The following is a 57,671-nucleotide window of genomic DNA, read 5'->3' as shown; positions in this document are numbered from 1 at the left end:
GTCAGGATGGTCAGCGTACGGCCAAACTTCGATACCGATACATCGCCTTCGGCAATCACGTACAGGTGGTCGCCCTGTTCGCCATCCTTCATCAGCAATGTGCCGGCGGCGACGCGTTCGAGTCGCGCGAAACGCGCGACTTCCCACAGTTCGACATCGCTGAAGTCGGTGAAGAAAGAGAGGGTGCGCAACAGCCGGAAGTGTTCCGCCGAATCGGAATCTTTGTCGCGCGGCCTGAGCCTGCGGTTGCGGAACGCCTGGGCGAGGTCGTGCGTGAATCCGGTCCAGTTCGCGTAGCGCAGCGCAATGTCCTTGTGCATGGCGCGGGCGACCACGGCGTCGAGCGCCGGCGGCAGGCCGGGCCGGTGCACAGAAGGTGGCGGCGGCTCGACGTGGATGATCTGGTACACGAGGCTGTAGTTGTTGCTGGCCTGGAATGGAAGCTCGCCGGCCAGCAGCTGGTACAGCACGACGCCGAGAGAATAGATGTCGGTCTGGTGGTTCAGCGGCATTTCGCGCACCTGCTGCGGGCTCATATAGGCCGGCGAACCGACGCCTTCGACCTGGGTGCGCTGGTTGGCGGTAAACATCGCGGCGCCGAAATCGCTCAGCTTGATGTCGCCGTCGCGCGTCAGCAGGATGTTGGCCGGCTTGATGTCACGGTGCGTGATGCCGAGCTGGCAGGCGTAGTCGAGTGCGCGGGTGCACTTGAACATCAGTTCGACGATGCGCTCGACCGGCAGCAGGAACGGCCGCTGGGTGTGCGCGTCGAGCGTGCCGCCGGCCACGTATTCCATGACGATCCACGCTTGGTCGTCGCCGACCACCGCGTCGTAGATCGGAACGATGTGCGGGTGCTGCAGCTTGTCGGCCAGCGACGCCTCGTTGATCAGCAGGTTGCGGTGCATCTTGCCGCGCGTGCGGTCGTTCAGCACGTCGGGATCGATGCACTTGATCGCCACCTCGCGCTGCGTGGCCGGATCCCACGCGAGCCAGACGGTGCTCGTGCTGCCGCGACCGATGATGCGCCGCAGCTGGTAGCGGCCGAGCGTGCTGCCGGCCTGGTAGTCCTTCGGACGCAGGCTGTCCATCGTTCAGACGTTGGTGAGCCGCTGGTTGGCCAGCGCCAGCCGCTCGACGAGGATGCGCAGGAAGGCGCGGTCGAAGCGGTGGCGGCAAGGTTCGGACGCGCGCTCCAGTGCGGCATTGGCCAGATGGATCACGACCGACTCGCACAGCGTCGACACATCGGCGCCGCGCGTGCCGCGCTCCGGCGTCAGCCAGGCCATTTCGCCGACGCATTCGCCGGCCGACAGTACGTTCAGCAGCTTGCGCGCCTTGGTCACCTTCACTTCACCCTCGGCGAGAATGAAGAAGCCGTCGGCTGCATCGCCCTCGCGCAACAGCATCTGGCCGCCGGCCACGCGATGCCATTCGCCCAGCCGCACCACTTCCCACAGTTCGACATCGGTGAAATCGCGGAAGAAGGCGAGCCGGCGCAGCGAGTTGAATTTTTCGCTGTCGGCGATACGGTTGTCGTGTTCGCGCAGCGATTCGCCGCGGAAGGCTTCGGCCAGATCGAAGGAAAAGGCGTCCCAGGTCGGGTAGCGGTCGTCGAGCGACTTCTGCAATGCGCGCATCACGATGGCGTCCAGCGCCGGCGGCAGCTCGGGCCGCAGCGCCGATGGCGGCACCGGCTCGGCGTGCGTGATCTGGTACATCATGCTGTAGTTGTTGCTGCCCTGGAACGGCAGCTGGCCGGTCAGCAACTGGTACATCACCACGCCGAGCGAAAAGATGTCGGTCTGGTGGTTCAGCGGGTGTTCCTTGATCTGCTGCGGACTCATGTAGGCCGGCGAGCCGACGCCCGACACCTGGGTTTCGCTGGCCGAGATCGACATCGCGGCGCCGAAGTCCGACACCTTCACATTGGTGCCCGGCTGGTGGTGACCATCGTTGCGCGGCTCTTCCACGCGCATGATGTTGGCCGGCTTCAGATCGCGGTGGATCACCCCGAGCCGCCACGCGAAGTCGAGCGCGCGCGTGCATTTGAAAATCATTTCAAGCACGTCGCCGATCGGCAGCAGCCGGTCCGGCCGGGTGTGCGGCTCCAGCGTGCCGCCACGCACGTATTCCATGACCAGATACGCCGGATCGGCGTCGGCCACCGCGTCGTAGATCTGCACGATGTGCGGGTGGGTCAGCTTGCCCGCCAGCGAGGCCTCGGCGATGAAGAACTTTTTCTGGAAACGCTCGGACTTGCCGCCTTCGCCGTCGGCCACACCGCGCGCGACGATCTTGATCGCCACGTCGCGGTTGCCGAACGGGTCGTGCGCGAGGAATACCTTCGAGGTCGCGCCTTCGCCGAGCAGGCGCTGGATGCGGTACTTGCCGAGCAGGTCCATGTCAGCGGCCGGCCGGGTTGGGAGCAAACAGCGGCCTGGGGTCGGCCATGGCTCAGCCCGCCGCCAGGCGGGCGCGGGCGCGCACGATGGCGGCGCGCACCTGTTCCGGCGCCGTGCCGCCGATGTGATTGCGCGCCGACAGCGATCCTTCGACCGTCAGCACCGCATACACGGATGCGTCGACCAGCGGCGAGAACGATTTCAGCTCGTCGAGCGACAGGTCGGACACGTCGCATCCTTTCTGTTCAGCCAGACGCACTGCACGGGCCACCGCCTCGTGCGCGTCGCGGAACGGCAGGCCGCGCTTGACCAGCCAGTCGGCCAGGTCGGTGGCGGTGGCGAAACCCTGACGCAGTGCGGCGCGCATCGCATCGGGCTTGACCCGGATGCCGGTCATCATGTCGGCGAAGATGGTGAGCGTGTCGCGCAGCGTGTCGGCGGTGTCGAACAGCGGTTCCTTGTCTTCCTGATTGTCCTTGTTGTAGGCCAGCGGCTGGCCCTTCATCAGCGTGAGCAGCCCGACCAGATGGCCGTTGACGCGGCCGGTCTTGCCACGCACCAGTTCGGGCACGTCCGGGTTCTTCTTCTGCGGCATGATCGACGAGCCGGTGCAGAAGCGGTCGGCCAGATCGATGAAACCGACGCGCGGGCTCATCCACAGGATCAGTTCTTCGGACATGCGCGACAGGTGGATCATCACCAGCGCCGCGGCCGCGCAGAACTCGATGGCGAAGTCGCGATCGCTGACCGCGTCGAGCGAATTTTCGGACACCGCCTCGAACCCCAGCTGCTCGGCGACGAAGTGACGGTCGATCGGAAAGCTGGTGCCGGCCAGCGCAGCCGAACCGAGCGGCAGCCGGTTGGTGCGGCGGCGGCAGTCGATCAGGCGTTCGCGGTCGCGCTGCGCCATTTCGAAATAGGCCAGCAGGTGGTGGCCGAAGGTGACCGGCTGCGCCACCTGCAGGTGGGTAAAGCCGGGCATCGCGGTGTCGGTGTGCTGGGCGGCCAGATCGAGCAGGGCGGACTGGAAGTCGGTCAGGCGGGCGAGGATGACGTCGATCTCGTCGCGCAACCACAGCCGGATGTCGGTCGCCACCTGGTCATTGCGGCTGCGGCCTGTGTGCAGCCGCTTGCCGGCGTCGCCGACCAGCGCGGTCAGGCGCTTCTCTATATTGAGGTGCACATCTTCGTCGTCGAGATTCCAGTCGAACTGCCCGTTCTCGATTTCCGCCTCGATCTGCGCCATGCCGCGCCGGATGTCGTCCAGATCGGCCTGCGCGATGATGCCCTGACGCGCCAGCATGGCGGCGTGGGCCAGCGAGCCGCGGATGTCCTGCCGCCACATGCGGCGGTCAAAAAATACCGAAGCGGTGTAACGTTTCACCAGTTCGGACACCGGCTCTGAAAAACGGCCCGACCAGGCCTTGGTCGGCTCGGGCTGCGAAGGATGGCTCATGATGGCAACAGGTAGAAGAAACGCGCGATGAGAAGCGTCGGAAAAAGGACTGCAAGTATAGGCCACCGGGCAGTCTGCCCGTGGCGGAGCGCCGCTTGAGGCCGTCGCGCGCGCCCGACTGGCGCAACCTGGGCGTGGTGCTGCGCACCGTGCTGCTGGTCAATGCACTGGCCGCATTGGCGCTGCTGGCGCGCAATCGCAGCTGGGATGCGCTGCCGCTCGATGCCATGGAGATGGCGGCGCGGGTCGAACCAGCGCTGCTGATGTCGTTGCTGCTGCTTTATCTCGCGGCGCCGCTGTTCGCCCGCCTGCCGGTGCGCGCGGGCTGGGCGCTGGTGGCGCTGTGTGCGCTCGTCTGTACCTTGCTCGCCGAAGCCATGACCGGCTGGGCGATCGAGGACATGAAGGCCTGGCCGGTGCGCGAGGCCCTGTGGGCGCTGCTCGCGTCGGCCGCGGCGATGGTCTATTTCACCGTGCAGGAACGGGCCCTCGGCCCGGCCATCGCGCAGGCGCGACTGATGGCACTGTCGGCGCGCATCCGGCCGCACTTCCTGTTCAACAGCCTGAATGCGGTGCTGGGCATCATGCGCGAGGACCCGCGTCGGGCCGAACGGGCGCTCGAGGAGCTGTCAGACCTGTTCCGCGTGCTGATGCGCGAAAACCGCGAACTGGTCACCCTGGGCGAGGAACTTGCCCTGTGCCGCCAGTACATGGCGCTGGAAAAACTGCGTCTGGGCGACCGGCTCGGCGTGCTGTGGCAGACCGACGGCTGCCCGCCGGACGCCCGCGTGCCGCCGCTGATGCTGCAGCCGCTGCTCGAAAATGCGGTCTATCACGGCGTCGAGCCGATGGCCGGCAATGGCGAAGTCAGGGTCAGCGTCACGCGCAGCGGCAACGAAGTGGTGGTCGAGATCGACAATCCGGCGCCGCCGCGCGACGGCCGGATGTCGGCGCACGGCGGCGGCAACCGCATGGCGCTGGACAATATCCGTGAGCGGCTGATGCTGTTCTTCGATCTCGAAGCACAACTCGATGCAGGCGAACAGGACGGCCTGTACCGGGTGCGCATCCGCTTTCCGTACCGGGCGGCCACATGATCGACCGGCCGGCCGAACTGCGCGTGTTCATCGCCGACGACGAGGCGCCAGCCCGCCTGCGTCTGCGCGCCCTGTTGTCCGACATCGCACCCGAACTGCCCAATCGCGTGGTCGGCGAAGCAGCCAACGGGCATGAGGCGCTCGACGCGCTGCAGGCGCTGCCGCCGCACGATGCGGCCGATCTGGCGCTGGTCGACATCCGCATGCCCGGCATGGATGGCATCGAACTGGCCGCGCACCTCGGCCGGCTGCCTACGCCACCGACGCTGGTGTTCTGCACCGCCTACGACCAGTACGCGGTGCGCGCCTTCGAACTGAATGCCGTCGATTACCTGCTCAAGCCGGTGCGCGCCGCCCGTCTGCTCGATGCGCTGCGCCGCGTGCCCGGCCGGGCGGTGCCGGCCGACGTCGTGCAGAGCCTGTTGCCCGGCGGACGCCTGCACCTGTCGTGCAGCGAACGCGGCCGCATCCTGCTGGTGCCGGTGCGCGATGTGCTGTATCTGCGCGCCGAGCTCAAGTACGTCACCGCGCGCACCGCCGAACGCGAATACCTGCTGGAGGAACCGCTGGCTGCGCTGGAGCAGGAATTCGCCAGCCGATTCGTGCGCATCCATCGCAGCTGCCTGGTCGCGCGCGATGCCGTGGTCGGTTTCGAGCAGGTGCGCGACGGCACCGACGGCCACTGGGCAGTCGTGCTGAAAGGGCTGGAAGAGCGCCTCCCGGTCAGCCGCCGGCAGTGGGCGCAGGTCAAGGCAGAATTCGCGGAAACCGGGCGCGGGTAGCCGTTTCTGCATCGGCACGCGTCGGAGCCGCGAGAAGTGAGATTTTTGTGGGAGCGGCGATCCACTGCCGGCCCTGCATGGCCGGCCGGCTCTGCGGGCGGCGAGCAGTGCTCGCCGAAACCCCCGCTCCGCCCCCGCCGCGATACGCACTTTGCACGGTGACCATCGCGGCACTGATCGCGGCGGGAACGCCGCTCACACACGACGCCACTCCGACAGAAAAATTTTGCGTTGTATGGTGGCTGTGGCGGCGCAGGCGCAGGCTGAGCGGGGTGTGGGGGGCAGCACTCGTCGCACGCACCCCCTTGCCGAATTACCCGCTGTTGCGCAGCGCCGCAGCCACGCCGTTGATGGTGAGGTGGATGGACCGACGGGTGCGTTCGTGGCGGTTGCCGCTGCGGAAACGGCGCAGCAGTTCGACCTGCAGGTGGTTCAGCGGCTCCATGTAGGGGAAGCGGTTGCGAATCGAGCGGGCGAGCAGCGGATTGGTGGACAGCAGTTCCGGCGCGCCGGTGATCTGGCTCACCGCCTCCAGCGTGGACTGCCATTCCGCGCGGATGCGCGAGAAGATCGCGCTGCGCAGCGCCTCGTCCTCGACCAGCTCGGCGTAGCGGCTGGCGATCGCGATGTCGGTCTTCGACAGCACCATGTCGATATTGGAAATCAGCGTCGCGAAGAACGGCCACTCGTGCACGATGGCCTGCAGCCGCGCCAGACCGTCGGCGTGCTTGGCGCGATATTCGTTCACCGCGGTGCCGAAGCCGTACCAGCCCGGCAGCATGAGGCGGCACTGTGACCACGAAAACACCCATGGAATCGCGCGCAGGTCCTCGATCTTCTGGCCCTTCTTGCGCGAGGCCGGGCGCGAGCCGATATTCAGCTCGGCGATTTCCGAAATGACCGTCGACTCCCAGAAGTACTTCTCGAAGCCTTCGGTTTCATAGACCAGATTGCGGTAGGCCTTGAAGGCATAGCCGGACAGCTCTTCCATCGCGTCGGTGAATTCCGGCGGCGCATCGCCTTCGCGCTTGCCCAGCAGCGTCGCCTCGAAGGTGGCGGCGGCCAGCACTTCCAGATTGCGACGGCCGACATCGGGATTCGAATACTTCGACGCGATCACCTCGCCCTGTTCGGTGACCCTGATCTGGCCCTGCACCGCGCCGGCCGGCTGCGCGAGGATGGCCTGGAAGCTCGGGCCGCCGCCACGACCGACCGAACCTCCGCGGCCATGGAACAGACGCAGCCGCACGCCGTGCCGCTTGAACACCTGCACCAGCCGGGTTTCCGCCTTGTACAGCTCCCAGCCCGAAGTCAGGAAGCCGCCGTCCTTGTTCGAATCGGAATAGCCCAGCATCACTTCCTGCGTCGTCGAGCGGGCATCGAGCAGCACGCGCCAGATCGGGATGGTGAAGATGCGGTCCATCACGCGCGGTGCATTGCGCAGATCGCCGATGGTTTCGAACAGCGGAATGATGTTCATCGCGGCGCGCCGCTCATGCACGTTCAGCAGCCCGACTTCCTTCAGGATCAGCGCCACCTCCAGCATGTCCGATACGCCGTCGGCCTTGGAAATGATGTAGTTGGGCAGTGCTTCGGGGCCGTACAGCGCGTGCATCTGAGCCGCCGTGCGGGCGATCGCCAGTTCGCCCTCGGTTTCTTCGGAAAACTGCATGAAGCTCGACGTCAGTGGCCGCGGCGTGCCCAGCTCGTTGATCAGTATTTCGATGCGCTGCTCTTCGCGCAGTTCGAGATAGTTGTTGCACACATGCGCCCGGGCCAAAAGCTCGGCGATCACCCGCTCGTGCACATCGGAGTTCTGGCGCAGGTCGAGCGCGGCAAGGTGGAAGCCGAATACGCGTGCCGCGTGGCGCAGGCGGCGCAGCCGGCCGCGCGCGATCAGTCGCGACTTGTGGCCGATCAGCGAGTCGTGGATCACGTCGAGGTCGCGCACGAATTCGGCGGCGTTGCGATAGGGGTCGGCGTCGCCGACCGCCTTCCACAGCGCCTCGTGCTGATCGAGCGTGCGGGCGGTGGCGGCCAGCCGGGCGTAGATGCCGGCCAGCGCGCGCCGGTACAGCTCGTCCTCGCGGTGCGGCGACTTGTCCGGCGCGGTGGCGGCGAGTACGCGCAGTTCGTCGCTGACATTGTTCAGCATCATCGTCGAACACAGGTCGGTGTCGAGGATGTGCACCTGTGTCAGGTAGTAGTCCAGCGCGCGGGCCGACTGCACGCGCAGCGTCGAGCGCAGCACGTCGGCCGTGACGAACGGATTGCCGTCGCGGTCGCCGCCGATCCACGAACCCATGCGCAGGAAGCTGCCGATGTCGCGCTTGTGCTCCGGGAAGGCCGCTTCGAGCTGGTCTTCGACCGCGTTGTAGACGCGCGGCAGTTCGCGCAGGAAAGTGTAGTCATAGAAGGACAGCCCGTTGATCACCTCGTCGGCGACCGACAGGCGCGTGCGACGCAGCATGCGGGTCTGCCACAGCGAAGTGATCGTGCGCCGCACCGCTTCGTCGTGGTCGGCCAGCTCGTCAGGGGTCAGGCGGGTGCGGTCGCGCTCGTCGATCAGCCGCGCGATCTTCATTTCCTGGCTGAGGATGCTCTTGCGCTGCACCTCGGTCGGGTGGGCGGTCAGCACTGGCACGACAAGCGCGTCGCGGAAGAAGCCAAGAATTTCTTCCGCCGGTACCTTGGCGTCAAGCGCCTTGCCCAGCGCATTGGCCAGCGTGCCCGGACGTGGCGCGTCGCCGGCGATGGCGTGCGCGCGTGCGCGCCGTATGTGGTGCTGGTCCTCTGCGATATTGGCCAGATGCAGGAAGTAGCTGAAGGCGCGCACCACGATGATGGTGTCGTCGTCGCTCAATCCGTTCAGCAGCTTGGCCAGTTCTGCGCGCGCTTCCAGGTCGTCATCGCGGCGGAAGCGCACGCACAGCTGGCGCACGTTCTCGATGATTTCGAACATGCGGCTGCCTTCCTGTTCGCGTACCACGTCGCCCAGCATGCGGCCGAGCAGTCGGATGTCGTCGAACAGCGGCTGGTCCTTGTCGTGTGCGGCGCGTTCATGCGTCGCAACGGGCGTCTGGGCCTGTTGATTCACGTGCAATCCTTCCAGAAGATCGGTCAGGTCGGGAATGACGCTGCCAGCCTGCATTGGCGGGGCAGTGCGTTCCATTCAGGGCTGCTAGAATCCGAGGCCGTTTCGCGCGCTGTCTGCAGGAGCCGGTGGGGCTCCTGATCACGCTGGCGCGCGGTGTGTTCACCTCACGCCCCCTTATCCCTCATGGACTACCCGGCCGGCCTGGAGAACGTGATTTCGGATCTGTCGAATCCCGTCCCGCAGCATGAAACCCAAGCTTACCCGAAGCCCGCGCGTATCGTGATTGCATCACGCGAATCGCGGCTCGCGATGTGGCAGGCGGAACACGTGCGTGACAGATTGTCCGCCCTGTACCCCGGCACCCGGGTCGACATACTGGGCATGACCACCCGCGGCGACCAGATTCTTGACCGTCCGCTGGCCAAGGTCGGCGGCAAGGGGCTGTTCGTCAAGGAGCTTGAAGCCGCGCTGCTTGAAGGTCGCGCCGATCTGGCCGTGCATTCGATGAAGGACGTGCCGATGACGCTGGCCGGCGAATTCGCGCTGGTGGCCACGCTGGAGCGCGAAACGCCGCAGGATGCCTTCGTGTCGTCGCGCTACGCCAGTCTCGACGAGCTGCCCCCGGGCGCCGTGGTCGGTACCTCCAGCCTGCGCCGCGAAGCGCAGCTGCGTGCCCACTTTCCATATCTCGCCGTGACCAGCCTGCGCGGCAATCTCGATACCCGGCTGCGCAAGCTTGACGAAGGCCAGTACGACGCGATCATTCTCGCCGCCGCCGGCCTGAAGCGGCTCGGCCTCGGTGGTCGCATCCGCGCGACCATTCCGGTCGAACTGTCGCTGCCGGCAGCCGGGCAGGGCGCGCTTGGCATTGAGGCACTGTCATCACGACCGGAGGTGGCGGCCTGGCTGGCGCCGCTGGTGTGCGGGCCGTCTCAGGCCTGCGTGCGCGCCGAACGGTCGGTGTCGCGCGCACTGGCCGGTTCCTGCGAAGTGCCGCTGGCCGCCTATTGCGTGGTCGATGGCGGCGCCTTGTGGCTGCGCGCCCGGGTCGCGCTGCCGGATGGCACGCGCATCGCCGCCGCCGAAGTGCGCGGCAACATCGCCCAGCCGGACGAACTGGCTGCCGAATGCGTGGCACTGCTGCGTGCCGACGGTGCGCAGGACATCCTCGACGCCCTGGACACCCGATGACCGGGGCAGTCAGCGCGCTGGCCGGACGCCGTGTGCTGGTCACCCGCCCGCGCGCCCAGGCAGCCGCGCTGGGCGAGGCGATCCGCACGGCTGGCGGCGAGCCGCTGCTGCTGCCGCTGATCGACATCGAGCCGCTTGACGACAAGCGCGCGGTGGCCGATGCCGCCGGCCTGCTCGACTCGCTCGCGCTGGCCATCTTCGTCAGCGCAAACGCGGTGGCGCATGCGCTGGACGTGATGCTGCCGCTGCACCCCTGGCCGGCGGCGCTGCCCGCTGCCACCGTGGGCGAGCAGTCGGCGCAGGCGCTGCGGGCGCGCGGCGTGACGCGGGTCGTCGTGCCGCACGGCCGTTCCGATTCCGAGGCGCTGCTGGCGTTGCCGGAACTGTCTGCCGCCGCGCTGGCCGGTCGCCATGTACTGATCTTCCGCGGCGACGGCGGTCGCGAACTGCTTGGCGACACGCTGCGTGAACGCGGTGCAATCGTTGACCACGTCACCTGTTACCGTCGACGTGCGCCGACCGAAGGTGCCGCCTTGCTGCGCGAAGCGGTGATGGCCGGCTCGCTGCATGCATTGACGCTGACCTCGTCCGAATCGGTGCGAAATCTGCGCGCGCTCGCGACACCGGATTGTTTCGAGCGGCTGTGCGGCCTGCCGCTGTTCGTGCCGCATGCGCGCATCGCGGAAGAGGCAGTGGCACAGGGTTTTACGCGCGTGATCGAAACTGCCGCCAGCGACGCCGGCCTGATGGCCGGCCTGACCGACTATTTTTCGCAGTACGCCTCGACCGGACCGACATGACAGACCCCTCCCCGAATTCCGCCGCACCGATGCCGCCCGTAGCCAGTGCTGGCAGGACCGACGCCGCACCCGAAACCGCACCCGATGTGCGTGCGGCGCGTGAAACCCGCCTGCCAGGCTGGCTGCTGCCGGTTGTTGTGTTCGTGCTGATCATCTTCGGCCTGCTCAGCTTCTTCATGGTGCAGCGCATGCGCGTGCTCGAAGCCGAACTGAACAGGCGGGTGGCGGCGGTGGGCGCCCAGGCGGTTGAAGCGAGCCGAGCGAACGAACAGGGCGCGGAAGGTATCGCCAGCAATGGCGAGAGACTGGGCAGCCACGAAGTGCAGCTGTCGGAATTGCGCTCGCGCATCGAAGCGTACGAATTTCTGGCGGACGATCTTGTGCGCACCTATGACGAGCGCGCGCTGGCCGAGGTCGAGCATGCGCTGGTGCTCGGCCAGCAGCAGCTGCTGCTGGCGGGCGACGCCAAACTGGCGCTCAAGGCGCTGTCCAATGCCGAAGCCCAGCTGGCGCGAAGTGATACCGGCCGCTATCTACCTCTGCGGCGCGCCATGGCCAATGACATGGAGCGCCTGCGGCGCGCGCCGATGGCCGATCTGGCCGGACAGGCGCTGCGCATCGACACCTTGCTGGGGGCCATCGACACGCTGCCGCTGGCGTTCGAGCGTTCGCCGTCGGAACCACCTCCGCCGCCGGCCGCTGCCGCTGCCGCTGCCGCTGCCGACCAGACCATTGTCGCCCGATTGTTGCAGGGCATCTGGGGCGAGTTCCGCCAGCTGGTGCGGATCGAGCGGCTGGATCGCCCGGATCCGGTGCTGCTGGCGCCGTCGCACAGCTTTTTCCTGCGCGAGAACCTGAAACTTCGCCTGGTCAATGCGCGTATCGCGCTGCTGCAGCGCAATGGCGCAATCTGGCGCGAAGACATCCGGCAGGCCGGCGAGTGGGTGGAACGCTATTTCGACACCCGCGCGCGCGCCACCGAAAACGCATTGAACACATTGCGCCAGCTCGGCATGGTCGATCCCGGCGAGGCGCTGCCTGACCTGAACGAATCGATGAGCGCGCTGGCGCAGCTGAAGGCCAGCCGCCAGCGCGTGCCGGTCGTGCGCGAGGGGGCGAACTGATGGTGCGCCTGCTGCTCTGGCTGCTTGGCCTGTGCGTGCTGGCGGTCGGCCTGGTGATCGCGGCACGCGAGAACGACGGCTTCGTGCTGCTGCAGTGGTCGCCCTGGCGCATCGAGATGTCGCTGAATTTCTTCATCGTCGTGCTGCTGCTTGGCGTCGCCGCGTTGTACAGCCTGTTCCATTTCATCGATGCCTTGCTACGCATGCCGGCGCGCGCGCGTCGCTACCGCCTGCGTCAGCGGCGCCAGCGCGCGGTCACCGCGCTGCGCGATTCGGCTCGGCTGTATTTCGAAGGGCGCTACGGCCAGGCGCAGCGCAGTGCCAAGGTGGCGGTCGAAGGCGGGGAGTCACCCGGACTGGCTGCCTTGATCGGCGCCCGCGCGGCGCATGAAATGCGCGAGTCGGACCAGGTCGACGACTGGCTGGCCCAGGCGTCGCAGCATGAAGATCTGCGCACCGCCCGGCTGATGACCGAAGCGGGCATCCTGACCGACCGACGCGATTTCGCCGACGCGCTCACCCGTATCGACGCGCTGCAGTCCGGCGGTCAGCGCCACGTGGCGGCGCTGCGGCTGGCGATGCGCGCGCGCCGCGGGCTGGGCGACTGGGTCGGTCTGCTGCGGGTGGTACGCCTGCTGCAGAAGCATCGTGCGCTGACGCCGGAGCAGGCCGCGCCGGTGCGCCGTCAGGCGCACATGGGCGCGCTGCGTGAGGCCGATCCGTCCGAGCTCGATGCCTACTGGCGCGAACTGCCGGCGCTCGAGCGGGAGGATGCGCAGGTGGTACGCGCCATGTGCGAAGCGCTGATCGCCGATGGTCAGCACGCGCAGGCGCGCAAGCTGATCGAGGCGCAGCTCGACCGCGAATGGGATTCCGCACTGGTCGTGCTGTACGCCGAAACCGACGGCAGCGATGTGCAGGCCCGCATCGGTCGCGCCGAAGCCTGGTTGCGCGTGCATCCGGGGGACGCCGGCCTGTTGCTCGCGCTGGGCCGGCTGTGCCGTACCCAGCAGCTGTGGGGCAAGGCACAGAGCTATCTCGAAGCGGCCCTGGCCGTACAGCCGACGCGTGGCGTGCATGTCGAACTGGCGCTGCTGTACGAACACCTCGACCGCGGCGAAGATGCACGCAGTCATTTCCGCTCGGCCGCGCTGATGGGTTGAACCGGCATGCCATCTGGCATGATGCGGTCATTCTGACTACTGCCCATCCATCATGGACAACCCGTTTGAACACGCCCCGGCCGAAGCGGCCGGCGGCAACCCCTTCGCAGCCGGCTCGCCGGCGCTGCAGCGCGAGCCGATCACGTTTTCCGGACGCGGTGGCGAATACTTCGGCATCTGGATCGTCAATCTGGTGCTGACGCTGCTCACGCTCGGCATCTATTCGGCCTGGGCCAAGGTCAGGCGGCTGCAGTATTTCTACCGCCACACGACGCTTGGCGGCGCGGCCTTCGATTACCACGGCGACCCGCGCGCCATCCTCAAGGGCCGGGTCATCGGCTTCATGCTGCTGCTGGCCTACAACGTGTCGTTCCAGTTCTCGATGATTGCGGGTATCGCCGTGGCGGTTGCGCTGGCGGCCGTCATGCCTGTGCTCCTGATGCGTTCGCTGCGCTTCCGCGCGCGTTACTCCAGCTGGCGCGGCCTGCGTTTCGGTTTCGACGGCGGCACCGGCGGCGCCTATTCGGTGTTCCTGAAGTGGCCGATCTTCACTGTGCTGACGCTGTACCTGCTGGGGCCGATGTGGCACCAGCGCATGAAGGCCTACCAGTTCAACCATGCGCGCTTCGGCAGTGCGCAGTTCGCCATCGACGCGCCGGTCGGCGCCTACTACCGCATCTACGGCGCGGCGATCGCCGTCGTGCTGCTTGGCATGGCGGCCATCGGTGCGCTGCTCGGGTCGCTGGCCGACGGCAATCGGGCGGTATTCGGGCTGGCGCCGCTGCTGTTCATCCTGCTGCTGCTGTTCGTCCAGCCCTATCTGTCGGCGCGCCTGCAGAATCTGGTCTGGAACCACATGCAGCTCGACGGTCACCGCTTCGAATCAAGTGTCAGCGCGCGCCGGCTGTATTGGATCATGCTGACCAACCTGATCGGCGTGATAGGTACGCTGGGTCTGTTCATGCCATTTGCGGCCATTCGCCTGGCGCGCTACCGGCTGCAGAGCGTCACGATGCTGTGTGCCGGCCCGCTCGATGATTTCATCGCCGGCCAGGCGCAGGATGCCGCCGCCACCGGCGAAGAGGCAGCGGACCTGTTCGATGTCGACATCGCCCTCTGATCCGGTGACCGCCGTCGCTGCGCTGTATTTCGACGGCCGCAGTGCGCGGGCGCACATCGTCACGCTGGGCGTGACCGACGGCGTGCTGCATGTCGAAGGTGACGACGTGTCGCGCAGCGAGCCGCTGGGCGCACTGCGCGTGTCCGAGCCGATGGGCGATGCCGCACGCCTGATCAGCTTTGCCGACGGCGCCCATCTGGAAGTGCGCGACCACGCCGCGCTGGCGGCCCTGCTCGCTGCGACCGGCCATCGCGATGCGGCGGTCGTGCGCTGGGCATTCGAGCCGCGCATGGTGGTGATCATGCTGTCGGCGTTGCTGCTGTCGGTCTGGCTCATCATGCAGTACGGACTGCCCTGGGCAGCCCGCATCACCGCGCCGCTGGTGCCCGACAGTGCGATGACCGTGCTGTCGGAACGCACACTTGAATGGCTGGACCAGGCGCTGACCCGCCCGACGGCCTTGCCAGCGGCGCGCCAGCAGGCGCTGCGCGAGGCGCTCTCGTCGGTGGCGTCGATCGATGGTCAGCCCATCGTGCACACGCTGCTGTTCCGCAGCGGCGGGCAACTGGGCGCAAATGCCTTTGCGCTGCCCGACGGTACGCTCATCGTGACCGACGAACTGGTGGCGCTGGCCGGGGCTGACGCGCCGGTGCTGGCCGTGCTGACGCACGAACTGGGGCATGTGCAGCAGCGCCACGGCGTGCGCATGCTGCTGCAGGGCTCGGCGACCGCACTGTTCATGGCCTGGTATCTGGGCGACATCAGCAGTCTGCTGGCAGGTGCGCCGGCTGCGCTGGTCCAGGCCGGCTATTCGCGCGACATGGAGCGCGAGGCCGACGACTTTGCCGTGAAGCTGCTGCGTGCCCGCGGACAGTCAGCCGGATTGCTGGCCGGCATGCTGGAGAAGCTGGCCGCCGCGCATGGAGAGGGCGCGGCGAGCCGTTCCGGACCGATGGGCTGGTTGTCCAGTCATCCGGATACGGCCGAACGCATCACGCGGCTGCGTTCCACGGAGTTCGCTGCCGATTGACCTTGGTCAACGTAGGGTTATGTCGTCTTCAGGATACTTCCGTCACCAAATTCGGTTTCTAGTTCTCGGGAGTAACAAAAATGAAGGCGATCAAGTGGGTGGGTGTGGCGGCGCTGACTGCCGTGGCTGGCGTTGCGCAAGCGGCCGAAGAAGGAAACTGGATGGTGCGCGCACGAGTACTGCACATGAACCCGCACAACGGCAATGGCGGCGGACTGGTCGGCGCTGGCGCCGTTCCCGATGTCGAAGCCGAGAGCAAGGTGTTCCCGGAAATCGACATCAGCTACTTCTTCACGAAGAACATCGCTGCCGAACTGATCCTGACTTACCCGCAAAAGCATGACATCGATCTGGATGGCCTTGGCAAGATCGGTTCGGTCAAGCACCTGCCGCCGACGCTCACGCTGCAGTACCACTTCAATCCGGAAGGTACGATTCGTCCCTATGTCGGTGCGGGCATCAATTACACACGTTTCAGCAGCGTTGATCTGGATGCGAATCTCGCGCTTGCCGGAACGACAGGGTTGCCGCTGCGCATCGACCGCAGCAGCTTCGGCTGGGCGCTTCAGGTCGGTGCGGACTACAAGCTCGCGGACAAGTGGTTCTTCAACGTCGATGTGAAGTACGTGACCATCAGTACCGACATCCATGTCAGGAACGATGCAGTTGCCTTGCAAGGCCAGAAGGTGAGCAAGCTGGATATTGATCCGCTGCTGGTTTCTGTCGGTATCGGCTATCGCTTCTGATTGAGTGCGGGTTCGCCGGTTGAGGGCCACAAGCCTGATGCCGGCGGGCAGGCCACAGGTTCTTCCTGTAGTCCCGGTTCGGGCACCCTCTGGGTGCCCTTTTTTATTGTGTCCGGCCGCCGTGATTCGGCGGGTCGGTGCGCGACCCGCTGTGACGCCGAGCTGTGGGAAGCGGTGAAAGCCGCGAACGGACGCACGATCCGCTTCCGAAACGATCGCGCCGCGCATCCGCCGGCATGGGCGGCGTTTTCATGGGTTGCGGTTTTCATTGCGGCGGGTGTTGGGCATCGCTGCGCTCACCCCAACCTACTTGCCGCACTTCGTAGGTTGGGGTGAGCGCAGCGATGCCCAACGCCGGGCCGGAAGCGGTGCTTGCCGAATTTGCTTGTTGAACGGAGGCTGGCTTTGTACAGCCAGCCCGTTCGGCAGGCGCAGCGCGTGCGCTGCGAAACCCCTGCCTCACCCCCCGCTACAGCCACGGGCCGCTTTGCACAGCGGCCCGGTTCCGCGGGCGCGAAGCAGTGCTTCGCGAAACACCCGCTACACCCATTCCCTCGGGGGCAGGAAGTCGGTGTAGAGCTTTGCTTCCGGCGAGCCCGGTTCCGGGTGCCAGTCGTAGCGCCACTTCACGATCGGCGGCATCGACATCAGGATGGATTCGGTGCGGCCGCCCGACTGCAGGCCGAATAGCGTGCCGCGGTCGAAGACGAGGTTGAATTCGACATAGCGGCCGCGCCGATAGGCCTGGAAGTCGCGCTCGCGTTCGCCGTACTGCAGCGCTCGCCGGCGCTCGACGATGGGCAGATAGGCGGCGAGGAAAGCATCGCCGACCGCTTGCGTCACACCCCAGCCGTGGTCGAAGCTGACTTCGCCGTCGGCACCGAGGTCATCGAAGAACACCCCGCCGATGCCGCGTGCTTCCTTGCGGTGCTTCAGGTGGAAGTACTCATCGCACCATTGTTTGTAGCGCGCGTGGGTGTCGGCGCCGAACGGGGCCAGTGCGTCGCGGCAGGTGCGGTGGAAGTGCGTGGCGTCTTCTTCGAAGCCATAGTAGGGCGTGAGGTCCATGCCGCCGCCGAACCAGGACACCGCATCGCCGGATGGCGGCTGCGCGGTGAAGAAGCGCACGTTCAGGTGCACCGTCGGGATGTAGGGGTTGCGCGGGTGCAGCACCAGCGACACGCCCATCGCCTCGAACGAGGCGCCGGCCAGTTCCGGCCGGTTGGCCGAGGCCGACGGCGGCAGGCTGGGGCCGCGCACGTGCGAGAAATTGCAGCCGCCGCGCTCGAATACATTGCCTTCTTCGACCAGCCGTGTGCGCCCGTCGCCCTGCAGGTGCTCTTCCGGACCGCGTACCCAGCTGTCGGTGATGAAGGTCTTGCCATCCGCCGCCTGCAGACCGTCGATGATGCGGTCCTGCAGACCGAGCAGCCAGCCGCGTACCCCCTCTGCGCGCGCGCTCACCGCCGTGCCGCCCGGTAGCCGATGTCGCGGCGGAACTGCATGCCGGCGAACTGCACCTTGTCGCACAGCAGGTAGGCGGCACGCTGCGCCTGCTTCACCGTGTCGCCCAGCGCGGTCACGCACAGCACACGCCCGCCGGCGGTCACGATCTGACCGTCCTGCGCAGCCGTACCCGCGTGGAAGACATGGCTTTCCGCCGTGTCTGGCGGCAGGCCGCCGATGGCGTCACCCTTGCGCGGCGTATCCGGATAACCGGCCGAGGCCATGACCACACCGAGGGCGACGCGGCGGTCCCAGTCGGTGTGCGCTTCGGACAGGCGGTTTTCCAGTGCGGCTTCCATCAGATCAACCAGGTCGGTCTTCAGCCGCATCATGATGGGCTGGGTTTCCGGGTCGCCCATGCGACAGTTGAATTCGAGCACCTTGACGTCTCCTTCCGGAGAAATCATCAGGCCGGCATACAGGAAGCCGGTGAAAGGCAGTCCATCCAGCGCCATGCCGGTCAACACCGGCTGGATCACCTCGCGCATCACGCGGGCGTGGATTTCCGGCGTCACCACCGGAGCAGGGGAATAGGCACCCATGCCGCCGGTGTTCGGGCCGGCATCGCCGTCGAGCAGACGCTTGTGGTCCTGGCTGGTGGCCAGCGGCAGTGCCGTCACACCGTCGCACATGGCGATGAAGCTCGCTTCCTCCCCTTGCAGGAATTCCTCGATCACGACACGCGCCCGGCCGCTTTCATTGTCGGCGAGCATCATGCCGATGGCGCCGTGCGCCTCGGTCAGTGTCATCGCCACCACGACGCCCTTGCCGGCAGCCAGGCCGTCTGCCTTGATGACGATGGGCGCGCCCATCTCATCGACATAGGCATGCGCGGCGGCCGCGTCGCTAAAGGTTTCATGGCGCGCGGTCGGAATGTTGCTGCGTACCATGAACTGCTTGGCGAAGTCCTTCGAGCTTTCGAGCTGGGCCGCCTTGCGGGTCGGGCCGAAAATCTTCAGACCGCGCACCCGGAAGCAATCGACCACGCCGGCGGCCAGTGCCGCTTCCGGGCCGACCACGGTGAAGGCGATGTTTTCACCTTCGACGAAGTTGATCAGCTCGGTGAAATCGGTGATCGGCAGATTTTCCAGACCGGGCTCGAGCGCCGTGCCGGCATTGCCGGGCGCGACATACACTTTCTGTACGCGCGGACTTTGCGACAGCTTCCAGGCTATCGCGTGTTCGCGTCCGCCTGAACCGATGACCAGCAGCTTCATGATGCGTCCTTCTTCAGTGCGTATGCCGACCTGCGGCCGGAAATCGTGGCATATCTGTTTTCCGTGGCCCGGCGCGCCGCCCGCCGGGCCGCCCCAAGGGCGGCGCAGCCCCCTCGGTGGGGGTGAAGCCGGGGTTGCGCAGCGCATGTGCTGCGCCGGCTGAACGGGGCGGCTGTGCAAAGCCGCCCCTCCCGAGCGAACGGAGTGAGCGTGGGGGCATTCATCTCAGTGCCTGAAGTGTCTCGTGCCGGTGAACACCATGGCCAGGCCGTGTTCGTTCGCCGCCGCGATCACCTCTTCGTCGCGCATGCTGCCGCCGGGCTGGATGATGGCCTTCGCACCGGCTTCAGCCAGCACGTCCACGCCGTCCCGGAACGGGAAGAAGGCGTCCGACGCCACCACCGAACCGGCGATCGTCAGGCCGGCGTTCTCCGCCTTGATGCGGGCGATGCGTGTCGAATCAACGCGGCTCATCTGTCCGGCGCCGACACCGACTGTCGCCCCGTTGCGGCAATACACGATGGCATTGGACTTCACGTACATCGCCACGCGCCATGCAAAGGTGAGGTCGGCCATTTCCGCGCCGGTCGGCGCGCGCTGCGTGACCACCTTCAGCCGGCCTTCGAGCGATTCCGGTTCGTCCGCGGTCTGGATCAACAGACCGGAGCCGACGCGCTTCGTGTCATGCGAATTGCGGCCGCGCGTCCAGGCGGATGCGCCTTTCGGGTCGACGCCGTCGAGCGGAATCTCGAGCACGCGCACATTGGCCTTGGCCGCCAGCACCGCCAGCGCGGCCGGTTCGAATGCGGGGGCCATCAGCACTTCGACGAACTGGCCGCTGACCGCTTCGGCTGTCGCAGCATCGACCGGGCGGTTGAATGCGATGATGCCGCCGAAGGCTGACGTCGGGTCGGTGGCGAGCGCCTTGCGGTAGGCCTCGAGCGAGGAGGTGCCGAGTGCCACGCCACAGGGGTTGGCGTGCTTGACGATGACGCAGGCGCCGGTGTCGAAGCTCTTGACGCATTCCCACGCCGCGTCGCTGTCGGCGATGTTGTTGTACGACAGTTCCTTGCCCTGCAACTGCTTCGCACTGACCAGCGAGCCGGGCGCCGGGTACAGGTCGCGGTAGAAAGCGGCGCGCTGGTGCGGGTTTTCGCCGTAGCGCAGGTCCTGCACCTTGACGAAGCGGCCATTGGACTGCGCCGGAAATTCGGCGCGCGTGCCATCGGGGTTCAGCGAAGACAGGTAGTCGCTGATCGCCGCGTCGTAATTCGAAATGCGGTTGAACGCCGCCACCGACAGCGCGAACAGCGTGGTCTCGGACAAGGTGCCCGAAGTGCGCAGCTCTTCGAGCACGCAAGGGTATTGTCCGGCATCGGTCAGCACGCCGACGCCGCGCCAGTTCTTGGCCGCCGAGCGCACCATGGCCGGGCCGCCGATGTCGATGTTTTCGATCGCGTCTTCCAGCGTGCAGCCAGCCTGGGCGACCGTCGCCTCGAACGGATAGAGATTCACCACCAGCAGGTCGATGACCGGGATGTCGTGCTCGCGCAGCGCCTGCATGTGCGCATCGACCTCGCGCCGTGCCAGCAGGCCGCCGTGGATGCGCGGGTGCAGCGTCTTGACGCGGCCATCGAGCATTTCCGGAAAGCCGGTGTGCTCGGCCACCTCGGTCACCTTCAGACCGGCTTTCGCCAGCAGCGCGGCCGTGCCGCCGGTGGACAGCAACTCGACGCCGAGCCCGGTCAGGGCGGTGGCGAATTCAACGATGCCGGTCTTGTCGGACACGCTGATCAATGCACGCTGTATCTTCATGTGCTTTTCCGGAAGGGGGTTGGGAAGGCTGTGCGGGATGGGGTGGCGCGGGATGCGCTAGATCATGCCGTGATCGTTCAGCTTGCGCCGCAGGGTGTTGCGGTTCATGCCCAGCATGTCGGCGGCGCGCGTCTGGTTGCCTTCGGCTTCGCGCATCACCACTTCAAGCATCGGCCGCTCCATCTGCCTGAGCACCATGTCATAGATGCCGCTTGCGGCTTCGCCATCCAGATCCTGGAAATAGCGTTCCAGCGAATGGCGGATGCACTCGGCAATATCACTCCGTCCGCTCATGGCGGCATCTCCCTGATGGTCTGGCCTTGCTCCGTCACCCTGCAGAGTGATCAGGCGGCCAGTTCCTGTGCGTGTTCGTCCAGCGCGCCCGGCTCGTAGGCTAACCAGTGGTTGTCGGCCGCCATGCGGCCGAAGAATTCGTCGATTGCCGTCAGTTGCCGGTCGGTGCCTTCGAGCTGGTTCATCGCATGGCGGAAGGCGGCTGAACCGATCAGCCCCTTGGTGTACCAGGAGATGTGCTTGCGTGCGATGCGCACGCCGGACTCGATGCCGTAGAACCCGTAGAGATCTTCGATGTGCTCGCGGCACACGCGATGGATTTCCGACACTTCCGGCGGCGCGAGCAGCTCGCCGGTGGCCAGGAAATGTTCGATCTCGCGGAAGATCCATGGCCGGCCCTGTGCGGCGCGGCCGACCATGACGCCGTCGGCGCCGCTGATGGCGAGCACGTCGCGCGCCTTCTGCGGCGTCGTGATGTCGCCATTGGCGATCACCGGAATGTTCACCGCGGCCTTGACCGCGCGGATGGTGTCGTACTCGGCGTGGCCGGTGTATTGGTCGGCGCGTGTGCGGCCGTGGATGGCCAGTGCGCGGATGCCGCACTGTTCGGCCACGCGCGCCAGCATCGGTGCGTTCCGGTTGTCGCGGTTCCAGCCGGTGCGCATCTTCAGCGTGACCGGGGTGTCGGGCACCGCCCGCACCACGGCTTCGAGGATGCGTTCGACCAGCGGCTCGTCCTGCATCAGCGCCGAGCCGGCCATCACGTTGCAGATCTTCTTGGCCGGACAGCCCATGTTGATGTCGATGATCTGCGCGCCGCGATCAACGTTGTGGCGTGCCGCGTCACCCATCATCTTCGGATCGGCGCCGGCGATCTGCACCGAAATCGGCGCCACTTCGCCATCGTGGTTGGCGCGCCGCTGCGTCTTGGCGCTGCCGTACAGCAGCGAGTTCGACGTGACCATTTCGGACACGGCCAGCCCGGCGCCCAGCTTCTTGCACAGCTGGCGGAAAGGGCGGTCGGTCACGCCGGCCATGGGGGCGACGAACAGATTGTTTCGCAGGTTGAAGCCAACGAAGTGCATGGGGTGCGGGGGCATTGCAGACGAACAGGGGCGCGATTCTAACCCGATGCGAGGCCGGGGCGAAGCGTGTCCGTCACGCAAATGCGGTCAAAATTTCTGTCGGCCGTGGCTACCAGCCGCGTGCGCCGAACATCATGCGCCGGCCGATGAACTGACGGGCCGGCGGACAGGCATCCAGCAGCGCGAGCGCGGCGCCGCGTGCATGGCCTGCGAGGGCGCCCAGCCCGGGTTGTGTGCCGCCGAAGCCGAAGATGCGCACCAGTGCGTCGGTGAACCGGCCAGTGGCCATCCGGTCGGCCCGGCGCAGCCGGGCGTACGCCTGCAGCGCCACCGCCGGATCGCCCGCGTGGCGCGCCAGCGCAGGCAGCAGACAGGCGGACAGCTGGGCGACATCGCGCAGGCCGAGATTGAGGCCCTGGCCGGCCACCGGGTGCAGCGTCTGCGCCGCATTGCCCAGCCACACCTGGCGACCGCTGACGATGTCGCGGCGCATGCGCAAAGTCAGCGGCCACGCGCTGCGCGGGCCGATGGCCGAAAACTCGACGCGTCCACCCAGTGCATCGCTGACGCGCGCGGCGAAGGCGGCGCCGGATTCGGCAATCAGCGTCTGGACATCGTCGCTGGCGCAGGTGTACACCAGCGCGTAGTCGCGGCCACACGGCAGAAGTGCCACCGGGCCCTGAGACGTGAAGCGTTCGTAGGCCACGTTGTCGTGTGGCCGGACCGGTGTGACAAGCGCAATCACGGCGTGCTGGTCGTAGTCGCGCTGTTGTGACAGCAGCTCGTCATCGGCGATCCGCCCTTCGCACCACAGCAGCGCGCGCGCCGTCATGTCACCCTCCGCAGTGCGGACCTCCACCGTTTCGTTGGCCTCGTGCGCACCGAGCACTGCGCTGTCGTGCTGCACGGTCAGGCCGAGCTGATCGGCGCGTTCGCGCAGCGCACGCACCAGCGCGCCGGCGCGCGTCACATGGCCGAGCGCCTCCAGCCGGAAATCTTCGGCGCGCAGTTCGGTGCGGCCCAGGTGGCCGCGCTGCGAAATATGGATGCGCCGGATCGGCGTCGTGTCGGCAACCGGCCAGGCTTGCAGGCCGCGCAGGATGTCGCGCGAACCCGCCGACAGCGCGATCACGCGCGTGTCATCGAACGCGCGTCCGGCGGGCCCGGCGTCCAGCACCATTACATCGAGGCCGGCGGCGCGCAGCGCGCAGCCGGCAGCCAGCCCGACCGGGCCGGCGCCGACGATGAGTGCATCGCGCACCGCGGCTGTCGGTGCGTCACTCATCCGCGTGTCTCACGCATGACGGCTTCGACCTCGGCGATCGTCTTCGGCGTGGCCGAGGTGTAGATGTCGCAGCCGTCGGCGGTCACGACCACGTCATCTTCGATGCGGATGCCGATGTTCCAGAATGCTTCCGGTACGTCGTCGGCCGGGCGCACGTAGCAGCCAGGTTCAACCGTGAGCACCATGCCGGCTTCGAGCGTGCGCCAGTCCTGCTCGCCGGCGCCGGCACTGCCCGGTCGCGGTCGGTACTCGCCGGCGTCGTGCACATCCATGCCCAGCCAGTGGCCGGTGCGGTGCATGTAGAAGCGCTTGTAGGTGCCCTGTTCGATCACGCTGTCGGCGCTGCCTGCGAGCATGTTCAGGTCGACGAAGCCCTGGGCGAGCACGCGCACGGCAGCGTCGTGATAGTCGATGAATCGTGCGCCCGGTCGCACCGCGGCAAACGCGGCGTCCTGGGCGGCCAGCACGAGCTGGTAAAGGTCTCGCTGTGCCGCGCTGTAGCACCCATTCACCGGCCAGGCGCGGGTGACGTCGGACGCATAGCCGCCGAGTTCGCAGCCGGCGTCGATCAGCAGCAGATCGCCGTCGCGCAGGGGGGCGTTGTTCGATACGTAATGCAGTACGCAGGCGTTGGCGCCACCCGCCACGATCGAGCCATAGGCTGGGGCTTCCGAGCCGGAGCGACGGAATTCGTACAGCAATTCGGCTTCGATTTCGTACTCGAAGGCGCCCGGCCGCGTGGCCTGCATGGCGCGCCGGTGCGCGCGGGCGGAAATTTCGGCGGCGCGGCGCATGATGTCCAGTTCGTGCGCGTCCTTGATCAGCCGCATGTCGTCCAGCGGCTGGCGGATGTCCAGCAATTCCGACGGCGCGAACTTGCCGGCGCGGCTCTGCGCGCGCACCGCATTGAGTGCCGCCATCATGCGGTTGTCCCACGCGGCGTCTTCGCCGATGACGTAGTGCAGGCGCGGCTGGTTGGCGATCAGCTCGGCCAGCTTCGCGTCCAGTTCGGCGTAGCAGTGCGCCTCGTCGAAGCCGAACTGTTCACGTGCGGCATCCGGCCCGTGGCGCCAGCCGTCCCAGATTTCCCGTTCTTCGTTCTTTTCACGGCAGAACAGGATGGCGCGAGGCGCATCGCCCGCGATCAGCACCAGCACCGCCTCCGGCTCGCTGAATCCGGTCAGGTAATAGAAGTAGCTGTCGTGGCGGTAGCCGTAATGGGTGTCGCGGTTGCGCAGGTGTTCGGGCGCCGTGGCAATCACGGCGACGCCGCTTCCCATGCGTTCGATCAGGCGGGCGCGGCGTTCTGAATAGGGGTGCATGGCGGGTTCCGGCATTCGATCAGGACGGGAGTTTAATGCCAACAGACCCGGGGGCCCGGAATGCGTTCCGGTTCCTCGTGCCGCATCCGGTCCGGAAATGTCCTGTTTCATGTCGCGCCGGATTTGCTTAAGTCTCCATTAATGTTCGCCGGCAAACATGCCTTCCATCCCAATGGAGGCACGCGATGAACCAGGCCGCAACACTGAGTACCCTTGCAGGAAAGTCCGCCGCGCATTCCGCCGGTGTCCGTGCATGCGTGCTGGGTCGCGCCATGGCGCCCGTGTTGTCCGACCCGGCGCTCGAAGTCGTCGGCCGGCTGCATCCGGAACGCGCCGCGCTCGAGCGCTTCATCGCCGGCTGTTTTTTCCGCGGCTACGGTGCGGTGATCACGCACTTTGCCGACACGCTGCTGGGGGTGCGCAACAGCGATGGCCAATGGGCGGCCGGACTGGGCTACAGCCTGCCGGGCGTGCGTCCGGTATTCATCGAACAGTATCTCGACGTACCGCTGGAAAGCGCACTGGGCGGGGTGCTCGGCGAGCGGGTCGCACGCAGCGCGGTGGCCGAAGTGGGCAATATGGCATCGACGTCCGCCGGACTGGGGCGCCTGCTGATTGCGCTTGCCACGCAGCATTTCTACGCGCAGGGTCTGGATTACGTGGTGTTCACGGCGACCCGTGCGCTGGCCAATTCATTCGTGCGCCTCGGCATCCCGATCTTTCCGGTGGGCGTGGCCGACCCGGCGCGGCTGCACGATGGCGTCGGCAACTGGGGCAATTACTACCGCAACAGCCCGACCGTCATGGTCGGCCGCATTGCCAGCGGCCTGCACACCGTGGTCGAGGACGCGGCGTGAGCCGTCAGGCAGTCCTGATCGATGCCCACGGTGTCGCCGATGACGCGACCGTCATCGGCCGCGTCGACGCGCTGACCGAACGGCTGGCCGGGTGCCCGGGGCAGGTCGTTTCCCTGCTGGCCGACAACGGCATCGACTGGCTGGTGGCTGATCGGGCCATCCGCCGGGCCGGCCGGGTCGCCCTGCCGTTGCCGACCTTCTTCACCGACGCACAGTGCCGGCACGCGCTCGATGCCGCCGGGGCGCCGGTGCTGCTGACGGATGATCCGTCACGCGCCGCGCGACTCGGATTGAGCGCCGACACGAGATCGTCGCAAGGTCTGTCGGTGTGGACACGGCGCAATGAATCGGCGGTCGTCGTCCCGCCGATGACCACCAAGATTACCTTCACCTCGGGTACGACCGGCCAGCCCAAGGGGGTCTGCCTGACGGCCGCGCAACTGTCGGCGGTCACCGGTTCGCTGGTGCAGGTTGTACGCGAACTGGGTATCCGGCGCCACCTGTGCATGCTGCCGCTGGCCGTGCTGCTCGAAAATGTGGCGGGCGCCGATGTGGCCATCGCGCTCGATGGCGAATGCGTGGTGCTGCCGCTGGCCGACGTCGGGCTGCACGGTTCGAGCAGTTTCGATGTGCGGGCCGCGCTGGCAGCGCTGCATCGCTGGCAGCCGGACAGCGTCATCCTGCTGCCGCAGATGCTGACCGCGCTGGTGGCCGCGGCCGAGGCTGGGGCACCGGTACCGCGTGGCCTGAAGCTGGTGGCGGTCGGTGGCGCCCGGGTGTCGCCCGACCTGATCACGCGAGCGCGGGCGCTCGGTTTTCCGGCGTGCGAAGGGTATGGCCTGTCCGAAGCGGGTTCGGTCGTGGCACTGAACCGGCCGGACGACGCGCCCGGCGCGGTCGGTCGCGTGCTGCCCCACCTGCGGGCGGAGATCGCGCCGGATGGCGAAATCCTGCTGCATGGCAGCCGACCGGCCGGCTATCTGGGCGCTGCCCCGCCGGCCGACGGACCGCTGCACACCGGCGACATCGGCCACGTCGATGCGCGCGGCTGTCTGCACGTCACCGGTCGCATCAAGCACCAGATCATTACCGGCTTCGGTCGCAACGTGGCGCCCGAATGGCCTGAAGCGGAACTGCTGGCCGCGCCATCCGTGGCGCAGGCAGTCGTGTTCGGCGAAGGTCGGCCGGGGCTGTGCGCCGTCATCGTTCCGCGCGGCGAGGTGACCGACGAAGCGCTCGCCGCCGTGGTGCGCGCGGCCAACGACCGCCTGCCCGATTACGCCCGGATCATTCACTGGCTGCGTGCCGACGCGCCTTTTTCTGCGCTCAACGGGCAGGCGACCGACAACGGCCGCGTGCGCAGGGATCCCATCTTCCGGGCCTACGGCGAACGGCTCGCCGTGCTGTACGAAGCACCTCCCGAAGCACACCTTCCCTTCACTGCGGAGACCTTTCCCGATGTCGTTTCATGAACGCCTGCAGCGCGAAACCGCTGCCGAACGCGCCCACCTGCTGAGCGCTCCCATCCTGCAGGACGCTGTATCGGGTCGCGTGACACTGACGCAGTACCGAGCCTTCCTCGGTCAGGCCTTCCATCACGTCCGGCACACCGTGCCGCTGCTGATGGCCTGCGGCGCGCGCCTGCCGGCGCGGCACGAAGCGCTGCGGCACGCCATTGCCGAATACATCGACGAGGAGATCGGCCACGAGGAATGGATACTCGACGACATTGCGGCCTGCGGTGGCGAGCGCGAAGCCGCCCGCAACGCCGAGCCCGGGGTCGAGGCCGAACTGATGGTGGCCTACGCACACGACTGGATTGCGCGCAAGAACCCGGTCGGATTCTTCGGCATGGTGCATGTGCTCGAAGGCACCAGCGTGTCGATCGCGACCAGCGCGGCCGAGCGCATCGCGCACAGCCTGCACCTGCCGCCGGCCGCCTTCACCTACCTCAATTCCCACGGCACGCTGGACCAGGAGCACGTGCGCTTCTTCGCCACCCTGATGGACAGCCTGGACGACGAGGACGACCGGCTCGCGGTCATCCATGTGGCACGCGTGATGTACCGGCTTTATGGCGACCTGTTCCGCTCGTTGACTCGCTCGCTGACGCCTCAGCACGAGGCGGTCGCGGCATGAAGGCGGATCTGCGCGGGGTGCTGACCGGCGCGACGGGCGGCATCGGCGCGGCCATTGCGAAGGCGCTGGCTCCGCGCTGTGCCGCGCTGCTGCTGGTCGGTCGCGACGTGGTGAAACTGGCGGCGCTGCAGGCGGACTTGACATTCGCATTTCCCGCGCTGGACGCGCGCATCGTGCGCGCCGACCTGACGACTGCAGCGGGCCGTGGCGCCGTGCTGGTGGCCGCCGAAGCCTTGCCGGACGGTGCGAACCTGCTGATCAACAACGCCGGTGTCGGCCAGCTCGCATGGTTCGAGGACCAGTCAGCCGAACAGATCGAACACATCCTGCACACCAATGCGCTGTCGCCGATGCTGCTGGTGCACGCGTTGCTGCCGCTGCTGCACCGGCAGAAGAAGGCGCGCGTGGTGAACATCGGCTCGATCCTGGGCGATATCGGTCATCCGGGCAGCGTTGCCTACTGCGCGAGCAAGTTCGCGCTGCGCGGCTTCAGCGAAGCGCTGCGCCGCGAGCTCGTCGGCAGCCGTATCGAACTGCAGTACCTCGCGCCGCGTGCCACGCAGACCGCACTGAACAGCCCGGCCCAGGTCGCGCTGAACCGCGAACTGGGCGTCGCCAGCGATACGCCTGAAACCGTCGCGCAGGCGCTGCTGGCGCTGCTCGACAACCGGCGTCCGGAAGGCCACCTGGGCTGGCCGGAACGTCTTTTCGTCCGGATCAACCGTATGCTGCCGTCGCTGGTCGATTCCAGCCTCGCAAAGCAGCTGCCGGTCATTCGTCGTCATGCACAAACAGTCAGCAAATGAGAGGAGTCCGCAAAATGAGGATGTCGATCAAGTCCTTCCTGTCCGTTACCGCCCTGTTCCTGATCACGCCGGCCTGGGCGGGTCTGGACGAGTCGATCACCCGACTGCAGTCGGAGTGGGAACAGATCAAGTACACGCAGCCGGCCGACAAGCAGGAAAAGGCCTATGAGGCGCTGATCAAGGTCGCCGCCGCCGTGCGCGCAGAGCATCCGGACCGCTCCGAAGCCGACATCTGGTACGCCATCGCACTGGCCAGCCAGGCGGGTGCGAAGGGCGGGCTCGGCGCACTGTCGCTGGCCAAGGAAGCGCGCACCGTGCTGGAACAGTCGCTGGCGCGAAATCCGGAGGCGCTGAATGGCTCGGCTTACGTGACGCTGTCGTCGCTGTACTGCCAGGTGCCCGGCTGGCCGATCGGCTTCGGCGACAAGGACAAGGCGCGTGAACTGCTGAACAAGGCACTCGCGCTCAACCCGCATGGCATCGACCCGCACTATTTCATGGGCGATTGCCTGTACCGGGCCGGCGAGTATGAAAAGGCGCGTGCATCGCTCGAGACGGCGCTCAAGGCGCCGGCACGGCCGAACCGCCCGCTGGCCGACGAAGGGCGCCGCAAGGAGATCGAAGCCCTGATGGTCAAGGTGAAAGAGAAGCTCAAGTAGACCACCTGCCACCGCAGGCCCGGCCGCAACGCGTTTTGGAGCGACAATGACGCACTTCCGATATGGCGCGATCCGACCGATGAGGGTTCTCCTGGTTGAAGACGACGAGCTGCTCGGCAGCGGCATCTGCGATGCGCTCGAGCGTACGCGCTACACCGTCGAGTGGGTGCGCGATGGCGCACAGGCGCTTGAGGCGCTGCGTGGTTCGGGCGTCGATCTGGCCGTGCTCGATCTCGGCCTGCCGCGGATGGATGGCATGGAAGTGCTGCGCCGTGCGCGCGAGGCCGGCGTCACCACGCCGGTGCTGGTGCTCAGTGCGCGCGACACCACACTGCAGCGCATCGGCGGCCTCGATGCCGGTGCCGATGACTACCTGACGAAGCCGTTCGATGTTGACGAACTGATGGCGCGCATCCGTGTGCTGGAGCGGCGCACGCGGGGTGCGGTCGTCAACGTGATCCGTCACGGCAGCATCGAGATCGACACCTCGGCGATGACGGTCAGCGCGGATGGCCGCAGCGTCGACCTGCAGCGCCGTGAATACATGGTGCTGCGCAAACTGCTGGAAAACATCGGCCACGTGCTGAGCCGGCAACAGCTGGTGGACAACATCTACGGCTGGGACAGTGAGCTCGAGAGCAATGCGCTCGATGTGCACATCCACAATCTGCGGCGCAAGCTGCACCCCGGCCTGATCCGCACGGTGCGCGGTGTCGGCTATGTGATCGATCCGCTGCCGGCGGCTGCCCGGTCCGACCGCTGACGTGGTGCAGCCGGGCCGCGTATCGATACGCCTGCTGCTGCTGGCCGGCAGCGCAGTCATCCTGCTCGGTGTGCTGGGCAGCACCGTGTGGCTGGCCGTCGTGGCCGGACGCTACGAGGCGGACGAGCTGTTCGATGCCCGCCTCGCCACGTCCGCCCGCGTGCTCGACAGCCTGATGGCGCGCCAGATCGAACACGCCACCCTCAGTTCTCCGCTGGTCATGGATCTGCCGGCGCCGATCCGCGCCGGGGCCCGGGCGCACGAAGCCGGGGCGAACATGTCTTTTTCATGGCACCTGCAGGACTGGCTGTTCGGGCATCACGATGTCGAGTCCTCGCTCGGCCATGAATACGAAACCCATATTGCCTACCAGATATGGAGCGAAGCGGAAGACGAGGGTGCCGCCGCGCTGCTGGCGCGCTCCTCGTCTGCGCCGGCCTCACCCTTCGCACCGCTGCGCAAGGGCTTCAGCGACCACACGCTGGAGGACGGCGTTTGGCGCGTGTTCGTGCTGCATTCGGGCGACGTGTGGATACAGGTTGCCGAGCGCGCCGATGCGCGCGAGGAACTGTCGGCCAAGCTGGGCTGGGCCACCGGTGCGCCGCTGCTGATCGGCTTGCTGATCGTGCTGCTGCTGACCGGCCTGCTGATCGGCTACGGGCTGGCGCCGCTGTCCGAACTGGCCGAACGCATTGCCGCCCGTCGACCGCAGGACGACGAGCCGCTGTCGCTGACCCGCGTGCCGAGCGAAATCGAACCGGTGCTGAGCGCGCTCAACGGCCTGTTCGGCCGTGTGCGCAGCACGCTGGAACGCGAACGTCGTTTCATCGATTCTGCCGCGCACGAACTGCGGACACCGCTGGCCGCACTGAAGATACATGCCCAGAACGCCCGCCGCGCGGAAGACGCCGCACAGCGCGACGCCTCGCTCGATCACCTGCTGGCCGGTGTGTCGCGATCGGTGCATCTGGCCGAACAGATGCTGGCGCACAGTCGCGCCGGCCGCCAGACAGACTGCGTACCGGTGTCATTGCGCGACGTGACCCGCGATGCGGTGGCGCAGCGCCGGCCGGGCTGCGACGCCAGCGGCCATCCGCTGGAACTCGATCTGTGCGACGCACCGTGCATGCTGCTGGCGGACGCGACCGGTCTGTCCAGCATGGTGGGCAACCTGATCGACAACGCCCAGCGGTATGCGCCGTCGGGCAGCGCGATCCAGGTTGCGCTGGCCGCTCGCGACGGTCAGGCCGTGCTGTCGGTCAGCGACGCGGGTCCGGGCATTCCGGTCGAGCTGCGCGAACGGGTGTTCGAGCCCTACTACCGCATACCCGGTTCGGCCGGCAGCGGCAGCGGCCTCGGGCTGGCCATCGTGCGCGAAGTGGTCGAACGGCTCGGCGGGCAGATTGCGCTGCTAGATGGCGAAGGCGGCCACGGCATGCGTGTGGAACTGACGATTCCCCTGCTCAGCGAGCGCTGACCGCGCGCGCCAGCGCATCGACCTCGGCCAGCCGCTGCGGTGTGCCGACGTCGAACCAGTGGCCGGTGTGCAGCGCGCCGGTCACCTGCCGCCCGCGCATCGCTGCGCGCAGCAGCGGTGCAAGTTTCGCCGGCGCATCCGGGTCGAGTGCGCCGAACAGTGACGGGTGGTAGGCGGCGACGCCGGAAAACGTCAGTTTCGGCCCACCGGTTTCGCCCACCTGTTCGTCGATCAGCGTGAAGTCGCCGTCGGGGTGATGCGGCGGATTCGGCACCAGCAGCAGATGGGCCAGCGGGCCGTCCGCCTGCAGCGTGCCGGCGGCGCGTTGCAGGGCCGCGACCTCGACATCGCACCAGATGTCGCCATTGATCACGATGAAGGCCTGTGCGCCGAGCAGCGGCTGCGCATGCGCAATGCCGCCGGCGGTTTCGAGTGCGCCCGGCGGCTCGGCCGACCAGCGGATCGACGCGCCGAATGCCGCGCCGTCGCCCAGCGCTTCCACCAGTTTGTCGCCGAGGTGGGCGTGGTTGATCACCAGATCGGTCACGCCGCCCGCCACCAGCCGCTCGATGTGCCACACGATCAGCGGCTTGCCGCCGACTTCCAGCAGCGGCTTGGGCAGGTGGTCGGTCAGCGGCCGCATGCGTTCGCCGCGTCCGGCGGCCAGGATCATGGCCTTCATCGCAATCGTCTCAGAAGGTGTAGCCGGCCTGCGGCGTGATGCCTTCAAGCCGCTGCAGCAGGCGGGCGAGCGGCGCCAGGTCGCGGTAGCGCAGGCTGGTCTGCAGCAGGTACTTCATGACCCGTGGCAGGTCCTTCAGGTAGCCGTCCTTGCCGTCACGGTGGTGCAGGCGGGCAAAGATGCCCAGTACCTTCAGGTGGCGCTGCACGCCCATGAACTCGTAATCGCGGTGGAAGTCGGCAAAGTCGGCACGCACCGGCAGGCCGGCGCTGCGCGCGCCCTGCCAGTAGCGGATCAGCCAGTCGAGCACCTGATCTTCTTCCCAGTCGATGTAGGCATCCTTGAACAGGCTGACCAGGTCATAGCTGATCGGGCCGTAAACGGCGTCCTGGAAGTCGATCACGCCCGGGTTGGGCCGGGTGACCATCAGGTTGCGGCTGTGATAGTCGCGGTGCACAAAAACCTGCGGCTCGGCCAGATTGACCGCGAGCACGCGATCTAATACCTCGTACAGGGCGTTCGCTTCCTTTTCATCGAGTTCGGCCTTCAGGTGGCGGCCGACGTACCAGACCGGGAACAGTTCCATCTCGGCCAGCAGCCGGTCGTGGTCGTAGGCCGGAAGCACGTCCGGGCGGCTGGCTTTCTGGATGTCGATCAGGGCGCTGGTCGCGTCGTGGTAAAGCGCGGCAGCGTTGTCGGCATCGAGCACGTCGAGGTAGGTGGTATTGCCGAGGTCGGACAGCAGCAGGAAGCCGCGCTCGACATCCTGCGCGCGCACCGCCGGCACGTGGGCGCCGGCCGACTCGAACAGCGCCTGCACCGCGAGGAAGGGGCGGCAGTCCTCCTGCGGCGGCGGGGCGTCCATCGCGACATGGCTGGAGCCGTCGTCCAGCGTCACGCGGAAATAACGGCGGAAGCTGGCGTCGGCCGAAGCCGGGCGGATGTCGAGCGGGCGGCCGGGAAACTGCTGCTGCAGCCAGCCGGTCAGGGCGTCAAGGCGGAGGTCTTGTGTCATGGGGCGGGTGTCGTGGGCGAGCTGAGGACGCGCTCTCGGCGTCCGCACGGGCGGATGGCGGCAAATTGTTGCCAATGCGGGCCGGGAAGCGGGTGGCGTTTGATAAGATGCGCGATTCTATAACGCGGCTGCAGTCAGTCCGGCAGATGCACGCCGTGACGCTGTCGCCGTCATCCAACCGCGATCTGCCCGCTTCCAGTTTCCTCATTCGTGCTCAGGCGTTCCGTCACTTTCTATCTGGTCTGGATGTCCTGCGCCGCGCAGGCGGCCGACGCGCTGCCGCAGCTGAAGGTCGATCCTTCGCTGGTGCCGCAGTCGCGCCGTCCCGCGGCGACAGCGAAAGGCACGACGCCGGCGAAGCCGGGCGGTCCGACTGCCGCGACGCCGACTGCGCCCGCTCAGCCTGCCACGGCTGAAACCGTGCCGGTGCCGCTGCCCGGCGAAGTTGTCGCAACCCCGGTTGCTCCGGACGAAGCGGTCGGAACTCCGGCTGCCGCCACCGTGGCGGCCCCCGCCGCCGGAGTGCCTGCCAAGGCCACCGCCGAGCCGGTCAAGCCGGCCGAACGCGCGGTACCCGCTGCACCGGCTGACGGTGCCACCGCGCCGGCACTGCGCAACTTGCCGGCGCTCAAGGTCGACCGGGCACTGCTGCGGCAACCGTCTTCGATCGCGCGCCGCGCTGCGCCCGGCGTGCAGTCGCCGGACGACATTCCGGTGCGCGGAAACGTAAGCACGGCGCGCAACATGCCGCCGCTGAAGGTCGATCGCGCGCTGATGGGCGCGCCACCGGTCGCCCGCCGCGTCAAACCTGCGCCGGCCGAGGGCATCGCAGCTACGGGCGCGGCGCCCGGCGCAGTGCCTCGCGCCGACGCGGGCATGCCGGGCGCCGCTGCACTGCCGTCCATCGTGCCCGAGGACGATGCGTCACAGATGATGTACGGCACGATGACGCTGTCGGAGTTCGTTGCGCGCAATCCGGATTCGCGCGTCACGCTGCTGTCGGCCGAATCGGTCAGTGGCACCACCGACGAAGTCATGCGCGCCGAAGGCAATGCGGAGTTGCGTCGCCCCGGTACCACGCTGACCGCAGACCGCATCAACTACGAACCACCGACCGAAGAACTGCAGGCCGATGGCAACGTGCGGCTGGTGCGGGGCGAAGACCGCATCGAAGGCCCGTCGCTGCGCTACCGGCTCGATCGCAGCGAAGGGGTGTTCGAGAAGCCGCAGTATTCGCTGCGCCGCAACCTGCAGACCGGCGCGAATCTCAGAACGACCACCGGTACCGGCCAGGCTGACCGGATGGAGTTTCTGGGCGAGAACCGGGTGCGCATGACGAACGCCACCTACTCGACCTGCGGCCCGGACAATCCCGACTGGTATGCGAAGGCGGAAACGCTGGACCTGAACTTCGAATCCGATGAAGGCGAAGGCCGCAACGGCACGATCTATTTCAAGGATGTGCCGGTGCTGTATTCGCCCTGGCTCGATTTTTCGCTGAACAACCGTCGCAAGTCCGGTTTCCTGTCGCCGACCTTCGGTACGACCAACCGGACCGGCATCGACTTCCTGTTGCCGTATTACTGGAACATCGCGCCCAATATGGACGCGACGATTGCACCGCGCGTGCTCGGTACGCGCGGTTTGATGATGACCAACGAGTTCCGCTACCTGAACCACAACTACAGCGGCATCGCGCGGCTCGACTACCTGTTCAGCGACCGCATCCTGGATCGCGATCGCCATGCGCTGAGCCTGCAGCATACGCACCGGATCACCAACCGGCTGAGCGGCCGACTCAACTACAACGAAGTGTCGGACCGCAACTACTACACCGATCTGGGCACACGCCTCGCGATCACGTCGATCAGCTACCTGCCGCAAGACGCCTCGCTGACCTATTCCGGTGACTGGTGGAACGCCACGGCGCGCGTGACCGAGTACCAGTCGCTGGCCAATCTGGCGCCGCTGTATTCGCAGATGCCTGCGGTCACGCTGAATGCGTTCCGTGCGGATCTGCCTTTCGGTTCCGTGTTCCAGATGAAGAGCAGCTACACCGACTTCCGCATCAGTGATACGACACGCGACGAAGGCCGCCGCATCGTCGTCTATCCGCAATTGTCGTTGCCGATGCAGACTTCCTACCTGTCGGTGACGCCGAAGATCGGCGTGCATTACAGCAATTACGATGTCACGCGCGGCAGCAACAATGCCGGGCTGGACACCTCGCTGACGCGCGCCATTCCGATTTTCAGTCTCGACGCCGGCACCGTGTTCGAACGCGATTCCGACCTGTTCGGGCAGGGTTATGTGCAGACGCTGGAGCCGCGTCTGTATTACGTACTGTCTTCATACAAGAATCAGTCTGATTTCCCGGTGTTTGACACCGCACTGGCCGACTTCAACTTCGCACAGATCTTTTCCGAGAATGTGTTCGTCGGTCAGGACCGCATTGCCGACAGCAACCAGATCACCGCCGCGACCACCTCGCGTTTCATCGATCCGGAGAATGGACGCGAGCGCGCCCGGGTTGCCCTGGGGCAACGTTTTTATCTGAGCGATCAGCTGGTCACCCTGCCGGGCGGAACGCCGCGCACCGAGCGCATTGCGAGTACGCTCGCGGCAGTGTCGGGCGAATTGCTGAAAGACACGTATCTGGACGCCGCGATCCAGTACAACACCGACCTTTCGCAGACCGAACGCTACAGCGTGTCGGCGCGCTACAACCCGCGTCCGGCGCACGTTTTCAACGCGGCGTACCGCTTCCGCCGTTCCGATAATCCGGCGATCAACGAAGTGCGCGACATCGACTTTTCGGTGCAGTGGCCGCTGACCAACCGCTGGTATGCGGTGGCGCGGCACAACTACTCGGTCGCCGATCGCCGGCTGGTCGAAGGCCTGGGCGGCCTGGAGTACAACGGCGGCTGCTGGGTCGGTCGCATCGTGTTCCAGCGGATTGCCCTCGGTGCGCGGCTGCCCGGGCAGACGACGACCGAGCTGCGCACTCGTACTGCACTGTTCTTCCAGCTCGAACTCAATGATTTTTCACAGATCGGCTCGAACCCGCTCGATGCGCTCAAGCGCAGCATTCCGGGCTATGGCCAGATCAACCAGAGCGCCGCCGATCCGATCTTCGGCGGGGATTACTGATGGACCTTCGAACATGCTGAATAAAATCCTCACCGTCCTGCTGTTGTCGCTCGGTGTCGCCCTCGCGGGCACCGCGCAGGCGCAGCCCGCCGAGCGGCCGGACATTATCGAACTGGATCGCATCGTCGCCGTGGTGAACGACGAAGTGATCACGCTGCACGAACTGCGATCGCGCATTTCGGAAACCTTTGCCCAGATGCGCAGCCGCAACGTCACGCCGCCGCCGGCCGAGGAGTTCGAGCGCCAGCAGCTCGAACGCATGATTCTCGAGAAGGTGCAGTTGCAGCACGCGGCCGAGACGCAGTTGCGTGTCGATGACCGGCTGCTCGATGCCAGCCTTTCGCGCATCGCCGAAAGCAACCGCATGGACGTGCCGCAACTGCGCGCGGCCATCGAGCAGGACGGAATGCAGTGGTCACGCTTCCGCGAAGACATCCGCAAGCAGATCGTCATGAGCCGCCTGCGCGACCGCGAAGTCGAAAGCCGCGTCGTCGTGACCGAAGGCGAAATCGCCAACTTCATCGCCAATCCGGAGCGCAAGCCGGATCAGAACGAGGAGTACAACGTGTCGCACATCCTGCTGCGGGTGCCGGAAGGCGCGAGCCCCGAGCAGCTGATCCGGCTCAAGGCGCGCGCCGACGCCGCGCTCGAACAGATCCGCAAGGGCGAGGAGTTCTCGCGCATCGCGGCTTCGTATTCCGACGCGCAGGACGCCGTCAATGGCGGCAGCCTCGGCTGGCGGTCGCTCGATCGCCTGCCGTCACTGTTCGCCGATGCGGTGCCGAAGATGAAACTGAGAGAAGTGAGTGATGTGATGCGCAGCCCGGCCGGCTTCCACCTGCTGTTGGTGGTCGACAAGCGCGGCGGCAGCGGCAGCGGCGACGAGTCGCGCGTCACGCAGACCCACGCGCGCCACATCCTGATCAAGACGTCGGAAGTGCTCAACGACGCCGAGGCGCGCCGCCGGCTGACCGGGCTGAAGGAGCGGCTGGACAACGGCGGCGATTTCGCCGAACTTGCGCGCACCAATTCGCAGGATCTGTCGTCGTCCAAGGGCGGCGATCTGGGCTGGCTGTATCCGGGTGACACGGTGCCGGAATTCCAGCGCGTGATGGACAACCTCAAGGTGGGCGAAGTCAGCGAACCGGTGCAGTCACCGTTCGGCTGGCACCTGATCCAGGTGGTCGAACGGCGCGTAGATGAGGTGTCGCTCGAGCGACAGCGCGCCGCCGCCCGCATGACGCTGCGCGACCGCAAGGCCGAAGAGGTGTATCAGGACTGGGTGCGCCAGCTGCGCGACAACGCCTACGTCGAAATCCGGCTGGCCGACGAACGGTGACGCACCCGCGCCCCTGCATCGCCCTCACCAGCGGCGAGCCGGCGGGCATCGGGCCGGAACTTTGCGCGGCACTGCACGTGCGCGCGTCTGTCGCACGACTGGTGGTACTCGGTGACGCCGGGTTGATCGCGGCGCGTGCGCCGCAGGGCGCCATACTGCTGGCGCCGCTTGTTCCTTACTCCCCGTCAGGTGAAGCACCGGCCGGCGCGATCGAAGTGCTGCACATTCCGCTGCGCGCCCCGGCTGTGCCGGGCCGGCTCGACACCGCCAACGCACCCTATGTGCTCGAACTGCTCGATTGCGCCCGCGATGGCTGCCTGCGCGGCGAATTCGACGCCATGGTCACGGCACCGGTGCACAAGGGCGTCATCAACGATGCCGGCATCCCGTTTTCCGGCCACACTGAATACTTGGCCGACACCACCGCGACGCCGCGCGTCGTGATGATGCTGGCCGGGCGCACCGCGGAAAGCGACGCCGCGCCCTGGCTGCGCGTGGCGCTGGCCACCACCCATCTGGCGCTGGCCGACGTGCCGGCCGCCATCACCCGTGAATCGCTCACCACCACGCTGCGCATCCTGCACGACGCGCTGCGCCGACAGTTCGGCATCGCGCAGCCGCGCATCCTGGTGGCGGGGCTGAACCCGCACGCGGGCGAGGGCGGTCATCTGGGTCGGGAAGAGATCGACGTCATCACGCCGGTGCTGGACGCCCTGCGCGCGCAAGGCCTGCAGCTCGACGGCCCGCTGCCGGCCGACACGCTGTTCGTGCCGCGCCTGCTGGCGGGTGCCGACGCCGTGCTCGCGATGTATCACGACCAGGGCCTGCCGGTGCTCAAGTACGCCACCTTCGGCCGCGGCATCAACATCACGCTCGGCCTGCCCATCGTGCGCACCTCGGTCGATCACGGCACCGCGCTCGACCTCGCCGGCACCGGCCGTGCCGACGCCGGCAGCCTGATCGAGGCGGTCGATGCCGCCATCGCGATGGCGGGTTCCGGCGCTGCCGCCAGGGCGGACGGCTGATCATGGAAGAACACCGCGCCCGCAAACGCTTCGGCCAGAATTTCCTGGTCGACGGCAACATCATCCGCAATATCGTCGCCGCCATCGACCCGAAACCGGCGCAGGCCATGGTCGAGATCGGCCCCGGCCTGGGCGCGATGACGCGCCCGCTGGCCGCACGGCTCGACCGCCTGCACGTGATCGAAATCGACCGCGATCTGGCGGCGCGGCTGCGCGAGGGCGATCTGGCGGACCGGCTGGTGATCCATGAACAGGACGCGCTCAAGTTCGACTTCGGCGCGCTGAGCACCGAGCTCGGCTCGGCGCTGCGCGTGGTCGGCAACCTGCCGTACAACATTTCGAGCCCGCTGCTGTTCCATCTCGCCGATCACGCGACCTGCGTGATCGACCTCACCTTCATGCTGCAGAAGGAAGTGGTGGACCGCATCGTGGCTGCGCCCGACACCGAAGCGTTCGGCCGCCTGTCGGTCATGCTGCAGTACCGCTTCGAGTGCGCGCACGTGTTCGACGTGCCGCCCGGCGCGTTCCGGCCCATGCCCAAGGTGATGTCGGCCATCGTGCAGCTGCGGCCGCGCCCGGTCGAGCAACTCACCGCACGCGATCCGCAGTTGATGTCCGACATCGTCAAGGCCGCCTTCGGCCAGCGCCGCAAGACGCTGCGCAACACGCTGCGCGAGTGGCTGACCCAGGACGACTGGGACGCACTTGCCATCGACGCCTCACGACGCGGCGAAACCCTCGGTGTCGCCGACTACGTGCGCATCGCAAATCACATCTCCCGGCACGTCCCGAACCCCGTCACCGGCCATTCCGCCGGCGCCTGAAACTCAGGCCGAATTCTTCACGCTGCAGCTGTTGATGCCCAGAAGCGAGTAGGCCGGGCAGAAATTGAACAGACCCGTGAGCAGCGGCACGATGCCGATATAGCCCCACACCCCGACGGTGCCGGTTGCAGCCAGCGCGATCAGCGCCAGGCCAATGACGATGCGTGCGATCTTGTCGATGCCGCCGACGTTGGATTTCATGATGAAGCTCCCTGTGGGTTGATAAGGTGACTTCATCTTGCGCCGCGGACGGGGTGCGGTCTGTGACTGCGGTTACATGACTGGCGGGCGCTCGGCCGGCGACCGCGTGGTCACCGAACAGGCTGCAGAGTGTTTTTGACTCCGTAAAATTATTATGTAATATGACATAAGTATTTTACGGAGCGTTGTTGATGCACGCCTTTTGTCGTCTCTGTCCGATCGTCTTGCTGGTCAGCCTGCCGTTCGGGCTCGCCGCATCGCCGGAACCGTCCGACCGGTTGATCGACGACAGACGCGCATCGGAGCGCGATGCACGCTGGCAGCGCGCGCCCACGCAAATGCCGGCGCAGCCGCAGCCCGCGCTGCACAGCCATCCGGCCGACGTCGATGAAACCGGCGCGACGACGCGCTTCCGCGCTATCCGCATTGAAACGTCCGGGCTGCTGCCGGACGCTTCGGTCAATGCCCTGGTGGTGCCGTTTCTCGATCTGCCACTCGGACGCCAGCGGATCGAGCTGCTGCTGCGCCAGCTTGATGCGCAGCTGGTCGAAGCGGGCTGGATCACGAGTCGCGCGCGTCTGCTGTCGCTTGACGCGCAGGCGGGTGATCTGGCCATCGAGCTGGTACCCGGGCGGATCGAATCGCTGCGCGCACCGGGCATCGATGCAGCGGCCCTGGCGCGTGCCTTTCCGTTCGCCGTCGGCGAGCCGCTGTCGCTGCCGGCGCTCGAACAGGGGGTGCAGCAGCTCAACAGGCTGCGCATGTATCAGGCGCAGGTCCGCGTACTGCCGGGCAACACGGCCGGAACGAGCCTGCTCGATATCGTGCTGAACGAGGGCCGCGCGTGGTCAATGGCCTTCGGTCTCGACAATCAGGGCTCATCCACCACTGGCGGTGAGCGCCTGCGCGTCACGGCGCGGGCCGGCAATGTGTTGGGCTGGCTGGACGACTTCCAGCTTGCACTGCTGCACAGCACCGGCAGTGACGCCCTGCTGGCGTCACTGTCCGTACCCGATGGCTACAACCTGTGGTCGGTGACCGTTTCCGGCTCCCGCGCATCGTTCGACATCGCCGGGCTGAACGTCACCAGCCGGTCGGCCAGCGCGGTACTGGGCTGGAGTCGTGTGCTGTGGTCGTCGGCTGGCGGTCGCAGCGTCATCGATGTGTCGCTGATCCGGTCGCGGCTGGCACGCGACATCGAGTCGGTCGCGCTGCAGACCGAGCACAGCACGGTCGGCCGTGCCGCCTGGATGCACATCCGGCGCGGCGAGCGCTGGCAAGTGTTCATCGAGCCCTCACTGTTGGCCGGTCTGCCGCTGCTTGGCGCGACGCGTGACCGTCCTGACCTGTCGCGCGGCGACACGCACCGCCAGTTCCTCAAGTGGGCGATCGCCGCGGGTGCCGTCGTCCGCAGTGCGTCGGATGAGATCGAATACGCGGTGCAGCTGACGGCGCAGCGTGCCGGCGAAAGCCTGATTGGCGCCGAACAGATCCACCTCGGCGGCTTTGCCAGCGTCAGAGGCTTCCGCGAAGCGTCGGTGTCGGGCGACACCGGTCACGTGCTGCGCTCGGAACTGCGGCTGCCGCAGGCGTTCAGGGCGGCGGGGCTTCCGGTCGTTCCCTTCGTGCATGTCGATCATGGCGCCGCTCGGCTGTCTGAAGGTCGGCGCACTACGCTGGCCAGCGCTGGCCTCGGTGCTCGCGGCGCTGGCCGGGGCATGCTGTGGGAAGGCGTCGTCAGCGTACCCATCGCGCGCGAAACCGATCTGCCGTCGCCCGGTTGGCGCGCGCATCTGTCGCTGTCGTTCGAAATATGAACGCCCTGCTGCGGCTCTGCCTGGCGGCACTGCTGGTCAGCCCGGTCACACAGGCCGCCTCGGCCGCCAGCGTGGTTGCGCAGGTCAATGGCGTCGAGATCCCGCGCGCGGCATTCGACGCCGAGGTTTCCCGCTTGCAGTCAACCGGTCTGGCGGTCGATGCGGCAACTGCGAATGCCGTCCGCCATCGCCTCATCGCACGCGAATTGCTGTGGCAGAAGGTGCGCGCGAGTGGAGCGTGTGGTGCGCCCACGGTGTGCGATGACACCTCGCGCGACGCGCTGATCGAGGATTACGTGAATCGCCGTGTGCCGGTGGTCGAGGTCACGGAACAGGCGGTTCGGGCGCGTTACGACGACATCGTGTCCCGCCTCGGGCAGCGCGAGTTCCGCTTCAGCCTGATCGGGATGGCTGATGCCGCCGCGCTGCGTGCTTTGGCGGACCGTATCGCCGCGGGCGCCGATTTCGCGCGCGAGGCGCGCACGCATTCGCACTTTGCATCGGCGGCGAACGGTGGCGAACTTGGCTGGCACAGCTTTCCCGAACCGGTGACCGATGGCCGCACGAACGGCGTCCCCGCAGGCATCGCGCAGGCACTGGCCGGCATGCAGCCCGGGCAGGTCAGCCCGCCGCTGAAGGCGGACGATGGATGGGTACTCGTCCGGCTCGATGCCGTGCGCCCGACGCTGACGCCGGACTACGCAGACATGCGCGAAACCTTGCGCAGCTTGCTGGCTGCGCAGGCGCGCGAGGCGCAGCTGCGCGAACTGATCGTCGACCTGCTGCGGCACGCCCGCATCACGGTCAGCGACTGAGGGCGGGTTCGGATGCGCACCGCACTCAGGAAGTTGCTGCAGCGGTCAATCAACCCGCTGACGTGGTGCGGGGCGGGCGTCGTGCTCACGGTGATGCTCGCCCATGCACCGCCCGTCCGTGCCGATGCCGTCGTCGACCTGGCGGGCCCGGCGAGTCAGCAGGCTGTCGTGACCCGGGTGGGCGATGTACCGGTGGTCGGCATCACCGCGCCGGACGCGGCAGGCATTTCGCACAATCGCTGGACGACCTTCGATGTGTCGCGCCACGGTCTCGTGTTCAACAATTCGGCCGGCGATGCAAGCAGTGTGCTGGCCGGACCGCTGCCGGCGAATGCAGCGCTGAACGGATCGGCGGCACGCGTCATCCTGAACGAAGTGAGCGGCAGCCAGCCCAGCCTGCTGCTGGGCAGCATCGAAATCGCCGGGCAGGCGGCACGGCTGGTCATCGCCAACCCGAACGGCATCACGTGTGATGGATGCGGCTTCATCAACACGCCTCACGTCCAGCTCAGCACCGGCCGCATCGAGCGACTGAACGACGCCCTGCGCTTCGACGTGTCCGGCGGACGGATCGACATCGGTGCAGGCGGACTGTCTGCACTGGCGACCCGGCTCGACGCTCGAAGTGATCGCCGGGCGCACCCGGGTCGATGCCGACACGCTGGCCCTCGGCAATGCAGATGCGCCGCTTCCGGAGGATTTCGAGGCGTTTTCCATCGACATCGGCCAGAGCGTCAGCGCGGCGAGCATCCGGCTGATCGCGGTCGGTGGCGAGCTGGGGGTGCGCAGCACCGCGCCGCTGATCGCACTGGACGATGTGGTGATCGCCACGCGCGGACACATCGAACTGAGCGGCGACGTGACGGCGGGGCGCGACATCGCGCTGTACAACATCGGTGCCTTCGAATCGGTGCTGCAGGGTGCGCTCATGGCCGGGCGCGACGTCACGCTGCTCGCAACCGGCATCACGCTGGCCGACACGGGGCGCATCACGGCGGGCCGCGACATCGGCCTGGGATTCGTTGGCGACAATTCCGACCGATGGAGCGCTTTCCGCAATGACGGTCTGATCGACGCAAGCGCTTCATTGACGTTTGCCGGACCCGGCACGGGCCTCAACACGGGCGTCATTCTCGCCGGCGCATCGATCGATGCAGCGTCCGGCAACGTGCAGGTCCGGGCGGGTGACGCCGGGCTACCGGGTAGTCATGGCGAGCACGCCGTAAACGTCGACGGCGTCACGCTGGCCAACTCGGGCGTGATCCATGCGGGCAGCGACCTGTTTCTGAACCTGATCGACAACAGCGGCGACATTTCGGCCGGGCGCGATGTGTTCCTGTCGCAGACACGACGCGGCCAGCCCGGCTTCCTTGCGCCGGAGAACATCGACCTCGCAGGGGAGGTGAATGCGGGACGCGACCTGTTCATCCACACCCCCGCCGAGGGCGCGCAATGGCTGGACGGTGCGCGCCGGCAGTCCTTCACCGCAACGCGAAACCTGCACCTGATCGATCGCCCCTGGCTGTCCGATGCGGGCACGCCAGCCGAAGCTGTGGCGCGGCACCCCTACGTGAATCGCGACCGGCTGACCGCCGGCCACGACCTCGTGATCGCGCTGAACGCCCACTTCATCAATCCGTCGGTCATCGATGCAGGCCGCGATCTGCTGATCGGCGCGCGTGGCATCAGCAATGAAACCGCGGTCGGCAGCCGGCAGGCCTCCTTCGACTATCCCTACTATCCCGGCTGTCGCACGGAGTACGACGGGCTGTGCACGACGACCACCGAAGTGCCGTCGTCACACGCGCTGATGCTGGTCGGGCGGGACCTGGTCGCCGCGACGTCCTTCTTCCACAACCGCGGCGCGTCCATCCTTGCCGGTCGCGACATCCGCATCGACGCGCCCGATGTCGTGAACGAAGATCGTCGCTACGGCGCCGTCTGGTCGTCGAGCTATTACCTGATCGACGTCGATGCGCAATCCGTCGGTACGCCCTGCACCAGCGACTGCGTTGTCGACATCGACTGGCGGCGAACCGACAGCGGCGCGCTCGAACTGGGCGTGCTGCCCGGGGTGATCCAGGCGGGTGGCCGCTTCGTTTCGGATGGCGGTCCGGTCAGTCCGCCCTCGACGACCCCCACGCCTCCCTCTTCCGATGGCCCGGCGCCTGCGATGCCGCCAATCGTGTCGGGCACGCTGACCGAAGCGCTCGCCCGGATGCTGTCGACAGGTGTGCTCAGCATGACCGACACGCCTCCCCCGCTTTCGTCCTTCGTCAATACCGGCAATATCCACGCCGCGAGCATCGTCGTCAGGGCCGCAGACATCCGCAACGGCTTCGACGTTGTCGCGGACTACTACCATCGCACTGCCGAGCCGACCGTCCCGCCTGCGCAGATCAATGTCGCCGGTTTCGGTATTCACGGCAGCTCGCTGCTGCCGGTCCTGACCGCGGACCGCTACAGCGGTGCGGCGCTGATGCGCCTGCTTCCGCCCGGGCTGGCGAGCACGCTGCCCTTTGCGCTCACGCCGGCAGAAGAGGCGGCGGCCTTGCGCAACGCCTTCCTCGCGACCACCCGCCGCGGCTGGATACTGCCCGGCCTGACATGGGACGCGCTCACCGGGCAGTCGCCACAACAGCAGGAGCACGCCATCCTGGCGGCCAACGGCGCCGCGTTTGCCATTGAACACGGCATTGCGATGGGTGCCGATCTCACGGCGGGTCAGCAGTCGTTGCTGGGCGCACCCGTGCTCTGGTACGCCGCACGCGGCGGTCAACTGCACCCCATTGTGTATCTGCCTTCCGACTGGCAGGCGCAACTGGCCGTCGTGCCCGGCGGCGCGCTCGATGCCGGCGTCGCCATCGAACTGACGGGCGAGCGCGTCGACAACACCGGCTTCGTCCTGTCCGACGGCGCGTTGACCCTCACGGCCGACACACTGCTCAACCGCAAGCGGTCCGCCTACTTCTACGAAAAGCGCAAGGTCAGTGGCGGCACGCTGACCATCGAAGGCAATACCGTGCAGCCCGGCGGTTTCATGCAGGCTGCCGTGTGGAATCTGCAGGTTTCATCGGTGCGCTCGGTATCCGGCGAATTCCGCGTGCTGGGCGAAGACGCAGCGCACACGGGCGCGTTGAGTCGCGCCTTCGAAACGCAGATTGCGGCCGAACTGGGCGATGCCTACCGCTACGAAGAAGCGCGCGACAACCTGCGCTACCGCTTCCGGAAAAGTGGCAGCTTCGGCGATCTGGTGGGCGTCGTGGCCGGCTTCACCGCCAGCATGCTGATCGGCCCGCAGATGTCGAATCTCATCGGCAGTCTGGCGACCAACTTCGGTCCGGCGTGGTCGGCGGCCACTGCCTTTGCCGCGCCCGGTCTCGCCAACGTTGCCGGAACCGCGGCCATTACGCAGACGCTGTCGAGCGCGATCGGTCAGTTCGTTGCGACCGGCCGCATCGATGTCGACGCGGCCCTGACCAGCGGGCTGGCTGGCGCCGTCACGGCAGGTACCGGCGCCTGGGCAAACGCGCACATCGAGTCAGCCATTGGTCGCTGGTCCGTCCGTGCGCTGACCACTGGCGCCGTCGGCGAACTGACCGGCGCCGGCTTCGAAAACGCACTGTTCAATGCCGTCATCAACGAAGCGTCCGCACTGGGCGCCAACCAGATCGGCAATGGCAACTTCGGCCCGCAAGGCAGTCTCGGCCACACGCTGGCACATGGCGTGCTCGGCGCACTGACCGCCGCCGCCCGCGGCGACGACCCGTACTCCGGCGCCCTCGGCGCGATCACAGCCACCCTCGTGGAAGCGCCGCTCGACGATGCCCTCGATCTGAGCGGTCCGGACCGGGAGATTGCCCTGACCGCGTTTTCGATGCTGGTCGGCGGCACGGCATCCGGACTGGCCGGCGGCGATCCGGTGACGGCTGGTTGGGCGGCGCAGAACGTCACGCTGTTCAACTACCTGAAGCATCAGGAACAGGTTCGCTACGCAGATGCGCGGAACGCATGTGGTGGCGACGCGGCATGCCTTCAGGCGGTCGACGCCGAGTTCAGTCAGAAGTCGCAGGCGAACAAGCGCGCGCTGGCGGACGCGCGTGAAGCCTGCGAAACGACCGGCTTATGTACCGATTACTACCGCCTGATGACCGAGGCCATGCCACTTGGCATGGGTGCGCATCTTCCGGGCGACATGGACCCCGAAAACCCGTGGCTCGGCGCGCAGCAGAACGCCGACGCCGTCGCCCACAACCTGTCCCTGTTCGACCGCCTGATGGCGCGCCCGCTGTCGGACGAAATCGTGCGCCAGGACTTCGCACCCGACCCCGAGGCCTACGCGTTCGCCCCGCAGGGCAGCAGCCAGTACGTCGGCGCCATCACGGCGCGGAATATCGACAACGTCGTCGTGCTGTCAGCGGCCGGCGCATCGCTGTTGCTGCCCGGCCCGGAGGATCTGGTCGTCGGCGCAGTGCTGATGACGAAGGCCGGGCAGTTCGTCGCACGGGTGATCGAGGTGGGGGGGCAGAAGCTGCTGCGCCTACACGATGACTCCTTTTCCAACGGAAGAAACTCAAGCCCAGAAGAGAATATTGCTGCAACCTCGATCGCACTCGTTTATGACAAAGTTTCAAAAGTATGGAGAACCCCCGCAGGGCTTGAGTATGGGATCGGCTCTATCCATGGTAATCGCATCAAGCATGTACTCGATCACGCAGTAGAAAATCCCAAAAAGCGAACTCACACCATTTTCAACGTGGATCGAAAGCAAGTTCTTGCATTAATCGACGAGGCGTGGGAAAAACGAGGGGAACCGCTCCCGAATGATCCAGGTTCGTATGTGATACCACTGGGGAGAGTTGTGGGTACCACTGGGGAAACAAGCATCAAGATCGTTGTGCGTCCGGGCACTAATAAGCTGATTACTGCCTATCCGGTTAAGTGAGACGAGGATACGGAAAATGATTTGCCCGCGATGCGAACAGGACAACGTTCTAGAAGTTCGGGTTCGGAAGACCGGCACTAGACTTTACGTTTGCCCCGAATGCGAGGCTACTTGGCTTTGCGAGAAGAGCATTGATCAGTGTGCGTTTATAGACTTTGGCACATATATGGAAAGCCTTGGTTTGCCGCCCCTATGGGATGAGCTTGATATCCCACAAGGGACGTTGAATACATGACGTAGAGCCCGCCGGTCCTTCATTCACTTCTTCTCCGCAGCAATCCCCCGCAGCCCTGCAGCGTCAAGGATGTCGATCTGATTCCGCCCCAGTGACACCAGCCCCTGATCAGCAAAACTCTTCAGCAGGCGGGTGACGATTTCGCGCACGCTGCCGAGTTCGTCGGCCAGTTGCTGGTGGGTGGTGTGCAGCGTCTTGCCGTGGCCGAGCAGCAGGCTGGCGAGGCGCTGGTCGAGGCGGTGGAAGGCGATGGCTTCGACCAGTTGCATCAGGTCGGCGACGCGTTCGGAAAACAGGCCGAACACGAAGCGTCGGAAGTCGGGTTCAGCCAGCAGTGCTTCGAACAGGCCGGCCGGCAACACCAGCAGCTTGAGTGGCGTTTCGGCGACGCCGTAGGCGTTGTAGTCGCTGTGGCCGAGCAGGCATGCGCTGGAAATCACGCAGGTTTCACCCGCATGCACGCGGTACAGCGGCAGTTCGCGCCCGCTGGCCGAGGCCTTGGCCACCTTCACCTGACCCGACAGTACGAACGGAAAGCCGGTGCACGGCTGGTGCTCGTCGAACAGGCGGGTGCCGGCCGGCACGTCGAGCAGCCGGCCTTCGGTTTCGATGCGCTGGCGCGCCGCGGCCGACAGGCCGGACAGCAGCGGATAGAGCGCGGTCAGTGCGCCGACGGCGGTGCCGGGTGCGGGCGTGTTCACGACAGCGTGGCGATGACCGGCGCGTGGTCGGACGGGCGCTCCAGCTTGCGCGGGCCCTTGTCGACGACGCAGGCGGTGCAGCGGGCGGCCAGCGGAGCTGACAGCAGGATGTGGTCGATGCGCAGGCCGAAGTTGCGGCGGAAGGCGCCGGCGCGGTAGTCCCACCAGGACCAGCTCTTTTCCGGCTGATCGAACAGGCGGAAGGCGTCGCTGAGGCCGAGTGCCTGCAGGCCGGCGAAGGCGGCGCGCTCCTGCGGCGACACGTGGATTTCGTCCTTCCAGTCCGGGTGGGCGTCGCGCGGCTCGGGTGCGATGTTGTAGTCGCCGAGCAGGGCGAGTTGCGGGTGGCGGGTCAGCTCGTCGCGCAGCCATGCGGTGAGCGCAGCGAGCCAGCGCATCTTGTATTCGAACTTCTCGGAACCCACGGCCTGGCCGTTCGGGAAGTAGGCGCACACGACGCGCACGCCGCCGACGGTGGCCGCGATGACGCGCCGCTGTTCGTCGTCGAAGCCGGGGATGCCCGCCTGCACGTCTTCCGCCGGCTGCTTCGTGAGGATGGCCACACCGTTGTAGGTCTTCTGGCCGCTGATCGCGCTGTGATAGCCGACCGCCTCCAGCTCGGCGCGCGGGTAGGTGGCGTCTTCGGTCTTGGTTTCCTGCAGACACACCACGTCGGGCTGCTCGGCGGCGAGCCAGTCGGTGAGGTGGGGCAGGCGGACTTTCAGCGAATTGACGTTCCAGCAGGCGATCTTCACACCGGTCTCCGTCATTCGGTGGCGGGCTGCCAGTTGCCCTGGTCGGCTGGTGCGGCCTCACCCGCGGTCGGGGCGGCGCCCGCGGCCGCTGCCTTGGGCGCGACCCTGGCCGTGCCCTTGGCCGGGTAGCCGGCGCGGTTCAGCAGCGTCGTCCAGGCGCTGGCGCTGAAGCCGATCAGGTGGTCCTTGCCGGCGTTGATCGCTGGCACGCGCGCTTCCTGCAGGTTGAAGCGCTTCACGAAGGCTTGTTTCTGCTCGTCGGTGATGATGCGCTGTTCGGTGTAGGCGATGCCGCGGTTCTTCAGGAAGGCGAGCGCCGATTCGCACAGCGCATCGCATTCATTGCCGAGCCACAGCGTGACCGGTGCCGTGCGCGTCGCTTCACGCTCGGCGTAGCTCGCGCCCTGTTCGACCACGCTGGGCTGCAGCTTCTTCTCGCTGACCGAGCGGGCGTCAGGCGGCGGCGGGGTGCCGATGTAGTGGGTGTTGCCCTGGGCGTCCTTCCACTTGTAGGTCTGTGCCCAGACCGGGCTGGCGAGCAATGTGCCGGCGATCGACACGCAAAGCAGCAGGCGCAGATTCGTCATCGATAAGCTCCCTGTTGGATCGGCTGGCGCGGCGACAATCAGGCCGCCACCATGCCGCTGTGGCGCAGCAGTGCGTCGGGGCGCGGTTCGCGGCCGCGGAAGGCCTTGAACGATTCGAGCGCCGGGCGCGAACCACCCACAGCAAGGATTTCGTTCCAGAAGCGGCGACCGGTCTCGGTGTCGAGTACGCTGCCGGACTGCTCGCGCGCCTCTTCGAACGCTTCAAAGGCGTCGGCCGACAGCACCTCGGCCCACTTGTAGCTGTAGTAGCCCGCGGCGTAGCCGCCGGCGAAGATGTGGCTGAAACTGTGCGGGAAACGGTTCCAGGCCGGTGGGCGCACAACGGCGATTTCGTCGCGCACCTCGTCGAGCAGCTGCAGCATGGTCTGTTCGCCGCCCGGCACGAATTCATGGTGCAGGCGCAGATCGAACAGCGAAAACTCGACCTGACGCAGGGTCTGCAGGCCGCTCTGGAAATTCTTCGCGGCAATCATCTTGTCGAACAGCGTGCGCGGCAGCGGCTCGCCGGTGTCGACATGCGCGGTCATGCCGCTGAGCACGTCCCATTCCCAGCAGAAATTCTCCATGAACTGGCTCGGCAGTTCGACCGCGTCCCATTCGACGCCGTGGATGCCGGACACCGCGAGGTCATCGACCCGCGTCAGCACGTGGTGCAGACCGTGACCCGATTCGTGGAACAGCGTGATCACGTCGTCGTGCGTGAAGGTGGCGGGCTTCGGCTTGCCATCCTTTTCACCGACCGGCGACGGGAAGTTGCAGTTCAGGTAGGCCACCGGCGTCTGCACGCCCGACGCCACGCGCCGCCGCGTGATGGCTTCGTCCATCCAGGCGCCACCGCGCTTGGTGTCGCGCGCGTACAGGTCGAGGTAGAGCTGGCCCACCAGCTCGCCGCCCCCGGCACCGGCACGTTCGATGCGGAAGAAACGCACGTCCGGGTGCCAGACCGGTGCCGTGTCGGGCTTGATGGTCACGCCGTACAGGCCTTCGATGACGCGGAACAGGCCTTCGAGCACCTTGTGCTCAGGGAAGTACAGCTTCACCTCGTGTTCGGAAAAGTTGTAGCGGTGGCTGCGCAGCTTTTCCGACACCCAGGTCATGTCCCACGACTGCAGCTCGTCGAGGCCGAATTCGTTGCGCGCAAACGCGCGCATCTCGTCGAGATCGCGTTTGCCGTGCGGCTTGGCGCGGGCACCCAGGTCGCGCAGGAAGGCCGTGACCTGGGCCGGCGTGTCGGCCATCTTGGGCACCATGGACAGTTCGGCGAAACTGTCGAAGCCGAGCATTTTCGACTCTTCCGCGCGCAGCGACAGGATGCGGTCGATCAGTGTGGTGTTGTCGCGCGCCGCATCGCCGAATTCGGACGCGCGGGTCGCGTTGGCGCGGTACATGCGCGCGCGCAGGTCGCGGTTGTCGGCGTACTGCATCACCGGCAGGTAGGACGGCATGTGCAGCGTGAATTTCCAGCCGTCGCGGTCGTCGCGCTGCGCCGCCTCGCGCGCCGCTTCGACGCTGTCTTCGGGCAGGCCGGCCAGCAGCGCCTCGTCGGTGACGTATTCGGCGAAGGCATTGGTCGCGTCGAGCAGGTTTTCGGAAAACTTCGCCGCCAGCGACGCCAGCTCTTCCTGGATTTCCTTGAAGCGCGGCTTGAGTTCTTCGGGCAATTCAGCACCCGACAGGCGGAAGTCGCGCACTTCGTTGTCGAGGATGCGGCGGCGCGCGGGCGACAGCGTGGCGTATTCCGGTGAATCGTGCAGCGCGCGGTACTTCGCGAACAGCGCGAGGTTCTGGCCGAGCGAGCTGTAGAAGCGGGTGATGTCGGGCAGCGATGCGTTGTACGCCTCGCGCCAGGCCGGTACGTCATTCACGCCGTGCAGGTGGCCGACCACGCCCCACGCGCGTCCCAGTTGTTCGCCCATGTCGGTGATCGGCGCCGCGAAACCGTCCCAGGTCGGCGCTTCGGGGCGCGCGATCAGATCGTCGATCAGCGCCTGATAGCGGCTCAGCAGGTCGGTGATGGCCGGCGCGACGTGCTCCGGCTGGATGAGATCGAAACGGGGCAGGGCGGAAAAATCGAGCAGCGGGTTCGTGTTCATGGGGTTCCGGAAGCGTTGCGGTCAGCCAGTTGAATGACGGGTCGAGATCGATTCTAGCCCGGCGCCCGGCGACACAGGCTCAAGTTGCATCCCGGGCCGCCGAAAACTGAAGGTGTACAGCGAAATCACCCCTGGCAGGTGCGGGTCACGCCGCGCAGAATCAAGCTGCGTTCTCAATTGCGTGCAATCGAAAGTTTGTCAGATGAATGTGCGGATTCCCCCTCAGCAGGACGATGTCGCCGTCTTGCCCGACGCCGGTGCCATGCTCGACCTGCGCATCCTGTTCAGCGTTCCCGGCATGCGCGAGAACCGCGCCGGTCTGCGCACGCGCGTGCTGGCGACGTGGCGCAATGAAGCGGCCGCGATCATCGACGCACTGCGCGATGCCGCTGCGGCGGGTGACGCCCACGCGCTGCGTCTGGCGGCGCACCGGCTGAAAAGTTCGAGCGGCGCGCTCGGTGCCATATATATAAGCAATCTCGCCATCGGCATGGAAAATGCCGCACGTGACGGTCGCATCGCCTTCGACGGGCAACTGCGCTTGCGACTCGAACAGGCGGTGCAGCAGACACTGGCCGCTTTCGGCGCGCTGGACGACCCCTCCGGTGGCGACCCGGGTCTTTGCACATGATTCTTCTGGTCGACGATGACGTGATGGTGCGCCTGATGGCGACCGAAGCGCTGATCAGCGCCGGCTTCGAAGTGATGGAGGCCGCCGGCGGCGAGCAGGCACTCGAGCTGTTCGATCACCACGGGTTTTCGCTGGTGCTGCTCGACGTCAACATGAGCGGGATGGACGGCTTCGAGGTGTGCCGGCGCATCCGCGAGCGGGCTCACGGCCGGCGCCTGCCGGTCATCATGCTGACCGGCATGGACGACACGGTTTCGATCGACAGTGCCTATTCGCTCGGCGCGACCGATTTCGTCACCAAACCGCTGAACTGGACGCTGCTGGTTTATCGCGTGCGCTACGCACTGCGGGCGGCCAGCACGGTGATGGAACTCGAAGTGTCGGAACGCCGGCTTGCGGTGGCACAGCGCGTAGCGCGGCTGGGCAGCTGGATCTGGCATATCGAGGAAGACCGCTGCGAGCGCAGTGCCATCTGTCTCGACCTGTGGGGCGATACGCGCGCGGCGGCCCAGCAGGTTCCGTTCGGACTGCTGTCGCGCGTGCTCAGCCCGGATCGACAGCATCTGCATGCCTCAATGGAAAGCGCCCGCGAGGGTGTGCCCTATCAGATGAGTTTTCGCGTGCAGCGCGCTGACGGCTCGCTGGCGACGCTGTTCGAACAGGCGTTGCCGGTGCGCGACGAATTCGGCCGCGTGGTGCGAATCGAAGGCGTGACCCAGGACGTGACCGAACGGGAACAGGCCGAGCAGCGCATCCGCTTTCTCGCCTACCACGACAGCCTGACCGGTCTCGCCAACCGCCAGATGTTCCGCGAAATGCTCGACCACGCACTGGCCCGCTCGCGCCGGCTGGGCAAGCGCTGCGCCTTGCTTTACCTCGATCTCGACCGCCTCAAGCGCATCAACGACAGCTTTGGCCACACGCTGGGCGACCAGATCCTGCGCGAAGTGGCGAGCCGCCTGCTCGGGTCGGTGCGTTCGGCCGACTTCGTCGGGCGCGAAGGCCTGCAGCCGGACGAAGTCGTCGCGCGGCTGGGCGGTGACGAATTCACCGTTTTGCTGACCGATCTGGCGCACACCGAAGATGCCGCCCGCGTGACGGCCCGTATCTGCCAGGAACTGGAGCAGCCGATCCAGATTGATCACGTCGAGCTGGTGGTGACGGCGTCGGTCGGCATCGCGCTGTTTCCGGAAAATGGCGACGATGCCGAAACCCTGCTTCGCCACGCAGACATGGCGATGTATGCCGCCAAGCAGCGCGGCCGCAATACCTTCGAATTCTTCACCGAAGCCATGCAGAAGCGGGCGATAGAGCGCTTGTCGCTGGAGCAGGACATGGCGCACGCACTTGAGGGTGGGCAGTTCTCACTGCACTACCAGCCGCAGGTCGATGCAGTGACCGGGCGCATTGTGTCGGCCGAGGCGTTGCTGCGCTGGAATCACCCGCGGCGCGGCGCGGTTTCACCGGTCGAGTTCATCCCGGTGGCCGAAGAAACCGGTCTCATCGTGCCGCTGGGTGAATGGGTGGTGCAGGAAGCCTGCCGGCAGATTGCGCAGTGGCGCGATCAGGGCCGGCCGGTGGTGCCGGTTGCGGTCAATCTATCCGCGATCAATTTCCGTTCCGACTCCCTGCTGCCGCAGATTGTCGAGGCGCTGGAATCGAACCGCCTGTCGAGCCACTTCCTGCATGTGGAACTGACCGAAAGCGCGGTGATGCAGGAGCCGCAGAGTGCGCTGGCCAAACTGGCCGCGCTGAAGGCGCTCGGCCTGACGCTGTCAATCGACGATTTCGGCACCGGCTATTCGTCGCTGTCGACGCTGAAGCAGTTTCCGATCGATCTGCTGAAGATCGATCGCAGCTTCGTGCGTGACCTCCCCGACGACGAGAGCGATGCGTCCATCGTCGATGCCATTCTCGCGATGGCGCATGCGCTGGGTCTGCGCGTCGTCGCCGAGGGGGTCGAGACCGAGGCGCAGCGGCAGTTTCTGGTGCAGCGCAAATGCGGCCTGATGCAGGGCTATCTGTTTTCCCGACCGTTGCCGGCGGAAGATTTCATGCGACAGATCGAGGCGGCCCGCTGACGCGGTCGCCCGATCCGCCGCACGGTGTCAGCCCTTGATGCCGCTGCCGGCCAGCATCATGTCGTCCTCGATCAGCAGCGCCTTGCCGTCCGGCTTGCTCAGATCGGGAATCTGGCTGTCGACCCGGTAGATGCCGCCTGGCACGGCGTCGGACAGAACGAAGATGTAGGTCTTGCCGACATACTTCGGAAATTTCTGCTTGTTCGGATCGTTGCTGTAGGGCGTGATGCGGTATTCCCGCGCATCGACGGTCTTGCCGCCGAAGCTCACCTTGACCGGCTTGGCCGATGGGCCTTCGGACAGTGCCAGCCGGATGCGCTTGCGGAAGTAGGCTGCCTTGCCGCCGGTCAGTCGTTCCATTTCGGCGATGTCGCGTTCGAGGAAGCACATCAGCGCGGGATTGCTCAGACCGCCATCGACCTCGGGCATTTCCTTCCTGTTGGTGCCGCTGAGACAGGCCGTATTCACCTTGCGCGCGCCGGCCTCTTCGCTGATGCGCACCTCCACCTTGTCTTCGAACGGCTTTTCCAGACTGCCGCTGCGTTTGAAGGTGTAACTCAGCGTGGTGGGCGCCTTCAGTGACGACAGCTGGTCATTCATGAACAGCTGCTTTTCGGCTTCGGTGATTTCGTCGCTCGGCTCGGCGTGGGCGTTGCCGGCTGCAATGGCCAGAGCCAGCAACAGCGCGTACAGCTTGATGTGATTGATCATGATGACTCCTCGTGATGAATGTGCGGACCTCTTCGAGTCCGGCGGGGTTGTGTTCAGCATGCGGTGTCGGACTTGACGGCACAGCTTTGCAGCCGCTGGTCGAGCAGGCTCAGCGCCTCCGGTGACAGTCCGGCCAGCCGCGCCCGCGTCCGGGCGTAGCCCGCTTCGTCGCGCTGGCCGAGCTGGGCGGTGGCGAGATCGGTCAGGAACACCGGGTTGTCGGCGTCAAGCGCATTGGCGTGCTCCAGTGCGGCGATGCCATCCACCGGGCGCCCCTGCTTGACCTGCGAACGACCGAGCGCATGCCACGCTGACGCATTGCCGGAATTGCCGGCGATCCAGCCGCGGGCGCGCGACTCCAGTTCGCCCCAGCGTGCTTCGGTCTGCAGGCGCAGCGTCTGCAGGAAGGCGGGCAGGGCGGCTTCGCTTTCGCTCCAGAAGGCCTGGCCGCTCAACGGCGCAACATCGGCGCCGGCAGGCAGCGCCATCCCTTCGCGGATCCAGGCGACCGGCAACGAGAACTGGTTGTCGGTGCCGCTGCGGAACTTGAAGGTCATCACGCCGACCAGCCGGTGCTCGCGATCGAACAGTCCGCCGCCGCTGGCCCCCGACGTGAAGGGCGTGGTGCTCTGGATGACGTTCGCGCCGTCGTGCGGATGCAGCTGCAGCACCATGCCGTTGCTCACCCTTGGCGCCGCGCCCAGGATGTAACCCAGCGCGACCAGTTCCTCGCCCGGCTTGAGCGGCGTGCTGCGCAACTCGACCACCGGCACCTGGGAGGCGCCGGGTACGTCGAGCAGGCACAGGTCGCGCCCGACCTGCGCACGCTGCGAGCTCACCTGCATGCGTTCGCCGTTGCTGACCACACGGATGGTCGTTGCGCGGGCGGTCACATGGCAGGCGGTAGCGATGACGCCCGGGCCGACCGCCACACCGGTGCCGACCGACACATTGCCCCGGTCATCGGACGCTTCGACTTTCAACACGCTCGGTCGCAGCTTGATCAGCGCTGCGATGTCCTGCTGGTCCAGCGCGGCGGCCGGAAACGGCCACAACGCAAGCGTCAGCAGGCAGGCAGCGGCAGGCTGGAGGTGGCCCGACATGGCGCTTGCGATGGTCAGCGGTCGGCAGCCGTGTGGCTGGCCTGCGCCTCGTCGATCAACGGAACGCCGTACGAGGTCAGGATGGCCTGGATGCCGGGAAGATTGCGTTGAACGGTTTCTTCGATCTTGTTCTTCCAGTCCTTCTCGCCGTAGCGCACGGCCATCGTGATCGCATAGTCGAACTTCACCGTGTTCTCGGGCGGGAAGGCGACGGTGACCAGATCACCGGTCTTTGCGTTGCGGCCGAAGTAGCCGGCGATCGGACCCCACGCCATCGCGACATCGACCTTGCCGGCGACCAGATCTTTCTCGACGATTTCACCCGGGTAGGCACCGGGGTCGCCGGACTGGCGCTGATAGGAAATGGCCTGGTCGAACAGCTTGTTGCGCAGCAGCCAGTCCACCGGCGGCGTCTGCGAAAACACGCCGAACTTCAGTGACTTGAGCTTTTCGGGCGGCAACTTGAGGAGGTCGTCCGGTACCTTCACGTCGTCCAGCCCGGTGCCCTTCTTGAACACCATTGCGTAGGTCGAGCGGAAATAGGGCTTGATCGTCGCGCCCATGTCGAAGCCGACCGGTACACCGATGATGAGGTCGCACTTGTAGCGGCCGGCCAGCTTTTCGTGCTTGGCCTTCAGGGTCATCCGGATGAAACCCATGCGGTGCGGGAAGTAGGTGTACTCGAGTGCGTAACCCATGTCCTTGGCCAGCAACTCGGCAATCTTGTTCTCGAAACCTTCGCCCTTGTCGTTCGACAGAGGCAGGTTGTTCGGGTCTGCGCAGACACGCAGCACCTTGTCGTCGCCGGTTTCCTGCGCCTGCAGCGCCGGTGCGGCAAGTCCGGTGCCCAGCAGGAAGGCAGCAGCGATCAGGGAATGTTTCATTGTTTCAGGTCTCCTCCGGATGAATGAACCCTTGCTGGGCAATGAAGCCCGGGCTCTGCTTGAATTCTTGTGCCGTGCGTCTCACGCGCGAGCCTTTGAGACAGTACGCGCGCGGTTTTGTTTTCGCTCAGTCCATCTTTTCGATGCGACCGGGCCGGATCGCCCCATCGGAACGACCTTTCAGGTAAGCGTACAGACCGTCGAGATTGTCCATGACCTGCCTTGAACCATCGAAGTTCGGCATGCCGCGGTCCACGCGACCCCTGGTCACGACCGCCTTGAAGTCGTCGCGTCCGAGCGTCCTGAGGCTGACGATCAGCGATGGCCCCACCATGCCCTCCTGATTCGGGCCATGGCAACGTTCGCATGCCGCGTTGCGCCACGCACGCCAGCCTGCCAGCGTGGCGTCATCGACCTTGTTGCCGCCTTGCACCTGATAAGGCGTCGTCTGTGCTGTCGCCATGTGAGCCGAAGTCATCAGTGCCAGCATGACAGCTTGCCTGAACTGCTTTTTCATCATTCTCCCCTGGTTTGCCGGGTGCTCGCGACACCCGTCGGGAGCATTCTGCGGACAAAAAAAGACTGGCACCGGCGTTTCCGCACGGTGCCAGTCCGGGGACCTTGCGGAAAGCGCAGTTGCGCTTTCCGCTCAACGCACGATTACGGCAGTGCGAAGACAGTCATCGTGCCGCCCAGCTCGGTGTAGCTCGAGAGTTCGGCGTAACCACCCACGGCGCCCAGACCATCGGTCGGCTTTTCGAGACCGGCTGCGAGGCCGATGCCGGCCCAGCCGCCGATACCCGACAGGATACCGATGTAC

Annotated in this window: 47 protein-coding genes and 1 pseudogene (1 of these 48 running past the window's edge); 26 read left to right on the top strand and 22 right to left on the bottom strand. The window is 66.5% G+C overall.

What is annotated here, in order from left to right; translation table 11 throughout:
• The 3 genes in view from Q8Q80_RS04995 to argH are tightly spaced (at most 52 nt apart) and all read right to left on the bottom strand, a layout consistent with a single transcriptional unit that may run on beyond the window.
• Positions 1-1,091, bottom strand: the 5' portion of a protein-coding gene (locus tag Q8Q80_RS04995; protein ID WP_305631866.1) for a serine/threonine-protein kinase. 232 nt of this gene lie to the left of the window's left edge; the window shows 1,091 of its 1,323 coding nt (coding positions 1-1,091); its start codon is at positions 1,089-1,091; its stop codon lies beyond the left edge, outside the window.
• Positions 1,092-1,094: 3 nt separating this feature from the next.
• Positions 1,095-2,405 (bottom strand): protein kinase, encoded by a 1,311-nt coding sequence (locus Q8Q80_RS04990; protein WP_305631865.1) that lies wholly within the window; start codon positions 2,403-2,405, stop codon positions 1,095-1,097.
• A gap of 52 nt (positions 2,406-2,457) precedes the next feature.
• The gene (gene argH / locus Q8Q80_RS04985; RefSeq protein WP_305631864.1) at positions 2,458-3,861 is read right to left on the bottom strand and encodes an argininosuccinate lyase; all 1,404 of its coding nucleotides are present in this window, start codon (positions 3,859-3,861) and stop codon (positions 2,458-2,460) included.
• A 95-nt stretch (positions 3,862-3,956) separates the two neighbouring features.
• Between argH and Q8Q80_RS04980 the strand changes: the two genes are divergently transcribed.
• Together Q8Q80_RS04980 and Q8Q80_RS04975 are read left to right on the top strand one after the other, a co-directional pair.
• Complete coding sequence (locus Q8Q80_RS04980; RefSeq protein WP_305631863.1) at positions 3,957-4,958, top strand: sensor histidine kinase; 1,002 nt, start codon at positions 3,957-3,959, stop codon at positions 4,956-4,958.
• Positions 4,955-5,740, top strand: coding sequence for a LytTR family DNA-binding domain-containing protein (locus Q8Q80_RS04975; RefSeq protein WP_305631862.1), 786 nt, complete (start codon positions 4,955-4,957; stop codon positions 5,738-5,740). Before Q8Q80_RS04980 ends, Q8Q80_RS04975 begins: the two co-directional genes overlap by 4 nt.
• A 313-nt stretch (positions 5,741-6,053) precedes the next feature.
• Here Q8Q80_RS04975 and ppc read toward each other — a convergent pair whose 3' ends face one another.
• Positions 6,054-8,837, bottom strand: coding sequence for a phosphoenolpyruvate carboxylase (gene ppc / locus Q8Q80_RS04970; RefSeq protein WP_305631920.1), 2,784 nt, complete (start codon positions 8,835-8,837; stop codon positions 6,054-6,056).
• Positions 8,838-9,020: 183 nt separating this feature from the next.
• On the opposite strand from ppc, the gene hemC reads away from it, so the two are divergent.
• The 7 genes from hemC to Q8Q80_RS04935 all read left to right on the top strand — a co-directional run bounded on the left by hemC (position 9,021) and on the right by Q8Q80_RS04935 (position 16,011).
• Positions 9,021-10,028 (top strand): hydroxymethylbilane synthase, encoded by a 1,008-nt coding sequence (gene hemC / locus Q8Q80_RS04965; protein ID WP_305631861.1) that lies wholly within the window; start codon positions 9,021-9,023, stop codon positions 10,026-10,028.
• Positions 10,025-10,828, top strand: a complete 804-nt coding sequence (locus Q8Q80_RS04960) for a uroporphyrinogen-III synthase (protein ID WP_305631860.1) — start codon at positions 10,025-10,027, stop codon at positions 10,826-10,828. The genes hemC and Q8Q80_RS04960 overlap by 4 nt, the downstream gene beginning before the upstream one ends.
• 29 nt (positions 10,829-10,857) lie before the next feature.
• The gene (locus Q8Q80_RS04955; RefSeq protein ID WP_305631859.1) at positions 10,858-11,952 is read left to right on the top strand and encodes a uroporphyrinogen-III C-methyltransferase; all 1,095 of its coding nucleotides are present in this window, start codon (positions 10,858-10,860) and stop codon (positions 11,950-11,952) included.
• Positions 11,952-13,115 carry a heme biosynthesis HemY N-terminal domain-containing protein gene (locus Q8Q80_RS04950; protein ID WP_305631858.1) on the top strand — a complete coding sequence of 388 codons (1,164 nt, stop codon included), beginning with the start codon at positions 11,952-11,954 and terminating at the stop codon, positions 13,113-13,115. Before Q8Q80_RS04955 ends, Q8Q80_RS04950 begins: the two co-directional genes overlap by 1 nt.
• A gap of 52 nt (positions 13,116-13,167) precedes the next feature.
• Positions 13,168-14,235: a YjgN family protein gene (locus tag Q8Q80_RS04945; RefSeq protein ID WP_305631857.1), complete on the top strand. Its 1,068-nt coding sequence runs from the start codon at positions 13,168-13,170 to the stop codon at positions 14,233-14,235.
• Positions 14,216-15,265 carry a M48 family metallopeptidase gene (locus Q8Q80_RS04940; protein ID WP_305631856.1) on the top strand — a complete coding sequence of 350 codons (1,050 nt, stop codon included), beginning with the start codon at positions 14,216-14,218 and terminating at the stop codon, positions 15,263-15,265. Before Q8Q80_RS04945 ends, Q8Q80_RS04940 begins: the two co-directional genes overlap by 20 nt.
• An 80-nt stretch (positions 15,266-15,345) precedes the next feature.
• Positions 15,346-16,011, top strand: coding sequence for an OmpW family protein (locus Q8Q80_RS04935; protein WP_305631855.1), 666 nt, complete (start codon positions 15,346-15,348; stop codon positions 16,009-16,011).
• 540 nt (positions 16,012-16,551) lie between these two features.
• Here the strand turns inward: Q8Q80_RS04935 and hemF are convergent.
• From hemF to Q8Q80_RS04900, 7 genes are all read right to left on the bottom strand, one after another.
• Complete coding sequence (gene hemF, locus Q8Q80_RS04930) at positions 16,552-17,475, bottom strand: oxygen-dependent coproporphyrinogen oxidase (RefSeq protein WP_305631854.1); 924 nt, start codon at positions 17,473-17,475, stop codon at positions 16,552-16,554.
• A complete protein-coding gene (gene purD, locus Q8Q80_RS04925; RefSeq protein WP_305631853.1) occupies positions 17,472-18,734 on the bottom strand; it encodes a phosphoribosylamine--glycine ligase in 1,263 nt (420 codons plus the stop codon). Before purD ends, hemF begins: the two co-directional genes overlap by 4 nt.
• A gap of 225 nt (positions 18,735-18,959) precedes the next feature.
• Complete coding sequence (gene purH / locus Q8Q80_RS04920; protein WP_305631852.1) at positions 18,960-20,549, bottom strand: bifunctional phosphoribosylaminoimidazolecarboxamide formyltransferase/IMP cyclohydrolase; 1,590 nt, start codon at positions 20,547-20,549, stop codon at positions 18,960-18,962.
• Between the two features lie 57 nt (positions 20,550-20,606).
• Positions 20,607-20,843 (bottom strand): helix-turn-helix domain-containing protein, encoded by a 237-nt coding sequence (locus tag Q8Q80_RS04915; protein ID WP_257082114.1) that lies wholly within the window; start codon positions 20,841-20,843, stop codon positions 20,607-20,609.
• Positions 20,844-20,893: 50 nt separating this feature from the next.
• On the bottom strand, positions 20,894-21,928 hold the full coding sequence (gene dusB, locus Q8Q80_RS04910; protein WP_305631851.1) for a tRNA dihydrouridine synthase DusB: 1,035 nt from the start codon (positions 21,926-21,928) through the stop codon (positions 20,894-20,896).
• 109 nt (positions 21,929-22,037) lie between these two features.
• Positions 22,038-23,213 (bottom strand): FAD-dependent monooxygenase, encoded by a 1,176-nt coding sequence (locus Q8Q80_RS04905; RefSeq protein WP_305631850.1) that lies wholly within the window; start codon positions 23,211-23,213, stop codon positions 22,038-22,040.
• On the bottom strand, positions 23,210-24,535 hold the full coding sequence (locus tag Q8Q80_RS04900; RefSeq protein ID WP_305631849.1) for an aminopeptidase P N-terminal domain-containing protein: 1,326 nt from the start codon (positions 24,533-24,535) through the stop codon (positions 23,210-23,212). Before Q8Q80_RS04900 ends, Q8Q80_RS04905 begins: the two co-directional genes overlap by 4 nt.
• 185 nt (positions 24,536-24,720) lie before the next feature.
• Between Q8Q80_RS04900 and Q8Q80_RS04895 the strand changes: the two genes are divergently transcribed.
• The 7 genes from Q8Q80_RS04895 to Q8Q80_RS04865 all read left to right on the top strand — a co-directional run bounded on the left by Q8Q80_RS04895 (position 24,721) and on the right by Q8Q80_RS04865 (position 31,236).
• Positions 24,721-25,392, top strand: coding sequence for a thermostable hemolysin (locus tag Q8Q80_RS04895; protein ID WP_305631848.1), 672 nt, complete (start codon positions 24,721-24,723; stop codon positions 25,390-25,392).
• Positions 25,389-26,864 carry an AMP-binding protein gene (locus tag Q8Q80_RS04890; RefSeq protein WP_305631847.1) on the top strand — a complete coding sequence of 492 codons (1,476 nt, stop codon included), beginning with the start codon at positions 25,389-25,391 and terminating at the stop codon, positions 26,862-26,864. Before Q8Q80_RS04895 ends, Q8Q80_RS04890 begins: the two co-directional genes overlap by 4 nt.
• Entirely contained in the window at positions 26,851-27,531 is a 681-nt protein-coding gene (locus Q8Q80_RS04885) for a TenA family transcriptional regulator (RefSeq protein ID WP_305631846.1), read from the top strand. Before Q8Q80_RS04890 ends, Q8Q80_RS04885 begins: the two co-directional genes overlap by 14 nt.
• On the top strand, positions 27,528-28,337 hold the full coding sequence (locus tag Q8Q80_RS04880; RefSeq protein WP_305631845.1) for an SDR family oxidoreductase: 810 nt from the start codon (positions 27,528-27,530) through the stop codon (positions 28,335-28,337). Before Q8Q80_RS04885 ends, Q8Q80_RS04880 begins: the two co-directional genes overlap by 4 nt.
• 14 nt (positions 28,338-28,351) lie before the next feature.
• Entirely contained in the window at positions 28,352-28,996 is a 645-nt protein-coding gene (locus Q8Q80_RS04875) for a tetratricopeptide repeat protein (protein ID WP_305631844.1), read from the top strand.
• A gap of 79 nt (positions 28,997-29,075) precedes the next feature.
• Positions 29,076-29,759: a response regulator transcription factor gene (locus Q8Q80_RS04870; RefSeq protein ID WP_305631843.1), complete on the top strand. Its 684-nt coding sequence runs from the start codon at positions 29,076-29,078 to the stop codon at positions 29,757-29,759.
• A 4-nt stretch (positions 29,760-29,763) separates the two neighbouring features.
• Entirely contained in the window at positions 29,764-31,236 is a 1,473-nt protein-coding gene (locus Q8Q80_RS04865; RefSeq protein ID WP_305631842.1) for a sensor histidine kinase, read from the top strand.
• Here Q8Q80_RS04865 and murU read toward each other — a convergent pair.
• Complete coding sequence (gene murU, locus Q8Q80_RS04860; protein ID WP_305631841.1) at positions 31,223-31,918, bottom strand: N-acetylmuramate alpha-1-phosphate uridylyltransferase MurU; 696 nt, start codon at positions 31,916-31,918, stop codon at positions 31,223-31,225. The two genes, Q8Q80_RS04865 and murU, sit on opposite strands and share 14 nt — an antisense overlap.
• A gap of 10 nt (positions 31,919-31,928) precedes the next feature.
• Complete coding sequence (locus tag Q8Q80_RS04855; RefSeq protein ID WP_305631840.1) at positions 31,929-32,933, bottom strand: aminoglycoside phosphotransferase family protein; 1,005 nt, start codon at positions 32,931-32,933, stop codon at positions 31,929-31,931.
• A gap of 210 nt (positions 32,934-33,143) precedes the next feature.
• Here Q8Q80_RS04855 and lptD point away from each other — a divergent pair, with 210 nt between their 5' ends.
• The 4 genes from lptD to rsmA are packed head-to-tail and all read left to right on the top strand — an operon-like array spanning position 33,144 to position 39,271.
• On the top strand, positions 33,144-36,083 hold the full coding sequence (lptD, locus tag Q8Q80_RS04850; protein ID WP_305631839.1) for an LPS assembly protein LptD: 2,940 nt from the start codon (positions 33,144-33,146) through the stop codon (positions 36,081-36,083).
• A gap of 13 nt (positions 36,084-36,096) precedes the next feature.
• Positions 36,097-37,422: a peptidylprolyl isomerase gene (locus tag Q8Q80_RS04845; protein ID WP_305631838.1), complete on the top strand. Its 1,326-nt coding sequence runs from the start codon at positions 36,097-36,099 to the stop codon at positions 37,420-37,422.
• Positions 37,419-38,447 (top strand): 4-hydroxythreonine-4-phosphate dehydrogenase PdxA, encoded by a 1,029-nt coding sequence (gene pdxA, locus Q8Q80_RS04840; RefSeq protein ID WP_305631837.1) that lies wholly within the window; start codon positions 37,419-37,421, stop codon positions 38,445-38,447. The genes Q8Q80_RS04845 and pdxA overlap by 4 nt, the downstream gene beginning before the upstream one ends.
• Positions 38,448-38,449: 2 nt before the next feature.
• Complete coding sequence (gene rsmA, locus Q8Q80_RS04835) at positions 38,450-39,271, top strand: 16S rRNA (adenine(1518)-N(6)/adenine(1519)-N(6))-dimethyltransferase RsmA (protein WP_305631836.1); 822 nt, start codon at positions 38,450-38,452, stop codon at positions 39,269-39,271.
• A 3-nt stretch (positions 39,272-39,274) separates the two neighbouring features.
• Here rsmA and Q8Q80_RS04830 read toward each other — a convergent pair whose 3' ends face one another.
• Positions 39,275-39,472 carry a DUF2892 domain-containing protein gene (locus Q8Q80_RS04830; RefSeq protein ID WP_305631835.1) on the bottom strand — a complete coding sequence of 66 codons (198 nt, stop codon included), beginning with the start codon at positions 39,470-39,472 and terminating at the stop codon, positions 39,275-39,277.
• A gap of 191 nt (positions 39,473-39,663) precedes the next feature.
• Here Q8Q80_RS04830 and Q8Q80_RS04825 point away from each other — a divergent pair, with 191 nt between their 5' ends.
• The 4 genes and pseudogenes from Q8Q80_RS04825 (at position 39,664) to Q8Q80_RS04810 (ending at position 47,049) form a co-directional block, all read left to right on the top strand.
• A complete protein-coding gene (locus Q8Q80_RS04825) occupies positions 39,664-41,289 on the top strand; it encodes a ShlB/FhaC/HecB family hemolysin secretion/activation protein (RefSeq protein WP_305631834.1) in 1,626 nt (541 codons plus the stop codon).
• Positions 41,286-42,104 carry a peptidylprolyl isomerase gene (locus Q8Q80_RS04820; protein ID WP_305631833.1) on the top strand — a complete coding sequence of 273 codons (819 nt, stop codon included), beginning with the start codon at positions 41,286-41,288 and terminating at the stop codon, positions 42,102-42,104. Before Q8Q80_RS04825 ends, Q8Q80_RS04820 begins: the two co-directional genes overlap by 4 nt.
• Positions 42,105-42,116: 12 nt before the next feature.
• Positions 42,117-42,641: pseudogene (locus Q8Q80_RS04815) on the top strand (filamentous hemagglutinin N-terminal domain-containing protein); the annotation flags it as partial.
• Positions 42,642-42,684: 43 nt separating this feature from the next.
• Positions 42,685-47,049, top strand: a complete 4,365-nt coding sequence (locus tag Q8Q80_RS04810; protein WP_305631924.1) for a hypothetical protein — start codon at positions 42,685-42,687, stop codon at positions 47,047-47,049.
• A 258-nt stretch (positions 47,050-47,307) separates the two neighbouring features.
• On the opposite strand, the gene Q8Q80_RS04805 is transcribed toward Q8Q80_RS04810, so the two are convergent.
• The 4 genes from Q8Q80_RS04805 to Q8Q80_RS04790 are packed head-to-tail and all read right to left on the bottom strand — an operon-like array spanning position 47,308 to position 51,441.
• A complete protein-coding gene (locus Q8Q80_RS04805; protein ID WP_305631832.1) occupies positions 47,308-47,985 on the bottom strand; it encodes a Crp/Fnr family transcriptional regulator in 678 nt (225 codons plus the stop codon).
• A complete protein-coding gene (gene xth, locus Q8Q80_RS04800) occupies positions 47,982-48,740 on the bottom strand; it encodes an exodeoxyribonuclease III (protein ID WP_305631831.1) in 759 nt (252 codons plus the stop codon). Before xth ends, Q8Q80_RS04805 begins: the two co-directional genes overlap by 4 nt.
• A gap of 11 nt (positions 48,741-48,751) precedes the next feature.
• Positions 48,752-49,327: a glutaredoxin family protein gene (locus Q8Q80_RS04795; RefSeq protein WP_305631830.1), complete on the bottom strand. Its 576-nt coding sequence runs from the start codon at positions 49,325-49,327 to the stop codon at positions 48,752-48,754.
• 38 nt (positions 49,328-49,365) lie between these two features.
• Positions 49,366-51,441 carry a M3 family metallopeptidase gene (locus Q8Q80_RS04790; RefSeq protein WP_305631829.1) on the bottom strand — a complete coding sequence of 692 codons (2,076 nt, stop codon included), beginning with the start codon at positions 51,439-51,441 and terminating at the stop codon, positions 49,366-49,368.
• 202 nt (positions 51,442-51,643) lie between these two features.
• On the opposite strand from Q8Q80_RS04790, the gene Q8Q80_RS04785 reads away from it, so the two are divergent.
• Complete coding sequence (locus Q8Q80_RS04785; RefSeq protein WP_305631828.1) at positions 51,644-52,072, top strand: Hpt domain-containing protein; 429 nt, start codon at positions 51,644-51,646, stop codon at positions 52,070-52,072.
• The gene (locus Q8Q80_RS04780) at positions 52,069-54,153 is read left to right on the top strand and encodes a bifunctional diguanylate cyclase/phosphodiesterase (protein WP_305631827.1); all 2,085 of its coding nucleotides are present in this window, start codon (positions 52,069-52,071) and stop codon (positions 54,151-54,153) included. The genes Q8Q80_RS04785 and Q8Q80_RS04780 overlap by 4 nt, the downstream gene beginning before the upstream one ends.
• Positions 54,154-54,180: 27 nt before the next feature.
• Here Q8Q80_RS04780 and Q8Q80_RS04775 read toward each other — a convergent pair whose 3' ends face one another.
• The 4 genes from Q8Q80_RS04775 to Q8Q80_RS04760 form a co-directional block, all read right to left on the bottom strand.
• Entirely contained in the window at positions 54,181-54,864 is a 684-nt protein-coding gene (locus Q8Q80_RS04775; protein WP_305631826.1) for a hypothetical protein, read from the bottom strand.
• 53 nt (positions 54,865-54,917) lie between these two features.
• Positions 54,918-55,967: a trypsin-like peptidase domain-containing protein gene (locus Q8Q80_RS04770; protein ID WP_305631825.1), complete on the bottom strand. Its 1,050-nt coding sequence runs from the start codon at positions 55,965-55,967 to the stop codon at positions 54,918-54,920.
• Between the two features lie 14 nt (positions 55,968-55,981).
• A complete protein-coding gene (locus tag Q8Q80_RS04765; protein WP_305631824.1) occupies positions 55,982-56,851 on the bottom strand; it encodes a quinoprotein dehydrogenase-associated putative ABC transporter substrate-binding protein in 870 nt (289 codons plus the stop codon).
• Between the two features lie 127 nt (positions 56,852-56,978).
• Positions 56,979-57,368 (bottom strand): cytochrome c, encoded by a 390-nt coding sequence (locus Q8Q80_RS04760; RefSeq protein WP_305631823.1) that lies wholly within the window; start codon positions 57,366-57,368, stop codon positions 56,979-56,981.
• Between the last annotated feature and the right edge of the window lie 303 nt (positions 57,369-57,671).

The organism is Methyloversatilis sp., assembly GCF_030698125.1.
Classification (GTDB): Bacteria; Pseudomonadota; Gammaproteobacteria; order Burkholderiales; family Rhodocyclaceae; genus Methyloversatilis.
The sequence above is the reverse complement of the archived record's forward strand: the minus strand, read 5'-3'. Positions and strand labels throughout refer to the sequence as shown.

What these genes read in the sequence shown, in the direction of transcription:
- Q8Q80_RS04845 (WP_305631838.1), top strand. Translation starts at nt 36,097, where the DNA reads ATGCTGAATAAAATCCTCACCGTCCTGCTGTTGTCGCTCGGTGTCGCC.
- dusB (WP_305631851.1), bottom strand. Translation starts at nt 21,928, where the DNA reads ATGCACTTCGTTGGCTTCAACCTGCGAAACAATCTGTTCGTCGCCCCC.
- Q8Q80_RS04875 (WP_305631844.1), top strand. Translation starts at nt 28,352, where the DNA reads ATGAGGATGTCGATCAAGTCCTTCCTGTCCGTTACCGCCCTGTTCCTG.
- Q8Q80_RS04945 (WP_305631857.1), top strand. Translation starts at nt 13,168, where the DNA reads ATGGACAACCCGTTTGAACACGCCCCGGCCGAAGCGGCCGGCGGCAAC.
- Q8Q80_RS04900 (WP_305631849.1), bottom strand. Translation starts at nt 24,535, where the DNA reads ATGCACCCCTATTCAGAACGCCGCGCCCGCCTGATCGAACGCATGGGA.
- Q8Q80_RS04870 (WP_305631843.1), top strand. Translation starts at nt 29,076, where the DNA reads ATGAGGGTTCTCCTGGTTGAAGACGACGAGCTGCTCGGCAGCGGCATC.
- Q8Q80_RS04785 (WP_305631828.1), top strand. Translation starts at nt 51,644, where the DNA reads ATGAATGTGCGGATTCCCCCTCAGCAGGACGATGTCGCCGTCTTGCCC.
- argH (WP_305631864.1), bottom strand. Translation starts at nt 3,861, where the DNA reads ATGAGCCATCCTTCGCAGCCCGAGCCGACCAAGGCCTGGTCGGGCCGT.
- Q8Q80_RS04795 (WP_305631830.1), bottom strand. Translation starts at nt 49,327, where the DNA reads ATGACGAATCTGCGCCTGCTGCTTTGCGTGTCGATCGCCGGCACATTG.
- Q8Q80_RS04960 (WP_305631860.1), top strand. Translation starts at nt 10,025, where the DNA reads ATGACCGGGGCAGTCAGCGCGCTGGCCGGACGCCGTGTGCTGGTCACC.
- Q8Q80_RS04820 (WP_305631833.1), top strand. Translation starts at nt 41,286, where the DNA reads ATGAACGCCCTGCTGCGGCTCTGCCTGGCGGCACTGCTGGTCAGCCCG.
- rsmA (WP_305631836.1), top strand. Translation starts at nt 38,450, where the DNA reads ATGGAAGAACACCGCGCCCGCAAACGCTTCGGCCAGAATTTCCTGGTC.
- Q8Q80_RS04775 (WP_305631826.1), bottom strand. Translation starts at nt 54,864, where the DNA reads ATGATCAATCACATCAAGCTGTACGCGCTGTTGCTGGCTCTGGCCATT.
- Q8Q80_RS04825 (WP_305631834.1), top strand. Translation starts at nt 39,664, where the DNA reads ATGCACGCCTTTTGTCGTCTCTGTCCGATCGTCTTGCTGGTCAGCCTG.
- Q8Q80_RS04885 (WP_305631846.1), top strand. Translation starts at nt 26,851, where the DNA reads ATGTCGTTTCATGAACGCCTGCAGCGCGAAACCGCTGCCGAACGCGCC.
- Q8Q80_RS04780 (WP_305631827.1), top strand. Translation starts at nt 52,069, where the DNA reads ATGATTCTTCTGGTCGACGATGACGTGATGGTGCGCCTGATGGCGACC.
- Q8Q80_RS04950 (WP_305631858.1), top strand. Translation starts at nt 11,952, where the DNA reads ATGGTGCGCCTGCTGCTCTGGCTGCTTGGCCTGTGCGTGCTGGCGGTC.
- Q8Q80_RS04990 (WP_305631865.1), bottom strand. Translation starts at nt 2,405, where the DNA reads ATGGACCTGCTCGGCAAGTACCGCATCCAGCGCCTGCTCGGCGAAGGC.
- Q8Q80_RS04975 (WP_305631862.1), top strand. Translation starts at nt 4,955, where the DNA reads ATGATCGACCGGCCGGCCGAACTGCGCGTGTTCATCGCCGACGACGAG.
- Q8Q80_RS04790 (WP_305631829.1), bottom strand. Translation starts at nt 51,441, where the DNA reads ATGAACACGAACCCGCTGCTCGATTTTTCCGCCCTGCCCCGTTTCGAT.
- Q8Q80_RS04915 (WP_257082114.1), bottom strand. Translation starts at nt 20,843, where the DNA reads ATGAGCGGACGGAGTGATATTGCCGAGTGCATCCGCCATTCGCTGGAA.
- hemC (WP_305631861.1), top strand. Translation starts at nt 9,021, where the DNA reads ATGGACTACCCGGCCGGCCTGGAGAACGTGATTTCGGATCTGTCGAAT.
- murU (WP_305631841.1), bottom strand. Translation starts at nt 31,918, where the DNA reads ATGAAGGCCATGATCCTGGCCGCCGGACGCGGCGAACGCATGCGGCCG.
- purH (WP_305631852.1), bottom strand. Translation starts at nt 20,549, where the DNA reads ATGAAGATACAGCGTGCATTGATCAGCGTGTCCGACAAGACCGGCATC.
- purD (WP_305631853.1), bottom strand. Translation starts at nt 18,734, where the DNA reads ATGAAGCTGCTGGTCATCGGTTCAGGCGGACGCGAACACGCGATAGCC.
- Q8Q80_RS04895 (WP_305631848.1), top strand. Translation starts at nt 24,721, where the DNA reads ATGAACCAGGCCGCAACACTGAGTACCCTTGCAGGAAAGTCCGCCGCG.
- Q8Q80_RS04760 (WP_305631823.1), bottom strand. Translation starts at nt 57,368, where the DNA reads ATGAAAAAGCAGTTCAGGCAAGCTGTCATGCTGGCACTGATGACTTCG.
- Q8Q80_RS04765 (WP_305631824.1), bottom strand. Translation starts at nt 56,851, where the DNA reads ATGAAACATTCCCTGATCGCTGCTGCCTTCCTGCTGGGCACCGGACTT.
- Q8Q80_RS04935 (WP_305631855.1), top strand. Translation starts at nt 15,346, where the DNA reads ATGAAGGCGATCAAGTGGGTGGGTGTGGCGGCGCTGACTGCCGTGGCT.
- Q8Q80_RS04905 (WP_305631850.1), bottom strand. Translation starts at nt 23,213, where the DNA reads ATGAGTGACGCACCGACAGCCGCGGTGCGCGATGCACTCATCGTCGGC.
- Q8Q80_RS04940 (WP_305631856.1), top strand. Translation starts at nt 14,216, where the DNA reads ATGTCGACATCGCCCTCTGATCCGGTGACCGCCGTCGCTGCGCTGTAT.
- Q8Q80_RS04955 (WP_305631859.1), top strand. Translation starts at nt 10,858, where the DNA reads ATGCCGCCCGTAGCCAGTGCTGGCAGGACCGACGCCGCACCCGAAACC.
- Q8Q80_RS04830 (WP_305631835.1), bottom strand. Translation starts at nt 39,472, where the DNA reads ATGAAATCCAACGTCGGCGGCATCGACAAGATCGCACGCATCGTCATT.
- Q8Q80_RS04855 (WP_305631840.1), bottom strand. Translation starts at nt 32,933, where the DNA reads ATGACACAAGACCTCCGCCTTGACGCCCTGACCGGCTGGCTGCAGCAG.
- Q8Q80_RS04770 (WP_305631825.1), bottom strand. Translation starts at nt 55,967, where the DNA reads ATGTCGGGCCACCTCCAGCCTGCCGCTGCCTGCCTGCTGACGCTTGCG.
- Q8Q80_RS04880 (WP_305631845.1), top strand. Translation starts at nt 27,528, where the DNA reads ATGAAGGCGGATCTGCGCGGGGTGCTGACCGGCGCGACGGGCGGCATC.